33 protein-coding genes and 1 rRNA gene are annotated in these 42,054 nt (G+C 58.9%); 29 read left to right on the top strand and 5 right to left on the bottom strand.

What is annotated here, in order from left to right; translation table 11 throughout:
- From rrf to uvrB, 4 genes are all read left to right on the top strand, one after another.
- A 5S ribosomal RNA gene (gene rrf, locus AAAV44_RS08960) occupies nt 1-107 on the top strand; the annotation flags it as partial.
- 190 nt (nt 108-297) lie between these two features.
- Nucleotides 298-939 (top strand): dephospho-CoA kinase, encoded by a 642-nt coding sequence (coaE, locus tag AAAV44_RS08955; protein WP_349115376.1) that lies wholly within the window; start codon nt 298-300, stop codon nt 937-939.
- Nucleotides 932-1,513 carry a lytic transglycosylase domain-containing protein gene (locus AAAV44_RS08950; protein ID WP_022093787.1) on the top strand — a complete coding sequence of 194 codons (582 nt, stop codon included), beginning with the start codon at nt 932-934 and terminating at the stop codon, nt 1,511-1,513. The genes coaE and AAAV44_RS08950 overlap by 8 nt, the downstream gene beginning before the upstream one ends.
- 51 nt (nt 1,514-1,564) lie before the next feature.
- Nucleotides 1,565-3,805: an excinuclease ABC subunit UvrB gene (uvrB, locus tag AAAV44_RS08945; protein ID WP_347478629.1), complete on the top strand. Its 2,241-nt coding sequence runs from the start codon at nt 1,565-1,567 to the stop codon at nt 3,803-3,805.
- 65 nt (nt 3,806-3,870) lie between these two features.
- Here the strand turns inward: uvrB and AAAV44_RS08940 are convergent, their stop codons facing one another.
- The 4 genes from AAAV44_RS08940 to AAAV44_RS08925 form a co-directional block, all read right to left on the bottom strand.
- A complete protein-coding gene (locus AAAV44_RS08940; protein ID WP_347478628.1) occupies nt 3,871-5,511 on the bottom strand; it encodes an FAD-dependent protein in 1,641 nt (546 codons plus the stop codon).
- 80 nt (nt 5,512-5,591) lie between these two features.
- Nucleotides 5,592-6,863 (bottom strand): NAD(P)/FAD-dependent oxidoreductase, encoded by a 1,272-nt coding sequence (locus tag AAAV44_RS08935; protein ID WP_349115375.1) that lies wholly within the window; start codon nt 6,861-6,863, stop codon nt 5,592-5,594.
- On the bottom strand, nt 6,864-7,694 hold the full coding sequence (locus tag AAAV44_RS08930) for an Mrp/NBP35 family ATP-binding protein (protein ID WP_271748698.1): 831 nt from the start codon (nt 7,692-7,694) through the stop codon (nt 6,864-6,866).
- 145 nt (nt 7,695-7,839) lie between these two features.
- A complete protein-coding gene (locus AAAV44_RS08925; protein WP_349115374.1) occupies nt 7,840-9,993 on the bottom strand; it encodes an LTA synthase family protein in 2,154 nt (717 codons plus the stop codon).
- A gap of 193 nt (nt 9,994-10,186) precedes the next feature.
- On the opposite strand from AAAV44_RS08925, the gene uvrA reads away from it, so the two are divergent.
- From uvrA to AAAV44_RS08800, 25 genes are all read left to right on the top strand, one after another.
- The gene (uvrA, locus tag AAAV44_RS08920; protein ID WP_349115373.1) at nt 10,187-13,066 is read left to right on the top strand and encodes an excinuclease ABC subunit UvrA; all 2,880 of its coding nucleotides are present in this window, start codon (nt 10,187-10,189) and stop codon (nt 13,064-13,066) included.
- A gap of 132 nt (nt 13,067-13,198) precedes the next feature.
- On the top strand, nt 13,199-13,699 hold the full coding sequence (ybaK, locus tag AAAV44_RS08915) for a Cys-tRNA(Pro) deacylase (RefSeq protein WP_349115372.1): 501 nt from the start codon (nt 13,199-13,201) through the stop codon (nt 13,697-13,699).
- Between the two features lie 105 nt (nt 13,700-13,804).
- Complete coding sequence (gene murJ, locus AAAV44_RS08910) at nt 13,805-15,385, top strand: murein biosynthesis integral membrane protein MurJ (RefSeq protein ID WP_117848727.1); 1,581 nt, start codon at nt 13,805-13,807, stop codon at nt 15,383-15,385.
- A 6-nt stretch (nt 15,386-15,391) separates the two neighbouring features.
- The gene (gene uvrC, locus AAAV44_RS08905; RefSeq protein WP_349115371.1) at nt 15,392-17,332 is read left to right on the top strand and encodes an excinuclease ABC subunit UvrC; all 1,941 of its coding nucleotides are present in this window, start codon (nt 15,392-15,394) and stop codon (nt 17,330-17,332) included.
- A 364-nt stretch (nt 17,333-17,696) separates the two neighbouring features.
- Entirely contained in the window at nt 17,697-19,310 is a 1,614-nt protein-coding gene (locus AAAV44_RS08900; RefSeq protein WP_349088689.1) for an ABC transporter substrate-binding protein, read from the top strand.
- A gap of 157 nt (nt 19,311-19,467) precedes the next feature.
- Entirely contained in the window at nt 19,468-20,424 is a 957-nt protein-coding gene (locus tag AAAV44_RS08895) for an ABC transporter permease (protein WP_035138896.1), read from the top strand.
- Nucleotides 20,425-20,427: 3 nt separating this feature from the next.
- Nucleotides 20,428-22,443, top strand: coding sequence for a dipeptide/oligopeptide/nickel ABC transporter permease/ATP-binding protein (locus AAAV44_RS08890; protein WP_035138893.1), 2,016 nt, complete (start codon nt 20,428-20,430; stop codon nt 22,441-22,443).
- Nucleotides 22,444-23,271: an ABC transporter ATP-binding protein gene (locus tag AAAV44_RS08885; RefSeq protein WP_006236159.1), complete on the top strand. Its 828-nt coding sequence runs from the start codon at nt 22,444-22,446 to the stop codon at nt 23,269-23,271. It abuts the gene before it with no gap.
- An 80-nt stretch (nt 23,272-23,351) separates the two neighbouring features.
- Nucleotides 23,352-24,329 (top strand): acetylxylan esterase, encoded by a 978-nt coding sequence (locus AAAV44_RS08880; protein ID WP_349115370.1) that lies wholly within the window; start codon nt 23,352-23,354, stop codon nt 24,327-24,329.
- Entirely contained in the window at nt 24,322-25,173 is an 852-nt protein-coding gene (locus AAAV44_RS08875; protein WP_349115369.1) for an acetylxylan esterase, read from the top strand. Before AAAV44_RS08880 ends, AAAV44_RS08875 begins: the two co-directional genes overlap by 8 nt.
- Nucleotides 25,174-25,241: 68 nt before the next feature.
- The gene (locus tag AAAV44_RS08870) at nt 25,242-26,162 is read left to right on the top strand and encodes a dihydrodipicolinate synthase family protein (protein ID WP_035138887.1); all 921 of its coding nucleotides are present in this window, start codon (nt 25,242-25,244) and stop codon (nt 26,160-26,162) included.
- 171 nt (nt 26,163-26,333) lie between these two features.
- On the top strand, nt 26,334-27,299 hold the full coding sequence (locus AAAV44_RS08865; RefSeq protein ID WP_349115368.1) for an ROK family protein: 966 nt from the start codon (nt 26,334-26,336) through the stop codon (nt 27,297-27,299).
- A gap of 70 nt (nt 27,300-27,369) precedes the next feature.
- On the top strand, nt 27,370-28,056 hold the full coding sequence (locus AAAV44_RS08860) for an N-acetylmannosamine-6-phosphate 2-epimerase (RefSeq protein WP_022094877.1): 687 nt from the start codon (nt 27,370-27,372) through the stop codon (nt 28,054-28,056).
- A gap of 101 nt (nt 28,057-28,157) precedes the next feature.
- Nucleotides 28,158-29,078: an RNase adapter RapZ gene (gene rapZ, locus AAAV44_RS08855; RefSeq protein ID WP_022094878.1), complete on the top strand. Its 921-nt coding sequence runs from the start codon at nt 28,158-28,160 to the stop codon at nt 29,076-29,078.
- A gap of 6 nt (nt 29,079-29,084) precedes the next feature.
- Complete coding sequence (whiA, locus tag AAAV44_RS08850; protein ID WP_022094879.1) at nt 29,085-30,014, top strand: DNA-binding protein WhiA; 930 nt, start codon at nt 29,085-29,087, stop codon at nt 30,012-30,014.
- A gap of 193 nt (nt 30,015-30,207) precedes the next feature.
- Complete coding sequence (gene gap, locus AAAV44_RS08845; RefSeq protein WP_117848743.1) at nt 30,208-31,233, top strand: type I glyceraldehyde-3-phosphate dehydrogenase; 1,026 nt, start codon at nt 30,208-30,210, stop codon at nt 31,231-31,233.
- A gap of 138 nt (nt 31,234-31,371) precedes the next feature.
- A complete protein-coding gene (locus tag AAAV44_RS08840; RefSeq protein ID WP_349115367.1) occupies nt 31,372-32,574 on the top strand; it encodes a phosphoglycerate kinase in 1,203 nt (400 codons plus the stop codon).
- The gene (gene tpiA / locus AAAV44_RS08835; RefSeq protein WP_271743380.1) at nt 32,567-33,334 is read left to right on the top strand and encodes a triose-phosphate isomerase; all 768 of its coding nucleotides are present in this window, start codon (nt 32,567-32,569) and stop codon (nt 33,332-33,334) included. Before AAAV44_RS08840 ends, tpiA begins: the two co-directional genes overlap by 8 nt.
- Before the next feature lie 5 nt (nt 33,335-33,339).
- Entirely contained in the window at nt 33,340-34,893 is a 1,554-nt protein-coding gene (gpmI, locus tag AAAV44_RS08830) for a 2,3-bisphosphoglycerate-independent phosphoglycerate mutase (protein WP_349115366.1), read from the top strand.
- 158 nt (nt 34,894-35,051) lie between these two features.
- On the top strand, nt 35,052-35,306 hold the full coding sequence (secG, locus tag AAAV44_RS08825) for a preprotein translocase subunit SecG (RefSeq protein WP_349088682.1): 255 nt from the start codon (nt 35,052-35,054) through the stop codon (nt 35,304-35,306).
- Nucleotides 35,307-35,600: 294 nt separating this feature from the next.
- Complete coding sequence (locus AAAV44_RS08820) at nt 35,601-37,277, top strand: ABC transporter substrate-binding protein (RefSeq protein ID WP_349115365.1); 1,677 nt, start codon at nt 35,601-35,603, stop codon at nt 37,275-37,277.
- Between the two features lie 156 nt (nt 37,278-37,433).
- Complete coding sequence (locus AAAV44_RS08815; protein ID WP_349115364.1) at nt 37,434-38,471, top strand: ABC transporter permease; 1,038 nt, start codon at nt 37,434-37,436, stop codon at nt 38,469-38,471.
- Between the two features lie 14 nt (nt 38,472-38,485).
- Nucleotides 38,486-39,421, top strand: coding sequence for an ABC transporter permease (locus AAAV44_RS08810; RefSeq protein ID WP_055310513.1), 936 nt, complete (start codon nt 38,486-38,488; stop codon nt 39,419-39,421).
- A 2-nt stretch (nt 39,422-39,423) separates the two neighbouring features.
- A complete protein-coding gene (locus AAAV44_RS08805; RefSeq protein ID WP_349115363.1) occupies nt 39,424-40,515 on the top strand; it encodes an ABC transporter ATP-binding protein in 1,092 nt (363 codons plus the stop codon).
- Nucleotides 40,516-41,544: a dipeptide ABC transporter ATP-binding protein gene (locus AAAV44_RS08800; RefSeq protein ID WP_349115362.1), complete on the top strand. Its 1,029-nt coding sequence runs from the start codon at nt 40,516-40,518 to the stop codon at nt 41,542-41,544. It abuts the gene before it with no gap.
- Between the two features lie 114 nt (nt 41,545-41,658).
- Here AAAV44_RS08800 and AAAV44_RS08795 read toward each other — a convergent pair.
- Nucleotides 41,659-42,054: helix-turn-helix transcriptional regulator (locus AAAV44_RS08795; RefSeq protein WP_349115361.1), on the bottom strand; the 396-nt coding region annotated here is incomplete at its 5' end.

Here is a 42,054-nt window from a genome sequence, read left to right as displayed (position 1 = left end):
CAGAGCATGGGGGGCACGCCCGGTCCCGTTCCGAACCCGGAAGCTAAGCCCCATCGCGCCGAGAGTACTGCGGGGTCAGCCCGTGGGAGGCCAGGGCGCCGCTGACCGGTGGACGGCACCGAGCCGTACGCTTGAACTGAGAAGGGGGAGGCCTCGCGGCCTCCCCCTTTTTGCGTATATACACGTTGTACTTCGGGATTTAGCTTCCCCGTATGCGCTCTTACTGTTTGGCTGTATTTTGAGTCCTTCTAGTGTATTTGAGCGATAATTACTCGCATTGGCGTTAGGGAGGGCTTGATGTTTACCGTATTTGTCTTGGGCAATATTGCTTCGGGTAAGTCGACTGCCTGCCGCTATTTCGAATCTCGTGGCGCTATGCTTATCGATCTGGATGAGCTTGCAAAATCTCTGTATGTGCCGGGCTCTGATATCGTCAATACTCTCGCGGATGAATTCGGTTGGGACATTTTGGATGAGGAGCGCGGCATTCGCCGCAGCATCCTCGCTTCTCGAGCTTTCGCTTCTCCTGATTCGGTCGCACGACTCAATGGCATCGTGCATCCCGTTCTGATTGAACAGCTTTCGCTTAGGATTCTCGATCCGGTTTGTTGTACGGTTTCATCTCCCCGTTACCCCTTTGCGGTGGTCGAGGTTTCTGCTCCGACTGGTTTTGAGGATGCATTTGGCTTGGCTGATGAAATTCTGGTCATTAGCGCCCCTTTGTCAGTTCGTCGCGAGCGCGCTATTCAACGTGGCATGGAGCCATCTGATTTCGATGCCCGTTCTGCTTGTCAGCCCGATGAGTCTGCGCTGTGCAATCTCGCTACAACTGTGATTGACAATGCGGCAGACGATAACTCGCTCTTTGAACAACTGGACGCATGGCTTTCGCGCCATGGGTTCGGGGGTGTAGTGGATAAGGAGGAGGCCGATGCCTAAGACACGTTTCCTTACGTGGTATCGCCTTATACCGCTGGCTGCCGTTTTTGCCTTCGGCCTTATCTCATTCGTTTACTCGTATGCTCCTGCCGCTTTCTTTAAGCCGCTGTATCCGATTGACTACGAGGCGTATGTAAAGCAATCCAGTATTTCGCATAATCTTGATCCGTATCTGGTGTGCGCTGTCATTAAGTCTGAATCGAATTGGGATCCCGAGGCCGAGTCGAATCAGGGTGCTCAGGGATTGATGCAGCTGATGCCCGAGACTGCCCAGGATATGATCGCCAAGGGCCTTGTCGACGGTGGCGAGTATTCGGCCGACAACCTTAACGATCCGGCTACGAATATCGAGTTTGGCTGTGCGTATCTCTCGTATCTTCTAGCGTATTTTAACGGGTCGACTGACAGTGCCATTGCCGCCTATAACGCCGGCATGGGCAATGTCGACGGATGGGCGCAGCAGAGTACGTCGCTTCATAATGCAATCACTTTTCCCGAGACGCAGGCGTATCTGATTCGTGTCAATAATGCCTGGGTTCGCTACAAGACCCTCTATCCCGATCGGTTCGTATAGGACTATGCCTGCCGCCTGCGTATACTGCAGATATATGAGTTAGGAGTATCCATGGCGGAATTTGAAGTAGAACGCGTTGGTGGTGAACTTAAGCGCTTTGGCGTTGAAGGCTCTGACGTGCCGTTTAAGGTCGTGTCTCCCTATGAGCCTGCCGGTTCCCAGCCTAAGGCCATTGAGTCGCTTGTGCAGGGCGTGAGGGACGGAGACCGCTATCAGGTTTTGCTGGGCGTGACTGGTTCGGGCAAGACCTTCACGATGGCAAAGACTATTGAGGCCCTGGGAAAGCCGACGCTGGTCATGGCTCCGAATAAAACGCTCGCCGCTCAGCTTGCGAGCGAGCTCAAAGAGTTCTTTCCCAACAACGCTGTGGTCTACTTCGTCTCGTACTACGACTACTATCAGCCCGAGGCGTATGTGCCGCAAAGCGATACATATATCGAGAAAGACTCCTCGATTAACGAAGAGGTTGAGATGCTGCGACATCAGGCGACCGCATCGCTGCTCTCTCGACGCGATGTGATCGTTGTCGCATCGGTCTCGTGTATCTATGGCATTGGCTCTCCTGAGGACTATGCGGGTCTGGCTCCAAACGTCGACAAGAAGGTGCCGCTCGAGCGCGATGACTTTATCCATGCACTTATCGACATTCAATATGATCGCAATGACTATGACCTGGCACGCGGCACGTTCCGCGTGCGCGGCGATGTTGTCGACGTGTATCCGCCTTATGCCGAGCATCCGTTGCGGTTTGAGTTCTTTGGCGACGAGGTCGAGCTGATTGCCGAGATCGATGAGGTCACCGGTGAGATGCTTCGTGAGTACGAGGCCATCCCCGTATGGCCGGCATCGCACTACGTGACCGAGAAGCCGAAGGTCAAGGCGGCTCTGAAATCGATCAGCGAAGAGTGCGAGAAGCGCGTGGCGGAGCTCAAGGCGACCGACAAGTTGCTCGAGGCGCAGCGTCTGCAGCAGCGCACCGATTATGATCTTGAGATGCTCGAGACGATGGGCTTTTGCAACGGCATCGAGAACTACTCGCGTCATCTGGACGGTCGCAAGCCGGGTGAGCCGCCGTTTACCCTAATCGATTACTTTCCCAAGGATATGCTCTGCATCATCGATGAGAGCCATGTGACGGTGCCGCAGATTCGCGGCATGCACGAAGGTGACCGCTCGCGTAAGGTGACGCTGGTGGAACACGGTTTTCGCCTGCCCTCGGCGCTCGATAACCGCCCGCTTCGTTTCGATGAGTTTGAGGCAAGGATACCCCAGTTTATCTATGTTTCGGCCACGCCGGGCGATTACGAGCTGCGGGTTAGCCAGAACGACGTTGAGCAGATTATTCGTCCGACCGGTCTGCTCGATCCCAAGATCGATGTGCGTCCGGTTCGCGGTCAGATTGACGATCTTGAGGACGAGATTCGCGAGCGCGTTGCCCGCAAGGAGCGCGTGCTGGTGACCACGTTGACCAAGCGCATGGCCGAGGACCTGACCGACCATCTGCTTGATGCGGGCATTAAGGTCAATTACATGCATTCTGATACGGCGACAATGGACCGTGTCGAGATCCTGCGAACGCTGCGCGAGGGCAAGATCGATGTTCTCGTTGGCATCAACCTGCTTCGCGAGGGCTTGGATCTTCCCGAGGTCTCACTGGTGGCAATTCTCGATGCCGATAAGGAAGGCTTCTTGCGCAACCGCCGTTCGCTGATTCAGACGATTGGTCGTGCGGCCCGTAATGCCGACGGCGAAGTCATTATGTACGCGGACGTCGTGACCGATTCGATGAGAGAGGCAATCGACGAGACGCAGCGCCGACGCGAGATCCAGATGGCCTATAACGAAGAGCACGGCATTGTGCCCAAGACGGTTCGCAAGGCCATCAATGACATCTCGAGCTTCATTGCCGAGGCGGAGAAAACCGTTGGCTCCAAGGGGCGTTCGAAGGGCGATTCGTTGGGCCACGGCGCATTCTATACGCCCGATGAAAACGGCGAGGGCGCTGCGCCGGAGACGGTGTCGTCCGAGCAGACGCTTGCCGGGCAGCTCGAGGAACTGCCACATGATGAACTTGTGCGGATCGTCGAAACCATGGAAGAGGATATGCGCAACGCTTCTGCCGCCATGGACTTTGAGGAGGCGGCGCGCCTGCGCGATGCCGTCGTTCAGATTCGGGCGATGCTCGAGGGTGCGTCTGAGGACGAGACGATCGAGCGCTTACGTTCGCAGGCCCGCAAGGGTTCCACGTTCGCATCGGGCAGAAAACGCCAGGGTGCACGGTTTAAGAAATAGCGAACAGGCCCCGAGTTCCCTGTGGAGCTTGGGGCCTGTGTCTTTTGCGCGCTGGAATTCGTGCGTTAGAGGTCTGCGATCAGGGCTTCGGCACAACGGATGCCGTCGGTGGCCGCGCTCATGATGCCGCCGGCATATCCAGCTCCCTCACCACAAGGGTAGAGGCCCGGGGTCGACACGGCATGGCACGTTCGGTCTCGGGTGACAGTGACCGGTGAGCTTGAACGAGTCTCCACGCCGGTAAGAACGGCATCGGGGCGGTCGTAGCCTCGTAGCTTTTTTCCGAGTAGGGGAAGTCCCAGGCGGAGCGACTCGACGATATGCTGCGGCAGGGCTTCGTCAATTGTCGTCCAGGTCACACCGAGCGGATAGGTGGGCTTTACCTTTCCGGGCGCCTTGCTGACGCGTCCTGCGAGGAAATCTCCGACGAGTTGTGCTGGTGCGTTCCAGTTGGAACCGCCCAGGCGATAGGCGGCCGCCTCGCAGGCACGCTGGAGCTCGATGCCGGCGAGCGGGTCATCGTTGGGAAGGTCCTCAGGCGTGACGTTAACGAGCAGGGCGGCGTTTGCGTTGCGTCCGTCGCGGGCATTGAGGCTGGCGCCGTTGACGCACAGGTGGCCCTGCTCGGAAGAGGCGGCGACAACCTGCCCGCCGGGGCACATGCAAAACGAGAACACGCTGCGGCCGTTGGGAAGATGGGCGACGAGCTTGTAGGGGGCTGCTCCGAGGGCAGGATGCCCCGCCGAGGCTCCATATTGGGCTCGGTCGATGTCGCGCTGCGGATGCTCGATGCGAACGCCCATGGCAAAGGTCTTTTGTGCGAGGGCCACGTTGTGGTCCTTAAGGAGCTCAAAAATATCGCGAGCAGAATGCCCGCAGGCGAGGATGAGGTGCTTTGTCTCGATTGGCTCGCAAGCGGCGTCTTGGGACGATTGGACATCAATACCGGTAATGGCGCCAGACGCGTCGATGTGAATGTCGACGAGCTTTGTTCGATAACGGACGACACCTCCGAGCTGCTCGATGCGCTGGGATATAGCGGTGACAACCGTGGGAAGGATGTCGGAGCCAATGTGCGGCTTGGCATCCCACAGAATATCGCGGGGCGCGCCCGCCTCGACGAAGGTTTCGAGGATAAGGCGATGGGCGGGATTTTTGGTTCCCGTATTGAGCTTGCCGTCCGAGAAGGTCCCCGCGCCGCCCAGGCCAAACTGGATATTGCTCTCGGGGTCGAGGATGCGCTCCTTTAGAAAGAGATCGATCGCATGCGAGCGGCGAAATGCTGGGTCGCCGCGCTCGATGAGCAAGGGCTTAAGACCCGCTTCGGCAAGGGTGAGCGCAGCGAAAAGGCCAGCGCATCCGGCGCCGACAACGACGGGGCGCTCTTTGGATGCGTCGGAGACGGGGGAGGGGAATGAAGACCCATCGTCTTCTATCGCGCGTACGCGCGAGCGGTCACGTTCGGAAACGCTGTCGACCGCTTCTCGCTCGAGGTGGGGACTGGTCAGCTCAACACGAAAGCTCAGGATAAAATGGACGTCTCGTTTTTTGCGAGCGTCGATTGACTTGCGGTGGAGCTCGATGGACTTGATCTCGGAGTCCTTGCAACGTAGGACGCGCTTGGCGACTCGCTTGCCAACAATGAGGCAGGCATTTTCATCGCCGGCTTCATCGAGCGAAGCGTTGACTTGGGTGATTTCGATCATCGAGGTCTCCTTAGAGGCAAGAAAGAGGCCGTCCGGTATCCCAGACGGCCCGAATGCGTTTTTGATTATAGACTGCGCGGCTACAGGCTGCTTGCAGCGCGAATGCCCGAGAGCCAGGCCCACGCAAGGTTAAAGCCTCCACAATCGGCGTCGATGTCGAGCGCTTCGCCGCAGACGTAAAGCGGGGCGTCGACAGCGCTGCTCGCGCGTAGACTGGGTGTTGAGATGCTCTCGACAGATACGCCACCACGCGTGACCTGCGCCGAGCGCTCCTCGGCTGTTCCCTCGACGAGCAACTTAAAGTGCTTGAGGATCGAGACCAGGTGGATGACATCGTTGGAGCCTGGATGGCACTGCTCGAACGCTGTGCAGACGACGCGGGAGAGTTGCGGGGCGAGCATGCCGTCGAGCCAACGGGGATCGCGGGGCGAAAAGCCGCCGAGCAGCTCAACGCGCCGGTTGAGCATATCGAGCAGCTCGTCTTTGGAGAGGTCGGGGAAAACGTCGAGCAGGATCGTATCGCCGTGCTGGATACGACGGGAGAGGTTGAAGACAGCGACGCCCGAGATACCGAAGGTTCGAAACAGGACTTCACCGTCTTCGTGCCAGAGCTCATTATGATTGCGGGCGAGCGTCAAGCGGGCGCGGACGCGCAGGCCATCCAACGTCTTGAGTGCCGCCCGATCGCCGACGACCGTTGCCGATACGGGGCAGAGGATGGGGCGCAGCGAAGTGAGGGGGAGGCGAAACGTATCGGCGATACCAGTGGGGTTACCACCCGTGGCGATAATTACGGCATGTGCCTGCAGGGCCTCGTTCTTGCGAGGGACATCGGCGAGCGCTTTCCGAAGCGAGCGGAGCTCCGATTTTCGGTCGTCGTGCTTTTTTGCCTTGAGTGCCCGCGCTGGACGGTCTATTTGGAGTGTCCAGCCTTCGGAAGCTTTGTGCGCCGAGGCAACGTTGGCTCCGCAGATTAAGGTGATACCTAGGCGGTCGCAAACGTTGAGAAGCGCGTCGCGCACCGATTCGGCGCGAAGGGAGCGCGGGTACAGTCGGCCTTCCTCGGAGGTTGTCATGATGCCCAGCGAGGAGAAGAAACCCATAAGCTCTTGTTCGGGCCGGGGGCCCATAACGGATTCAACGAATGCGGGGTGGTTATACCGCTGTGGATCAATCGATTCGTTGGAGAGGTTGCAGCGGCCGTTGCCGGTCGCAAGGAGCTTAAGGCCGCAGGCGACATCGCGCTCAACGATGCAGACGCTTTTGCCAGCTCGTGCGGCCGTAATGGCGGCGGCGAGGCCTGAAGCCCCGCCGCCGATTACCAGGACGTCATAGAAGGCGCTCGCGTTCACTTAGGCCTCGTCGGTCTCGTGCGGGGTAATGGCCTCGACGGCAGAGACTGCCTTGGGCAACATGCCATCGGGCAGTGCGGTCTCGACCTCGCCCTTATCGCAGGCCTCGGCGAGTGCCGGATTAATGGGAAGCTGGCCCAAGATGTCGAGGTTATAGCGCTCTGCGACCTCGGGGAGCTTGCTCTTGCCAAAGACCTCGATCTTCTTGCCGCAGTCGGGGCACTCAATATAGCTCATGTTCTCGACAATGCCCAGAATGGGGACGTTCATCTTCTCGGCCATGTTGACCGCCTTGGCGACGATCATCGAGACCAGATCCTGCGGGCTCGTGACGATGACGATGCCGTCGACGGGCAGTGACTGGAAGACGGTGAGAGCGACGTCGCCTGTTCCCGGAGGCATGTCGACCAGCAGGTAGTCGATGGGGCCCCATGAGGTCTCGCTCCAGAACTGCCTAATGGCGCCTGCGATGACCGGACCGCGCCAAAGGACGGGGTCGGTCTCGTTTTGGAGCAGAAGGTTGGAGCTCATGACCTTGACGCCGCGCTCGGAGATTTCAGGCAGCATGAGGTTGCCAAGGGCATGGACGTGGCGTCCGCTCATACCGAACATCTTGGGGATAGAGGGACCGGTGATGTCGGCATCGAGGACGCCGACCTTGTGGCCGTGACGGGCAAGCTCGGTGGCGATGGCACCGGTGACAAACGACTTGCCGACACCGCCCTTGCCGGAAAGCACGGCGATGACGCGTTTGACCTCGGACAGCGTATTCTCCTCAAATTGCGACGGCGACGTTTGTCCGCCGGCGGCCTGTGCGTGCTCGCAACCCATGTATGACTCCTTTGTATATGTTGGGGCCGGGGCCCCGTGATGTGACACGAGCGTCATTGTACCCTCGTTTGCGAGCGGGAGTCATTTACGATGCATTTGGGCCGAGCGTGCTTGCAATACGATGGGTCCAAGCGAATGGGCGGGCTTACTGAACTTTGCTGGCGAACTCGAGGTATTGCATGCGCTGCAGCTTGTCGATCGTCGAGGCGTATGGGCTGTCTTCAGATTCCAAGTCGTAGCGCAGCCCGTCGGCACCAAGGTAGCCGGCGACATTGATGGTGGGCACATCTGACCTTGTTGCAAGCAGAGCCTTTTGATAGTCGGTGAGCGGGGCGCCGATCTTATTAAGGGTAATGGCTGCAACCTCGTTTGCCCCGACGGTGTCGTAGACGTTGAGCTCGGTATTGCCGGCGATTTCATAGTTAGCCCAGACGAAATATGTCGACTGATAGATACGGAAAGCGTGGCTTGCCGTATCTTCCTGAGGGTACAGCTCGTCGTTGAGAGTCGTTGCGGCGCTCGGCTGATGGTCGCCAAAAAAGACAAGGACAACCGGTCTGCCGATATTGCGGAGCTCGTTGATAAAGTACTCGAGGTCCCGGTCGGATGCGTTGATGCAGGTAAGATAGGTGTTGAGCGCGCTATTGGCGCCCTCGCTGGCTCCCTCGACCCAATAGTTTGTCAGCTCCTCGGCGGGAACGGTGCCATAGTCGTAGCCGCCGTGATTTTGCATCGTGACGTCAAAGATGAACTGCGGGGCTTCGTCGGTTCTAAGCAGGTCGAGTATCTTGTCGTAGGTGGCGTAGTCGCATACGCCGGCATGGTAACAGGGCGCACCTTCGAAATCGCCGATTGAAAGAAAGTCTCCAAAGCCCAGCTGCTGATAGATTTTATCTCGATGGTAGTTGACGGGGTTTTGCGGGTGCATAGCGGTAGCGGTATACCCAAGCTCCTTAAGGTCCTTTGCCAGGCTGTTGACGCCATTCATCTGATACAGCTGATAGGGGATTTTGCCTAATCCGACAAAGGCCGTTGTCGCTCCGGTCAAAAATTCGAATTCGGAGTTCGCCGTTCCGCCACCGGCGACCGAAGCGAGCATGGTGCCGCGAACAAGTGTGTCGGGAAGCGAGTTGTAGAATGCGGGACCGGTGTACCCGGCCGCCTGGAGCTGCTCAAAGCACGAAAGGTCGCTAAAACTCTCATTCATGACGGCAACAATCGTCGGCTTGATTTCATTGAACTGGGCAACGGCCGCCGCGCGCTGCTCGCTCGAGCCATACGTGCTGTCGTAGGTGGCGGCGAGCTCCTGCTCGATGCTCTGCGCCTCATCGGGCGTATAGTCTTCGGGCTTCTCAATGGGCAACTCGTTGACCATTTCGGTGAACGAAGTGATAAAACCCTGAGACGCATACGTGGTGATGGGCTGCCAACGGTCAAATCCAAAATTCAGCGCCTGCTCCAAGTCGATGCTGGAAAAGCCCGAGAGCCCCACAACGGTCACTAGCAGAAAAGCGCAGAGGTTAGCGGCGATTGCGGGGAAGACATGGGTGGGCGTACGGAGCTTTCTCGGTCGGATAAGCGAAAGAAGCCCTAGGGAAATCTCCAGCAGGGCTAGAGAGGTTACGATTCCGGCGGTAAAGGTAAACTCGTATCCCTCGCTCACTTCCATTGCGGTGCCAAGGGCCAAGATATCGCTTGGCAGGATGGCCTCGCCTTTAAACGTTATGACGAAGTGCTCGGCAATGCCAAGGATGCAACAGGCGACGGGCACGAGGGCCATGACGCCTCCATGACGCTGTCCCAGCAAATAAAGGGAGAGCAGAACCGTCGCGAGCAGCCCGACGGAAAACCCGAATGAGTTGGCGGGAATGCGATAGAACGTTTCGTTACAGGCAATTTCGAGTGAAACGAACGAGAGCGCTGAAACAGCGGCGATGACAAGGATGTCACGGCAAATACAGGCAACCGTTCCCGTCGCAAGATCGGTTTGGTCGATAAGTCCCGAAACCAAGGGCTCGACAAGAAGTATGACGGCGGTAGCACCGAGCGCCGAATAAGAAAGGACCCATAGGGAATTGTCCTCATTTACGAGCAATTGATTCGTAATCCATGCAGCTACCATGCCGAGCGGGATGAGGAGCGTCGCGCACCAAAAGACGCGGGCAATGGGCGGCTTTTCATTGTGTTTGATTGAAAAATATACGCGCACCACGACGATGGCCACGATAAGGACGGCGATGAATATGGGCAGATTGGCCATGTCGCTCGAAGTGATTTCAAGGGGGATATCTTCGGTCATGGACGTTCCTCTGTTACGGCAAATTAAGTTCAGTATTAGATTACTGTAACCTTTCCACGGCATTTCGAGAAACAAAGCGCCCGATACGCAAAGCTAAAGGTCTGCGAATCTTGTATTACGAACATCTGTGCGCGTCGAGTGCGCTAAACTCATCGGCAGTATGATTCGATGCAATAGGAGGCAAGGAGCTTCCATGTCTGATTCTTCTATCGTTATTCGCGGCGCTCGTGAGCACAACCTCCGTGATATCGATGTTTCCATTCCGCGTGACCAACTCGTGGTCATTACCGGTCTTTCTGGCTCGGGCAAGAGTTCGCTGGCATTTGACACTATCTATGCCGAGGGCCAGCGTCGATACGTCGAGAGTCTTTCGAGCTATGCGCGCCAGTTCTTGGGCCAGATGGACAAACCCGACTTGGATTCAATCGACGGCCTTTCGCCGGCGGTGTCGATCGACCAAAAGACGACGTCTAAAAACCCTCGCTCGACGGTTGGCACCGTAACCGAGATTTATGACTATCTGCGCCTGCTGTTCGCCCGTGTGGGCACCCCGCACTGTCCCGAATGCGGCCGCGTCATTGAGCGCCAGACGACCGACCAGGTTGCCGACAAGGTCTTGGCGGCGGGGGAGGGCCGCCGCGCGTTTGTGCTGGCACCGGTGGTGCGCGGGCGAAAAGGCGAGTACACCAAACTGTTTGAGGACCTTCGCGCCGAGGGCTTTAGCCGCGTGCGCGTTGACGGCGAAGTGCGCTCGCTCGATGATCCGATCGATCTGGACAAGAAGTTCAAACACGATATCGAGGTCGTAGTCGACCGCATCGTGATCCGTGAGAATTCTCTGGGCCGTATCGCCGAGTCTGTTGAACAGGCGACTGCCTTGGCGCACGGTAATGTGAACGTATACATGCTGCCCGATCGCGATGCTCCCGAGGGGACCGAGGGCGAGCTACTGGAGTATTCGTTGGCTCTGGCATGCCCGGAGCACGGGCACTCCATCGACGACCTACAACCCCGCGACTTTTCGTTCAACGCTCCCTATGGCGCATGTCCTGAGTGCGACGGCCTGGGCTTTAAGAAAACCGTTGATGCCGAGGCGCTGATTGAGGATCCCTCGAAGTCCATTGCCGACGGAGTCTTTGGTAGCCTGTTTGGCAATTCGAACTACTATCCGCAGATTTTTGCTGCGGTCTGCAAACACTTTAAGGTGAGCGCCGATACGCCGTGGGGGGACTTGCCCCCTCGCGTGCGTCGTGCGTTTTTGGATGGCATGGGCGACACGAAGATTTCGGTCGACTATCAAAAGCTCGATGGGCGTCGCAGCCAGTGGGATACCAAGTTTTCGGGCGTTCGCAACATCCTGTACGAACGCTATACCGAGACGACGAACGAGAACACCAAGGCGCGCCTGGAGAAGTACATTCGCGAGGAGCCGTGCTCGAGCTGTCACGGTGCTCGCCTGCGTCCCGAGATGCTTGCCGTCACCGTGGGCGGCAAGTCCATTTACGAGGTTTGTTGCCTGTCGTGCCGTGAATCGCTCGAGTTTTTTGAGGGCCTGGAACTCACCGAGCGCCAACAGTTTATCGGCGGCCGTATCGTCAAGGAAATCCTGGAGCGCTTGCGTTTTCTGGTCGATGTTGGACTCGACTATCTGACGCTCGATCGTGCCTCGGCGACGCTTTCCGGTGGCGAGGCGCAGCGTATTCGACTGGCAACGCAGATCGGCGCGGGTCTCATGGGCGTGCTCTATATTCTGGACGAGCCCTCGATCGGTCTTCATCAGCGTGACAACGAGCGCCTGATTAAGACGCTCGAGCGCCTGCGCGATATCGGCAATACCGTTATCGTTGTCGAACACGACGAGGATACAATCCGTGCCGCCGACTACGTGATCGACATGGGGCCCGGCGCCGGTGTCAACGGCGGGCACGTAGTCGCGGCGGGAACGCCTGCTGATATCATGGCGTGTCCTGAGTCGATGACGGGCGCTTACCTGACCGGCAAACGAATGATTCGGGTGCCTGATGAACGGCGCAAGCCCGGTCGCGGCTGCCTTAAAATTACGGGCGCTCGAGCCAACAACCTCAAAAACGTTACTGCCAAGATCGAGTTTGGTACGCTTACGGTTGTTACCGGCGTGTCGGGATCGGGCAAGAGCTCCCTGGTTACCGACACCATTGCGCCTGCCCTTACGAATGCCATTCACCGCTCGACGCGCCCTGTGGGTCCGTATAAGAAAATCGAGGGCATTGAGTGTATCGATAAGGTTATCGATATCGACCAGTCGCCGATTGGCCGTACGCCGCGTTCCAACCCTGCTACCTATATCGGCCTGTGGGATGATCTTCGCGCACTGTTTGCGAGTACGCCGGAGTCGAAGGCGCGCGGCTACTCGCCGGGTCGTTTCTCCTTTAATGTGAGTGGCGGGCGCTGTGAGGCGTGCAAGGGCGACGGGCAGATCAAGATCGAGATGCACTTCCTTCCCGATATCTACGTTCCCTGCGAAGTTTGCGGCGGTAAACGCTACAACCGCGAGACACTCGAGGTCACCTACCGTGGCAAGACCATCTCGGACGTGCTCGACATGAGCGTCACCGAGGCGCTGGCCTTCTTTGGGAATATCCCGCAGATTAAGCGCAAGCTCCAGACGCTGTACGATGTAGGCTTAGGCTACGTGAGCCTGGGCCAGCCCGCCACGACGCTCTCGGGCGGCGAGGCGCAGCGTGTGAAGCTCGCCAAGGAGCTTCATCGACGCCAGACGGGCAAGACGTTCTATATTTTGGACGAGCCGACGACCGGTCTTCATTTTGAGGACGTCCGCCAGCTGCTCGATGTGCTGCAGCGTTTGGTCGATGCGGGCAACACGGTGCTGGTGATTGAGCACAACCTTGATGTCATCAAGGTTGCCGACCGCCTGATCGATATGGGTCCCGAGGGCGGTAACGGCGGCGGAACCGTCGTGGTTTCGGGCACACCGGAGCAGGTTGCGGACTGTCCGCAGAGTTATACGGGCAAGTTTTTGGCGCCGTTGCTCAGGCGTGACCGGGAGCGTCAGGCTCAACTTGATGCTCAATAAATAGGCGATTCAGTTTATGGGCGCCATCGACTCCTTGTGATTCGATGGCGCTTGCTGTGCCGAAGTGACGTATGCAGCCGAATTGGACATATACTTAATCCTTGCGTCCGAATGCGAGGGAAAGGATATGTCATGGCAAAGGCTGTAAAGACGCCAAAAACCAATGCGATGCGCGAGCTGGAAAGCGCCGGCATTTCCTATGTTCTACATACGTACGAAGACGATGGTGATGAGTCGGTGGGCCTGGGTGTCGCGATTTCGGAGCAGCTTGGCGAGGAGCCCGGTCAAGGATTTAAGACTTTGGTCTGCGTGACACCGTCCAACGACTATGTCGTGTGCTGTATCCCTGTTGCCGACGAGCTCGATCTAAAGTCCGCCGCGCGTGCCGCGGGGGAGAAGTCCTTGGCCATGATGCATGTGAAGGATTTGCTTGCGGCGACTGGCTACGTTCGCGGCGGCTGCAGCCCGGTCGGTATGAAAAAACGCTGCCGGACGCTCATTGATGAGACATGTGTCCTTTGGGATACCATTTTTATTTCGGGAGGCAAGCGTGGTTATCAGCTCGAGCTTGCACCCGATGATTTAATTGCATTTTGCGGGGCGACGGTTGCCGCGATTACGAGAGAGGACTGAGCGATGCCGCAGGAAGAATTGAAGCGCGGAGCTCATTTTGCAAAAGAATCTGCGCCTCAGACACCCTCATCCGAAGCTTCTTCGTCGCGAGATGACACTGACGACATGGGCTCGTCGGACTACTCCACGGTTGGTCGTTCCGCCGGGCTTATGACCATCCTGACCATCGTGTCTCGCGTCACCGGTTTTATCCGCACGTGGGCAATGGCGGCCGCTATCGGCATGTCGCTACTCTCGTCCTCCTATCAGGTCGCCAACAACCTGCCCAATATGCTCTACGAACTCGTGATGGGCGGCATGCTCGTGACGGCGTTTTTGCCCGTGTACATGGGCGTGAGGCGTGAGCAGGGTCGCGAGGCCTCGAACGAGTACGTGGGCAACCTGCTCGGCATTCTGCTTTTGGTGCTGGGTGGCATTTCGTTGCTGGGGACCGTGTTCGCCCCGGGCTTTATCTGGACGCAATCGTTCCTTTCGGGTGACGGCGGCAGCATGGATACCGCTGCGTTCATGTTCCGTTTCTTTGCCATCCAGATTCTGTTTTATGGTTTGGGCTCGGTGTTCTCGGGCGTTCTCAACGCACACCGCGACTACTTCTGGTCGACGTTTGCCCCGGTCCTCAACAATGTGATCGTCATTGCGAGCTTTATGGGTTTTGCGCCCGTGTCCGCACAGTTTGGCGAACGTGCCGGCATCATCTTGATTGCGGCCGGTACGACCCTCGGTGTCTTTGTTCAGATGGCATGTCAGATTCCCGCGCTTGGCAAGCACGGCGTGCATCCCCATATCCATATCGACTTTAAGGACCCCGCGCTGCGCCAGACGATTGCGCTCGGTATCCCGACGCTGCTCGCCACGGTGTGCATGTTTGTCTCGACTTCTATCACCAACGCTGCCGCGCTGGTGGTCCAGCCCGAGACGGGTCCTTCCGTCATCGCCTATGCGCGCCTGTGGTACACGCTGCCCTACGCGCTGATTGCCGCCTCGCTTTCGACGGCGCTCTATACCGAGCTCTCTCATGACGCACAGGAGAAGGATTACGACAGCGTTCGCACGGGCATTTCGCGTGGCGTCGCCCAGATGCTGTTCTTCCTGATTCCGTTCGCACTGTACCTGATTGTCTTCGCACGTCCGCTCAATATGATCTACTGTGCTGGCAAGTTCGATGAATCCGGCGTGGCGCTGGTGTCCGAGTACCTTGTCTACCTGGCGCTCTCGCTGCCGCTCTACGGCGTGGTCGTGTTGATGCAGAAGAGCTTCTCTGCCTTGCTCGACATGAAGCCCTATAGCCGCTATTGCCTGTATTCCGCCATCGGCCAGGCCGGCTCGGTTCTGCTGTTTGGCGTTGTGCTGGGCTTCGGTATGCCGGCAATCGCGCTTTCGTATGTCGTCGACTACGTGATCTTGGTCGGCTGTTCGCTGTGGTGGCTGCGTCGTCGCCTGCGTGGCCTTCAGGTCAAATCTATCCTACATGGCGGTTTCTTTGGCCTTTTGCTCGGTGGCCTAGGTGCTGCCGCAGGCGCCGGCGTCATGTGGGCGCTTGAACACTTTGTCGGGGCACTTGGCGGCTCGATTCTGATTACTCTTGGCTACGTTTGCGTTGCGGGTGTCGCCTCGCTTGTTGTTACCTTTGGCCTTGCCGTCGTCCTTAAGATGCCCGAGGTCTCGGCGCTGCTTCGTCGCAAGTAGGTGCGCGTGGCCGGTCACGACAACATACCAACGCTTGCCGAGCAGGTTTCGCGCGTTCCCACACAGCCCGGATGCTACCTTTGGAAGGATGCCAAGGGCGATGTCATCTACGTGGGCAAGGCGAAAAACCTGCGCGCCCGCATGCGTCAATACGTGACACTGCAGGATGAGCGTCAAAAGATCCCGCTGATGATGCAGCTGGTGGCGAGCTTTGACTACATCGTTGTCGAAACCGAGCATGAGGCGCTTGTACTCGAGCGCAACCTGATCGGCCAGTACCATCCGTACTTTAACGTCGACCTCAAGGATGACAAGAGCTACCCCTTTATCGCCATTACAAAGGGCGACCTGTATCCCGCGATCAAATACACGCGTGAGCGTCATAAGCCGGGAACGCGCTATTTTGGACCCTATACCGATAGCCGTGCGGCACGTGAGACGATAGATACGCTGCGCAAGGTTATCCCCATCTGCTCTGCATCCTGTGCGGAGTGGCGTCGTTGTCGCCGTACCATCGAGTCCCACAAGGGCGAGGAAGACATCGTCAATATGATTTGCGCACAAAACGGGCGTCCCTGCTTTGACTACCATGTCGGGCGCGGCCCGGGTGCGTGTGTCGGCGCGATTTCCCCGGCAGACTATGCCAAGAACGTCAAGCGTGTCGAGCGCTTTTTGTCGGGCCATCGCAAGGATGTCGTCGATGAGCTGACCTCCGAGATGACGGATGCCGCCGAGGCGCTCGACTTTGAGCGCGCGGCACGCGTCAAACGTCGTTTGGAGGTCATCAGGGGTCTGGACGATCGTCAGCAAGTCGTTTTTCCCTCCAGTGTCGATATCGATGTCATCGGGTTCTATCGCGAGGAGACCATCTCCGCCGCTTGCGTCTTCGTCGTTCGCGAGGGCCGAACAGTTCGCACCTGCGAGTTCATTCTCGACAAGGGTCTTGATGTTGACGAGGAAGAGCTCCAGTCGGGCTTTCTTAAGCGCTATTACGACGAGACGGCTGATATTCCAGCTGAGGTCAACCTTTCCGTCGAGCTTGAGGATGCGGAGGCGCTGGGGGAGTGGCTTGCGGGCAAGCGCGAGCGTTCCTGCCATCTCCATAGGCCGCAGCGTGGCGAAAAGCACCGTTTGCTCGATATGGCATCCAAAAATGCGCGCCATGCCCTCATGCGCTACATGATGCGAACGGGGTACGCTGACGACCGCACCAATCAAGCGCTCCTGGAGCTCGAAAGCGCGCTGGCGCTGCCGGCGCCGCCGATGCGTATCGAGTGCTTCGATATCTCGACGCTGCATGGAACCTTTACCGTCGCCTCGATGGTGGTGTTTACCAACGGACGCGCCGACAAGAGCCAGTACCGTCGTTTTAAAATTCAGGCCGAATTGGACGAGGCAAACGACTTCGTGTCGATGTCCGAGGTTTTGGGACGACGCTATGCTCCCGAGCGCATGGCCGACGAGCGCTTTGGCTCGCGCCCCGATTTGCTCGTTGTCGATGGCGGTAAGCCGCAATTGACCGCTGCGATCAAGCAACTTGAGGCTCTTGGGCTCGATATACCAGTTTGTGGCTTGGCAAAGGCCGATGAGGAGGTTTTCGTGCCTTGGGACGAGACTCCCGTCGTGCTGCCGACCGGGTCTGCTTCGCTCTATCTAATTAAACAGGTGCGCGATGAATCGCACCGTTTTGCAATCACATTCCATCGTGAGTTGCGTGATAAAGCCATGACAGTTTCGGTACTCGATGACGTTCCAGGCGTGGGACCCACCAGAAAACGTGCCCTTATGCGCCATTTTGGCTCGATGAAGCGTTTGCGCGCGGCGAGCGAGCAAGAGATCGCGGAAGTTCGCGGCATACCTGCCGATGTTGCCAAGGCGGTCCACGAGGCGCTCGTTGCGTGGAATGCCGAGCGCGCCGAGGCGGCGGCTGGCCATTCCGATAGCTAAACACGAGCCTAAACAACTGATATACATGATTGCGCGATTTTCAACCATTTATTTCGCCATGATTGCCTGCTGGTTTCGGGTTTTATTAACGCTAAAACGTTTGACTAACCCAAGCGAAAACCCTGCTATCCTGCGGGTTGACGAAGACTGATATCTCACCTCGCCGATACATACTGTCTGGCGAATCGTTTGTCAACGAATTCGGTGAACGGTAGTAAATACCGTTCAAGCGTATGTATGTATCGGTCGCCGAGCGCGGCACCTCAGTTGGGTTCGTCGGTAGGTAAGGTATATATCGTCCGCAAGTTGCGCGGGGGCAAGTCTAGATGCTCCCGAGTAAGATTCTCTATTGATAGGAGAAGACATGGCCATCATCAACAAGGGTATGTCCAGGCGATCGTTCCTCGGCCTCACCGGCAGCGTCGCTGCTGTCGCAGGGCTTGGTCTCACCGGCTGCGGTGGCAGCTCTAACGACGAGGGTTCCGCTTCCGGTTCCACCGATTCCGCTAACCGTGGCGGCGGCGTGATCACCGCTGGTTCCGCTTACGCTCCGTCCAGCTTCGATCCCGCCAGCACCGGCTCCGCTGTGGGCCTGGGTGCTAACTGGCACGTCGTCGAGGGCCTCTACGGCATCGATTACCACGACTACAGCACCTTCAACGAGCTCGCCACCGACGATCCCAAGTCTGTGGACGACACCACTTTCGAGGTCACCATCCGCAAGGGCGCCAAGTTCTCCGATGGCACCGAGGTCACCGCTGACGATGTCGTTGCCTCCTACACCGCTTGCGCCGCTTCCGCTACCTATGCTCCGTTCTTCCAGCCCTTCGAGTCCATCGAGGCCAAGGACGCCAGCACCGTGACGGTCAAGACCAAGGTCCCCAACTTCTCCCTGCTCAAGGATCGTCTGGCCATCGTCCGCGTTACCCCGGCCACCCAGACCGAGGAGGATCGCGCCAAGCAGCCGATCGGCTCCGGCCCCTGGATGTACGACTCTATCTCCGATACCGAGATCACCTTGGTTCCCAACCCCGAGTACAACGGTGAGTATGCTGCCGAGGATAAGAAGATTCAGTACAGCATCCTGACCGACCCCACCGCTCGCGTTACCGCTCAGCAGGAGGGCTCCACGCTCGTTATGGAGCTCGTTACCGCTGACGCCGTCGACCAGCTCGAGAGCGCCGGCTGCAAGATCGATAACGTTCAGGGTTTCGGCACCCGCTTCATCATGTTCAACGTCGCCAAGGAGCCTTGGAACAACGTCAAGGTCCGTCAGGCTGTCATGTATGCGCTCGACACCGAGAAGATGGTCAGCAACACCTTCGCCGGCCTTGCCACCGCTGCCAGCTGCTACCTGCCCAAGAGCTTCACCAACTATCATGAGGCTTCCACGGTGTACAAGACCGACGCCAAGAAGGCTAAGAAGCTCATCGAGGAATCTGGCATCACCCCGGGTGCCATCACCCTGCGCACCACCGATAACGAGCAGATTAAGGGCATGGCCGCCCAGGTCAAGAACGACCTCGACGCTCTCGGCTTCGATGTGACCATCCAGACCGATACCTCGCCGGCCACCTACGCTGCCATCGACGGCGGCGAGGCCTACGATATCCTCCTTGCCCCTGGCGATCCTTCCTGCTTCGGCGCCGACCCCGACCTGCTGCTCAACTGGTGGTACGGCGACAACGTCTGGATGCAGACCCGTTGCCCGTGGAAGGAGTCCGCTGAGTGGCAGAAGCTCCACGGTCTCATGGACGAGGCTCTTGCCGCCGAGGGCGACGAGCAGCAGAAGAAGTGGAACGAGTGCTTCGACATCATTGCCGACAACGCCGTTCTGTACCCCGTTGTCCACGTCAAGACCGTCTCCGCTTTCTGGGACGATCCGTCCACTGCGCCCAACGGCGAGGCCCTCGATGGCTTCAAGGGCATCGGCACGACGAGCATGTCCTTCAGGGGCGTTGCGACCGTCAAGGCGTAAGACTCGCTTGAGTCTGTATGCAGGATGTCGGTCGTTGGGACCGTATCCTCATAGTTGAAACAAAGACCCGGGCGGCAACGATGTCGCTCGGGTCTTGTAATGAGTATCCGTACTCATATACCAGTTGGTCCTACCGACAAAAGAAAGGGGAGAGAACGTGAACAACTTGCTACGTTTGATTGGAAGGCGTCTTGTGGCGCTGCCGATCATGGCATTGGGCGTCACCGTCCTGGTGTTCTTCCTTATGTCGTTCTCCAAGACCGACCCCGCCTACACGGCGTTGGGTGACGGTGCCTCGCCCGAGGCGGTTGCCGAGTACCATGAGAAGTATGGTCTGGACGACCCCTGGCCCGTGCGCTACGTGCGCTATATGGGCGATTTGATCCATGGCGACATGGGCACCTATGGTGCTGCTCGCAACTCCGTTGCCAAGCGCATCTCCACGGCCCTGCCCGTCACGATGCAGCTGACCTTTATCGGTCTCGCTATCGGTGCGGTCGTTTCGTTTTTGCTCGGCGTCATCGCGGCACTGTATCGCGACAAATGGCCGGACCAAGTGATCCGTGTCTTTTCCATCGCCGGCTTGGCAACCCCGTCGTTCTGGCTTGCCGTTCTGTTGATCCTGCTGTTCTCTTCCTACCTTAAGGTGCTCCCGGCATCGGGTGCTCTGCCTCACTTCACCACGAATCCGGTTGGCTATCTGGGACGTATGATCATGCCCGCCATCGCCTTGGCATTTCCGCTGACGGGCCAGATGACTCGTATCGTGCGTACCGCCATGGTCGAGGAGCTCGACAAGGATTATGTCCGTATGGCTCGCGGCGCCGGCGTTCCCGAGAAGGTCGTCGTCGGCATCAACGTTCTTCGCAATGCGCTGATCACCCCGGTCACCACCCTCGGTCTTAAGATCGGTTACCTCATGGGCGGCGCCGTCGTCATCGAGGTTATCTTCAACCTCCCCGGCATGGGCACCGCGATTCTGCAGGGCGTTCAGGGCAACGAGGCGAACCTGGTTCAGGGCGTCGTTATCGTCGTTGCTCTTGCCTTCATCATCATCAACATCGTGGTTGACATGCTCTACCTGCTCATCAACCCGCGCATCAGGACGGTGTAGATTATGGTAAAGATTCGAGAGAAGCAAACCGAGCAGCTCGAGAAGGCTGCCTCCAAGGGGCTCAAGCTCGGTGGCTGGAAGAAGATGACGCTGTCTTCTAAGATTGCCGCCGTCGTGCTGGTGCTGGTCGCCCTGACTGCGATCCTGGCGCCCCTTCTTGCCCCCTATAGCCCGGTCGAGATCTTTACGGCTCGCCAGGCTCCCGGCAACGGATTTATCTTCGGTACCGACGATAAGGGTCGCGACATTCTGTCGCGTATGCTCTACGGTGGTCGTTACTCGCTGATTATCGGCTTTGGCGCCACTGCCATGGCTCTGGTCTGCGGCTCGGTCGTGGGCGCCCTTGCAGCGGTTTCGCGCAAGGCCGTCTCCGAGACGATCATGCGTATCCTGGACATCATCATGTCCATCCCGGGCATCGCCCTCGCGGCCGTCTTCGTCTCCATCCTGGGCAACTCCGTGCCGTCGATTATCTTCGCCATCGGCTTTATGTACACTCCGCAGATTGCCCGTATCGTGCGCGCCAACATCGTGTCCGAGTACGGCGAGGACTATGTCCGCGCGGTCATCGTTTCCGGCGCCAAGGCTCCGTGGATTTTGATCAAGCATGTTCTGCGTAACTGCATCGCCCCGATCATGGTCTTCACCGTTACCCTGGTCGCCGACGCCATCATCTTCGAGGCCTCGCTGACCTTCATCGGCGCTGGTATCCAGGAGCCCACCGCTACCTGGGGCAACATCCTCGCCGACGCCCGCGGCGGCGTGCTCGCCGGCCGTTGGTGGCAGGCGCTGTTCCCGGGCCTGGCCATCATGATCACCTGCCTGGCGCTCAACATCCTCTCCGAGGGCATTACCGACGCCATGGCCGCTGCTCCCTCCGCCGCCCTGGATCCTACCGATTCCTCCAAGCGTCGCGAGGCCGACCTGCTGGTCTCCGACCCCGTTCGCGCCTACAAGGAGCAGGCCCAGTCCCTCTCCGCTCGCCTTGGCGCCCTGCGCGATGTCGAGCTCAAGCGTGACGATCGCCACGTGCCCGACGAGTCTGTCGAACCGATTCTCTCGGTCCGTGACTTCTGCATTCAGTTTGAGCATCACGGTGATATCAACGTCGTCGACCATGTCAACTTTGACGTTCGTCCTGGTCAGACCATGGGCCTGGTGGGCGAGTCCGGTTGCGGTAAGTCCATCACCACGCTGGCCATCATGGGCCTGACCGACGATGACGAGCATCTTTCCGGCGAGGTCCTCTGGGAGGGCCGTGACCTGCTCAAGATGAGCAAGAAGGAGTGGTTCGGCCTGCGCGGTACCGATATCGCTATGGTCTATCAGGACGCCCTGTCCTCGCTCAACCCCTCCATGCTCATCTCTGCCCAGATGAAGCAGCTCACCAAGCGCGGCGGAACCCGCAGCGCCGAGGAGCTCCTGGAGCTCGTCGGCCTCGATCCCAAGCGCACGCTCGAGAGCTATCCGCACGAGCTTTCCGGCGGCCAGCGTCAGCGCGTCCTGATCGCTATGGCCCTTACCCGCGACCCCAAGCTGGTCATCTGCGACGAGCCCACGACCGCTCTGGACGTTACCGTCCAGAAGCAGGTCATCAAGCTGCTCAACGATCTTCAGGCCAAGCTCGGCTTTGCCATGATCTTCGTTTCGCATGACCTGGCTCTGGTCGCTGAGGTTGCCCATAACATCACGGTTATGTACGCCGGTCAGGTTATCGAGCAGGCACCCACCAAGGAGCTGCTCACTAACCCGATCCACGAGTACACCCGCGGTCTTCTGGGTTCCGTTCTGTCCATCGAGAGCGGTTCGGGCCGCCTGCACCAGGTGCCCGGCGCCGTTCCGAGCCCGCGCGATTTCCCCAAGGGCGATCGCTTCGCGCCCCGCTCGAGCCATCCGCGTATTGGCCTGGACACCCGTCCGGTCTTCAAGCGCGTGCCCGGCACCGAGCACTTCTATTCCGAGCTCCCCGACGAGGTGCTCAAGGCAAATGGTTTGACCCCTCACGCGGAGGTGATGTAGATGAGCGAGACCGCAGTAAACGGCGTCGAGCCGATCATCTTCCTTGATGACGTCCACGTCACCTTTAGGACCCGTACCGGCTCGATTCTGCATCCCAACCTGGTTCACGCCGTCCAGGGTGTAACGATTAAGCTCATGCCCGGTCAGACGATTGGCATCGTCGGCGAGTCCGGTTGCGGTAAGTCCACCACCGCCAACGTCATGTGCGGCCTGCAGGCCCCCACGAGCGGCAAGGTCTACTTTAAGGGCAAGGACGTTACCAAACGTACCGCCGAGGACCGTCGCCACATGGGTCGCGTCATCTCGGTCGTGTTCCAGAACCCGGCCACGGCGCTCAACCCCCGCATGGTCGTTCGCGAGCAGCTGCTCGACCCCATGCGCGTCCACAACCTGGGTACCGAGGCCGAGCAGGAGAAGCGCGTCAAGGAACTCTTGGAGCTCACCGGTCTGCCCAGCTCCGCTGCCGAGGTTCTTCCCGGCCAGCTTTCGGGCGGCCAGCGTCAGCGCGTCGCAATTGCCCGTGCCCTGTCGCTGAACCCCGATGCCATCATCGCCGACGAGCCCACCTCGGCTCTGGACGTTTCGGTCCGCGCGCAGATTCTGAACCTGCTGACCGACCTTAAGAAGGAGCTCGGCCTGGCCATGGTGTTCATCAGCCATGACATCCAGACGGTCCGCTATATCTCTGACGACATCATCGTTATGAATGGCGGCAAGATCGTCGAGCAGGGCGAGGCCAAGCAGGTCTTCCAGCACCCCCAGGACCCCTACACCAAGATGCTGCTCGGCGCTGCGCCGTCGCTGCTGCATCCCAAGCTCGGCGAGTAGCCTCGCTTTCCCTCCCGTGCGCCCGGTTCCCTTGCCGGGCGCACCTCCGTTGCGATTTCGAAAGGTTGGGTTCACGAGCCATGCCAAGTGCTCAGGAGCTACAACATCAATTTGATGAATATCGAGGCGCCATGCCCCGTCCATCAGATTTCGATCTCTTTTGGAAGGATCGCATGGCCGAGGCCGACGCCGTCGGGCTTGACTATGCGATCGAGACGGCATCGGTCGCCGATGCCGCGACCTGCCAGCTTTTCGACCTCTGGTATACCGGCATGTGCGGCGCGCGCCTGCATGCCAAGTACCTTAAACCCGTCTCGGACGAGCCCGTGCCATTGGTGCTTCAGTTCCATGGGTATCCGGGTGCAAGCCGCAGCTGGTTTGAGCAGGCGTCGTTTGCGGGCATGGGCATGGCACTCATCGCCCTCGACTGCCCCGGCCAAGGAGGTCCCTCCGAGGATATTGGTGGATTTGAGGGCACAACGGTTGCCGGTCATATCGTCGCCGGTATCGACGGCGACCCGGCCAACCTCTACTATGTCCGCTTGCACCAAGATATTCGCATCCTGTGCCGCATCGTTCGCGAGCTCGAGGGCATCGATCTTGCGCGTGTGTTTGTGAACGGCGCGTCGCAGGGCGGCGGTTTGGGCATTGCGACCTGTGCGCTTAACAGCGAGCTTATCAATCGTGCCGCCATCCTCTATCCCTTCCTGTCAGATTTCCGCCTGGTCTGGGATTTGGATGCCGACGACATTGCCTACGAGGGCCTGCGCTATTGGTCTCGCTGGTTTGACGAGGACTCGACTCGTATTGACGAAGCCTATGCCAAGCTGGCGTACTTCGATTCCAAGAACTTTGCCCCTATGGTCGAATGCCCCGTGCTGTTTGGCACTGGCACAGCCGATATCGTCTGTCCGCCAGCGACGCAGTTTGCGGTCTATAACAACCTGACCTGCGAAAAGCGTCATGAGTTCTTTGAAGGCTTTGGCCACGAGGAGATTCAGGATTTTGACGATTTGATTATTCCGTTTTTCTGCAAGGTAGGGGAGGCTCATGTCTAAGTGCGAGAGCAATGTTGACGAGCTGATTGTCCCCGGACTCGTGGGAATTCCTGGAACGGTTTCGTCAAGGCTCGCAGAATATCGGGACTGGCGCGGTGATGTCCAAGCAGATGTTTCTGATTTAGAGACATGCGCTTCGAATCTTGAGATTCAAGGCCTGGCCATTACGGCGATTGACTTTGTTAACCCCTGCGCCCGTTACTCGGAGGTCTCCTTTGAGCTCGGTGACGATGCGATTCACGCTCGTTTGATCGAGCCTGTCGGTCGTGTCCGAGTATCTGAGCGCGTGCCGTTGTGCCTGATGTTCCACGACATCGATCGGCCTGTGCGCGGCTGGCATCACATGACGAGATTTGCCGCCATGGGGTATGCCGTGCTTGCACTGGATGACGATGTTGCTGGTGCGGACGACCTGCGGCGGGGGATTGCTTCGCCCGCTTTTGTCGAGCGCGTCCGTTGGGGTTGCGCGCTGGCGAAGGTGGCGCGCAATCTTGATGGCATGGACCCCGACCGCATCTTTGCATGGGGCGAGGGCCTTGGCGGCGGAGTCGCGCTGGCGGTTTCTGCTCTGGACGAGCGGGGCCTTGCCTGCACGGCGGTTGCCAATCCGCTTCCTGGTGGCCTCGAGGCGCTGTCGTCTCGGGTGCGCGGATCGGTGCTCATGGGCACATCGCTTATGGATACCGTGAGCGATCCTAAGGATCAGTTTGCCGTATTCAACGGTCTTGAGTGTGACCGGAGGCATATCATCTATGCAAAATACGCTCACGAGCGCATCAATGCGTTCGAAAACGAAGTCGTCGACTTTTTTAACCAAACGTTCTACTCGTGTTCTTTGGCCTAGACGGCCTGGACACTGCCAACAAGAGTGGGTGGCATAGGGCCGCCCGCCAGACAGCTAAGGAGATTCTTGTGGCAACTCAGAAATTCACCGGCGTTATCCCTCCCGTCGTTGTTCCCGATACCGAAGATCACCAGCTCGACGTTGCCTCCTTTGAGCGCAGCATCAACCGCATGATCGATGCCGGCGTCGATGGCCTGTTCTTCTTGGGATCCTCGGGCGAGGTCGTCTTCTCCACCGACGAGCGCCGTCGCCAGATTATCGCCGAGGCCGTTCGTATCGTCGACCACCGCGTTCCTGTTCTGGTCGGCATCATCGATACCGAGACCGAGCGCATGATCGAGCACGGCAAGGTCGCCCAGGAGCTGGGCGCCGATGCCCTCGTCGCCACCTGCCCGTTTTATGCCCTGCAGGGCATGACCGAGGTCGAGGAGCACTTCCGTATCCTGCACGAGGAGCTTGACCTGCCCATCTTCGCCTATGACATTCCCGTCTGCGTTCACACCAAGCTTCCCTGGAAGCTCCTTGCCAAGCTCGGCGCCGAGGGCGTCCTTGCTGGCGTCAAGGATTCCTCGGGTGATGACATCTCGTTCCGCTACCTCGTTCAGGAGAACGAGAAGAACGGCCATCCGATGAGCATCCTCACCGGTCACGAGGTTGTTGTCGACGGCGCCTACCTCGGTGGCGCCGACGGTTCCGTCCCGGGTCTCGCCAACGTTGAGCCCGAGGGCTACGTGCGTCAGTGGAAGGCCGCTCAGGCTGGTGACTGGGCTACCGTCAAGGCCGAGCAGGATCGCCTCAATGAGATTTCGCACATCTGGGATGTCACCTCGGGCGTCCAGGGCTATGCCGGTGGCGTCGGCGCCTTCAAGACCGCTATGAACCTTATGGGCATCTTCGACAGCCCGACCATGCCGCGCCCGGTGAAGGCCATGACCGGCGAGAACGTTGAGGCGATTAAGAAGGTCCTCCAGGACAACGGTCTCCTGTAAAGCTTCCCCGGGCACCCGATCTTGGGGCTCAAGCGGTCGAGCGTGACCCATTAGGTAAACGCCCGACCGCTTTCACCCCAACCTCGGGCACCCGGGAAACCTTTACCAAGCTGCGGCGATAACGCAGCCTTCATTTCCTGTAGTTGTTTTTTATCTCTTAAGGAGAGCGACATGGAGAACAAGTACATTTGCTCCGTTGATATCGGCGGCACCAAGATTGCGACCGCCATTATGGAGTACCTGGCTGACGGTAGCGTGCCTCATCCCGTTTTTGAGGCCGAGGTTCCCACCGAGGCCCAAGAGGGCGGCGAGGCCGTCTTCCAGCGTATCGAGGCGTCCATCAAGGCTGCTCTCGAGTCGAATCCCGATGTCGAGGTCCTTGGCGTCGGTATCGGTGCCGCCGGCGTCGTCGATCCCAAGACGGGCGCCATCGCGTATGCCAACGAGATCATGCCCGGCTGGTCCGGCGTCCAGTTGGGGCCGCGTCTGCGCGAGGACCTCGGTCTTCCCGTTGCCGTTGTAGGCGACGTGCAGGCTCATGCTCTGGGCGAGGCCCACTGGGGCGTCGGCAAGGGCAAGTTCTCCGTCTTGTGTCTTGGCATCGGTACGGGCATCGGCGGCGCATATGTCGAGAACGGCCGCGTGATGCAGGGCTTCCATGGTGCTGCCGGTCATATGGGCCACATCGAGTGCTCGGCTGCCGCCGGCATTCCCTGCGCCTGCGGGCGTTCCGGCCATCTGGAGTCGGTTGCTTCGGGCACTTCCATTGGTCGTATGTACGATGAGCGCTTTGGTCGCGTCGACCCCAGCCGTCCTTCGGTCGGTCGCGATGTGAACGACCTGTGCCGTGCGGGCGACGCAAAGGCGACCGAGGTCATCCATGACGCCGGCTTTGCGCTGGGTGCTAGCTTGGGCTCGCTCGCTAACATCCTGGACCCTGAGGTCATCGTGCTTTCGGGTGGCGTGATTCACCAAGGTCCCGATTGGCGTTCGCAGACGTGGAAGGATTCGGTGCACGAGGGCTATGCCAGCCAGGCGCTCGATCCGCTTCGGGACACGCCGATCCTCATCGGTTCTCTGGAGGGCGATGCTCCGCTCATCGGTGCCGCTGAGCATCTTCTTGCATCGTTGAAGTAAACGTATCTTCTGTAGGAGCCTCCCGAGACAACACGCCTCGGGAGGCTGTTCTGAGAAAGGTTACAGTCTTATGACCGTCGATCCTTTGATTCAATCCCTGAAGGGCAAGCTCGTCGTGAGCGTTCAGGCGTATATGGGCGAGCCGCTTCGTACGCCCGAGACCATGGCTCAAATGTCTCGCGCTTGCGAGCTCGGTGGCGCCGCCGCCATTCGCTGCCAGGGCCTTGCCGACATTGCCGCCATTAAGGGTCGCTGTGAGGTTCCCGTCATCGGCCTGTGGAAGGATGGGCACGAGGGCGTTTATATCACGCCGACGCTGCGTCACGCTCGCGCCTGCGTTGCTGCCGGTGCCGATATCGTGGCGATCGACGCCACCGATCGTCCGCGCCCCGACGGCAAGACGGTCGAGGATACCTTCCGCCCGCTGCACGAGGAGGGTGTGCTCCTGATGGCGGATTGTGCCACTATCGAGGACATTCGCCGTGCGGTTGATATGGGCTTCGACCTGGTATCCACCACGCTTTCTCACGGTGTCGCCGCCATCGACTGTACCATGGCCGATGGCCCCGATCTGCCGCTCCTGCGTCAGGCGACCGAGGAATTCCCCGGTCTTCCCATCATCTGCGAGGGCCGCGTGCACACGCCCGAGGAGGCTCGCGCCGCGATCGATGCTGGCGCCTGGGCCGTTGTCGTCGGCACCGCCATCACGCACCCCACGAGTATTACGAGTTGGTTCAAGGCTGCGCTTGAGGCGTAAGACAAGCCTCGTATCCGCTCGGGGCGGTATACTCAATATAGGCAATTGACCGCGCGGGATCCGGGTTGCTGGGTCCCGCGCTTGTTTTCGGGAGGCAACACATGCAAAAGGGAGATGCCATGGATGCGGCGGAGCGCTCGGAGCGCATCCCCGATATCGTCATCATCACCGGAATGTCCGGATCGGGCCGCACACAGGCCATGCACGTGTTCGAGGACATGGGCTATTTTTGCATCGATAACCTGCCTCCGCGTCTCATCGCCCAGCTTGCCGAGCTCGTCGGCATCAATACGGGCGTGGGCAGGCATCTCGCCGTCACCTGCGATTTGCGTAGCCAGGGACTGTTTGACGAGCTGCTCGATGCGGTCGCCGCGCTCGAAGAGCGCGAGATGAGCTGCGACATCGTGTTCCTGGAGGCTTCTGACGAGGTGCTGATTCGTCGCTACAGCGAAAATCGCCGCCGTCATCCCATTGCCAAGCCGGGGGAGACTACGGCCGATGCCATTCAGCGCGAGCGCCTTCAGCTTCAGGGCGTGCGCGACCGAGCCGATATGATTATCGACACGAGCCGTCTGCGCACCTCTGCGCTGCGCAACAAGCTACGTATGGCATTTTCCGAGCTGTCCGACCAGCAGCTCATGGACGTCCACGTGTTCTCGTTTGGCTTTAAGCACGGCATGCCCGTCGAGGCGGACATTATGATCGACGTCCGCTTCCTGCCCAATCCGTTCTACGATCCCGAGATGCGCACGATGACCGGTCTCGATAAAAAGGTCTCCGATTTTGTTCTGGACCATCCCAAGACGCAGGAGTTTTGGAAGGCTTGGACACAGCTGCTCGATACGGTGATGCCGGGCTATATCGCGGAGGGTAAGCCGCAGCTTTCTATCGCCATCGGCTGCACGGGCGGCCAGCACCGCAGCGTTGCCATTGCCGAGGCCACGGCCCGTTACCTGGAAGGCGCTCAGTATCATGTGAGCATTTCCCACCGCGACCTGTCGCGCGCCAACACGAAGGCATAGGCCTGCATGTCGTTTACCGCTGAGGTGCGCGACGAGCTTGCGCGCTGCGAACCCGAATGTGAATACTGCGACTTGTCGACGCTTGCCGCCCTCACGCGCGTGAGCGGTACGCTCTCGCTTGCCGGCTCTGGGCGGTATCGTTTGACGGTTGCGACTGAGACGGGAGCCGTCGCGCGCACGATGATCACGCTGACGCATCGTATCCTTAAGCTCAAAACGGAGTTCACCGTCCGCAAATCTGTCTTGCATAAGGTTCGAAACTACCTCATCACCTTGCCTGATCAGCCAGACCTGGATAAGGCCTTGGTTCTGCTGGGTATCCTCGACCGTAGGGGAGGACTTGTCGCCGGCGTACCCCGACATATCGTTGCCCGTCCTTGCTGTAGACTTGCCTATATCCGCGGCGCGCTCATCGCGGGCGGCTTCGTGGCCGATCCACGCGGCGATTTTCATTTGGAGATCGCTGTGCAGGGCGAGCAATATGCCAAGGGACTTTGCGATCTGTTGGAGCAGATTGGGGTCCATGCTCGTGTTAATGCACGGCGGGGGTCATATGCCGTGTACATTAAGAGCGCCGAGGAAATCGAGCATCTATTAAAGCTGATTGGTGCCAAGCGCAGCGTTGCCGAGATTGAGGAGGCGCGCGCGGTCAAGTTGGTTAAGAACGATGTGAACCGTCGCGTGAATGCCGAGCTCGCCAACCAGACCAGAAGCGCCGGTGCTGCCCAACATCAGCTTGCGCTTATCGATGAGCTCGAGCAGCGTGGCCTTCGCGATGCGCTTCCGGATGCCTTGGCGGTCTTTTGCGACCTGCGCGAGCGCTATCCTGATCTGTCGCTGCGTGATTTGGGGGAGATGGCTGACCCTCCCTTGTCGAAGTCAGCCCTCTACCATCGTGTTTTACGGCTTGAAAAGCTCATTGAAGCAAACAGGTAGTTTGAAGTAACGACTTATATATGGATTTAGCTGCTATTTTAGTATTTAAAGCGTTTTAACGCAAATTTGCTTTTCAATTTCGAGCATTCTCGTGAAATTCAAGTCAAAAAAAAGGTATATTAGGCGAGTGGTTAGTTTGTGGGCCTCAACGGCGGGCGCTGTAGCTTGCGGGGGCCTTACGAAAGGAGACACAATGGCAGTAAAGGTTGCTATTAACGGCTTCGGTCGCATCGGTCGTCTGGCCTTCCGTCAGATGTTCGGTCATGAGGGCTCCGAGATCGTCGCTATCAACGACCTCACCTCTCCCGATATGCTCGCTTACCTGCTGAAGTACGACTCCACGCAGGGCAACTATGCTCGCGATCACGAGGTCGTCGCTGGCGAGGATTCCATCACCGTTGACGGCAAGGAGATCAAGATCTACAAGGAGGCCGACGCCAACAACCTGCCTTGGGGCGACCTCGACGTCGACGTCGTTCTTGAGTGCACCGGCTTCTACACCAGCAAGGCTAAGGCTCAGGCCCACATCAACGCTGGCGCCAAGAAGGTCGTCATCTCCGCTCCGGCTGGCAGCGATCTGCCCACCATCGTGTACAACGTCAACCATGAGACGCTGACCGCTGATGACAACATCATCTCCGCTGCCTCCTGCACGACGAACTGCCTCGCCCCGATGGCCAAGGGCCTGAACGACTTCGCCCCCATCGTCTCCGGCATCATGACCACCATCCACGCCTTCACCGGCGACCAGATGCCGCTCGACGGTCCGCAGCGCAAGGGCAACTTCCGTCGCTCCCGCGCCTGCTCCGAGAACATCGTCCCGAACACCACGGGCGCTGCCAAGGCCATCGGCCTGGTTCTCCCCGAGCTCAACGGCAAGCTCATCGGTGCCGCCCAGCGCGTCCCGACGCCGACTGGTTCGCTGACCAACCTCTACGCCGTCGTTGACAAGAAGGTCACCGTCGACGAGGTCAACGCTGCCATGAAGGCCTACGCCGAGACCATCCCCGATACCTTCGCCTACAACGAGGACCAGATCGTCTCCCGCGACATCGTCGGCGAGACCCACGGCTCCATCTTCGACGCCACTCAGACCATGTGCTCTGACCTCGGCAACGGCCAGACCCTCGTTCAGGTCACCTCTTGGTACGACAACGAGAACTCCTACACCTCTCAGATGGTCCGCACCATCAAGTACTTCGAGAAGTTCGTTGCTTAATTTGGCTTTTAGCGAATAGCTCGTTGAGCGTCTAAAGAAGGGCGCGGCCTTTAAGGGCTTATGCTCTGGGGTCGCGTCCTTTTTTATTGGAAACCGTGCGCACATACGTGCACACATGTACGAAAGGTAGAAGCAAACATGGCCTTTACCAAGAAGACCGTCCGCGACATCGATGTCGACGGCAAGCGCGTTCTCGTCCGCGTTGACTTCAACGTGCCTATCAAGGACGGCGTCGTGGGCGATACTACCCGCATCAAGGCTGCCCTTCCCACCATCAAGTATCTCGTCGAGCACAACGCTCGCGTCATCCTCATGAGCCACCTTGGCCGTCCTGCCGGCACTGGTTTCGAGCCCGAGCTTTCGCTCAAGCCGGTTGCCGCCAAGCTCGCCGAGCTTTCCGGTCTCGACGTCAGCTTCGTCCAGGACACCTACGGCGAGGAGGCCGCCAAGGCCGTCGAGGCTGTCGAGCCGGGCAAGGTCCTCGTTCTCGAGAACGTCCGTTTCGATAAGCGCGAGAAGAAGAACGATCCCGAGATCGCCAAGAAGCTCGCTTCCTACGGCGACATCTTCGTTCTCGACGCCTTCGGCACCGCTCACCGCGCTCAGGGTTCCGTCGTGGGCCCCGCCGCTTACCTGCCTGCCGTCGCTGGCTTCCTGCTCGAGAAGGAGGTCGACACGCTGACCGGCATCTTCGCCGAGCCCGAGCGCCCCTTCGTCGCTATCGTCGGCGGTTCCAAGGTTTCCTCCAAGATCGGTGTCCTCGATCATCTGATCGATTCCGCCGACACCCTGATCATCGGTGGCGGCATGGCCTACACCTTCTTCCTGGCCAAGGGCTACAAGACCGTCGGTACCTCCCTCAAAGAGGAGGACTGGGTCGAGCGCGCTGCAGAGATGCTCAAGAAGGCTGAGGACAAGGGCGTCAAGATCCTGCTCCCGATCGATAACCTCGTTGCCGACCACTTCGGCGAGGACGCTACGGGCGAGGTTGTCGCTTCCGACGCCATCCCCGAGGATCGCATGGGCATGGACATCGGCCCCAAGACCGAGGCCCTTTACGCCGAGGCCATCAAGGGCGCCAAGACCGTCTTCTGGAACGGCCCCATGGGCGTTTTCGAGTTCGATAACTTCGCGCACGGCACCAAGGCCGTTGCCGAGGCTGTTGCCGAGCTCAAGGCCAACGGCGGCACCTCCATCATCGGCGGTGGCGACTCCGTCGCAGCTGTCAACAAGTTTAACCTGGCCGACAAGATGAGCTGGATCTCCACCGGTGGTGGCGCTTCCATGGAGCTCGTCGAGGGTAAGGCCCTGCCCGGAGTGGAGGCGCTTCTCGATGCCTAATCGCACCCTTCTTATCGCTGGTAACTGGAAGATGAACAACGACGTCGCCGAGGCCGCCAAGCTCGCCGACGAGCTGGCTCAGGCTCTGCCCGAGGTTCCGGCTGGCGTCGAGGTGCTCGTCTGCCCTCCGACCATCGACATCACCACGGTTCATGACCGCATTCAGGCTGCCCCCATCGCCCTCGGTGCACAGAACGTGTACTGGGAGGCCAAGGGTGCCTTCACCGGTGAGTCTTCTTGCGACATGCTCAAGTCCGCTGGCTGCACCTACTGCATCATCGGTCACTCCGAGCGTCGTGATTACTTCCACGAGACCGACGAGGATCAGAACAAGAAGGCCAAGGCCCTCGTTGCCGCCGGTCTTGTTCCCGTCTTCTGCTGCGGCGAGTCCCTTGAGGTCCGCGAGGCCGGCACCTATGTCGAGCACGTCGTGAACCAGGTCAAGGCTGGTCTCGAGGGTCTCGAGATCACCTGTCCCAAGCAGGTCGTCGTCGCCTACGAGCCCATCTGGGCCATCGGCACCGGCAAGACCGCTACCGCCGAGGACGCTCAGGAGGTCTGCGGCGCTATCCGTGAGACCCTCAAGGAGATGTTCGGTGAGGAGCTCGCCGACGGCATCCGTGTCCTGTACGGTGGTTCCGCTAAGCCTGGCAACATTGCCGAGCTCGTCGCCAAGCCCGACGTTGACGGCGCCCTCGTGGGCGGCGCTTCGCTCAAGGCTGCCGACTTCGCCTCTATGGTCGTCAAGGCAGGCGAGTAGGACATATGGCACAGCGTCATCTTCCTGCACTCCTGATCATCATGGATGGTTGCGGCCTGGCTCCGGCCGATGGCGAGAACGCCGTCGCTGCTGCCAAGACGCCCTTCCTCGATAGCCTGTACGAGAAGTACCCCCACACCACGCTCGGCGCTTCGGGCGAGGACGTGGGCCTTCCCGATGGCCAGATGGGTAACTCCGAGGTGGGTCACCTCAACATCGGTGCCGGCCGCATCGTGTTCCAGGAGCTTTCGCGCATCAACAATGCCATCAAGGACGGCTCCATCGCCAAGAACGAGGTCTTCGTTAAGGCTATGGACGACGTCAAGGCTGACGGCAAGACTCTCCACCTTATGGGCCTTATGAGCCCTGGCGGTGTTCATTCTCATATGAGCCACGTCGAGGCTCTGGTCAAGATGGCTGCCGAGCACGGTGTCAAGACCGTTCGCGTCCACGCCTTCATGGATGGTCGCGACGTTGACCCGCAGTCCGGTGCCGGTTACATGAGTGAGTTCTGCGCCTTCCTGGCTAAGATCTCCGAGGAGACCGGTTGCGACGCTCGCGTTGCCACCGTCTCGGGCCGTTATTGGGCCATGGACCGCGACAACCGTTGGGAGCGCATCCAGCGCGCCTACGACGTCATGGTCAACGCGTCCGATGCCGATACCGACCCTGTTGCCGGTATCAAGGCCTACTACGAGAAGGATCCGCGCGGCGACGAGTTCGTCGAGCCCTTCGCTGCCCACAACGAGGGCATCCATGAGGGCGACGCGGCCATCTTCTTCAACTTCCGTCCCGACCGCGCTCGTCAGATGACCCGCGTGTTCACGGACAAGGAGTTCGACGGCTTTGAGCGCGAGCAGATTAAGCTCTCGCACTTTGTGACGATGACCGAGTACGATCCGACGTTTGACGTCGAGGTCGCCTTCCCCAAGACGTTCCCCGAGAACGTCCTGGCCGACGTTATCGCCGCCAATGGCCTGAAGCAGCTGCACACCGCCGAGACCGAGAAGTACGCCCATGTGACGTTCTTCCTCAACGGCGGCATCGAGGAGCCCAAGGAGGGCGAGGAGCGCGTGCTCGTTGCTTCCCCCAAGGTCGCTACCTACGATCTGCAGCCCGAGATGAGCGCTCCCGAGGTTACCGAGAAGCTCGTGGCCGCTATTAACGAGGATCGCGCTGATTTCTACATCGTGAACTTCGCGAACTGCGACATGGTTGGTCACACCGGTGTCTTCGACGCCGCCGTTAAGGCCGTCGAGGCTGTTGACGATGCCCTGTCCAAGGTTGTCCCGGCGATTCTCGCCAAGGGCGGCTTTGCGCTGATCACCGCCGATCACGGCAACGCCGATCACATGTTTGACGTTGCTTCCGACGGTTCCAAGCATCCGTTCACGGCTCACACCACCAACCGTGTGCCGTTCATTATCGTTGATGAGAAGGCCAAGCTCACCGGTATCGAGGACGGTCGTCTTTCCGATATCGCTCCGACCATGCTCACCATGGCTGGTATTGAGCCTTCCGCCGAGATGACGGGTCGCGTGCTCGCCACCGAGGCCTAATAGAAAACAAATATCGTTTTCTAGTAAGGGGGTTGTCCACAACCGGACAACCCCCTTTTTTGCGCTATTTCTACCTCGTCACCAAATGGCTGATGGGGGAGTGCTGGGGGTTGTGGTACAGTACTGGAGTTTGAATTGTTCTATTAAGGAGCTTATCTATGGGTCCGTTTCAGATTCTTCTGTTTGTCGTTTGGGCTGTCTCAGCCGTGGCGCTGACGATTCTCGTCCTGATGCATTCCGGTAAGGGCACCGGCGTTTCGGATATGATCGCCAGCTCGCTGTATAACTCCAGCTCTGCCACGGGCGTCATGGAGCAGAATCTCGATCGCCTGACGGTAATTATGGCCGTCGTTTTTGCCGTGTGCGTCGTCCTGTGCATGTTCTTCTTCCCGCAGGGCATCGTCGGCTTCTAAGCACGAGCCGCATAATTACTTGAAAAGGGTTCCGCAGGCGCGGGACCCTTTTTGTTTACATATTTGTAACAGAGTCAAAATATCCCCACATACTTCGCCCAACTAAAGAAAATCTCGACCGTTGACCGGAATTAGCCCCAAATCGTGCATAAAATGCGCTACTGTATTGCGAAACGTTGGTCCGTTGTGCATAACCAGCCATAGCAGCGGGCGGCGTTTTGATGGTTCGGATCGGATTGTCTCGACATATGTCCGACTGAACATTTCTTTGTCCTATCTCATAAGGAGGATGGCATGGCTGATTCTATGTTCCACCAGCCCGTTATGGGTCGTCGCGCCTTTGTCGGCGGTACCCTCGCTGCGAGCTCCATGGCTTTTCTTGCCGCATGCGGCAAGAAGGGCGGCGACACTTCCGGTTCTGAGTCCGGTTCGACGCTGAACTTCTACATCAACAACCCGGTCTGCATCGACCCCTACAATGTCCAGGAGGACCAGGGCACTCAGGTCGAGTACCAGCTCTTTGACGCTCTGACCTCTTATGACGCCGAGAAGGGCGAGATCGTTCCGCTGGCTTGCGAGTCCTTCGAGGCCAACGACGACGCCACCGAGTTTACCTTCAAGATCAAGAAGGCCAAGTTCCACAACGGTGACGACGTTACCTCCAAGTCCTTCAAGCTCGGTTGGGAGCGTCTGGTCAACACCAAGTCGGCCATCGCTACCGAGTATGGTCCGTCCGAGGTTTCCTATCACCTTTCCATGGTCGAGGGCTATGACGATCTGCTTGCCGGTAACGCTACTGAGCTCAGCGGTGTTACTTGCCCCGATGATAAGACCCTCGTCGTCAAGCTGGCTTCCGCTTACGCCGACTTCCCCTTCGTCGCCTCTCACCCGGCTCTGGCCCCGGTTCCCGAGTGCGCCGAGTCCGATGCCAAGAGCTTCTATCTTGCACCGGTCGGTAACGGCCCGTTCATGATGGACGGCAAGTGGGAGGATGGTCAGGAGATCAACCTCAAGAAGTTCGACGATTACTATGGCGACAAGGCCAAGATCGATGGCATCCACTTCCAGGTCATCAAGGATATGGAGACCGCTTACAAGGAGTTCCAGGCTGGTAACCTCGATGTCTGCGACGTTCCCGTTGCTCAGATCGATGCCGCCAAGAAGGACCGCGGCGTGTCGAAGGACGGCTACACCATGGGCGACGGCGAGCGCATGCTGCTCGGCTCCGAGCCTTCCACCTACTACCTGACCTGCAACAACACGGCCGAGCCGTTCAACAACGCCGACCTGCGCAGGGGCATCTCCCTGGCCATCAACCGTGAGGCCATCTGCAAGACCATCTACAAGGGTACCCGTACCCCCGCCGACGGCATTGTTCCTCCGGGCATCGATGGCTACAAGGAGGGCGCATGGGAGTTCTGCGCCTACGACGTCGACAAGGCTAACGAGTACCTCGATAAGGTTGCTCCCGCTGACGCCAACGGCGATCGTGGCATTAACGTGACTCTGTCCTACAACCAGGACGGTGGCCACAAGGAGATCATGGAGTCCATCATCGGCGACCTCGCCAAGGTGGGCGTTACCGCTACTTCCGATACCCCTGAGTGGTCTGCCCTGCTCGAGCAGTACCAGAACTTCAACTATCAGTTTGGTCGTCTGGGCTGGATTGCCGACTACCCGATCATGGACAACTTCCTGTATCCGCTGTTCCACTCCGACTCCCTCGGTGGCGACAACCGCTCCGGTTACAACAACCCCGAGTTCGACGCCAAGGTCGACGAGGCTCGTACCACGGTTGACGACGAAGAGCGCGTCGCTAAGATGCAGGAGGCCGACGCAATGGTCGCTGCCGACTGCCCGGTCATCCCGATTATGTTCTACACGCACACCATCGCCGGCTCCGATCGCATTAAGCACCTCTATGTCGATCCGCAGAAGCACGCCGATCTGGGTACCGCTGAGCTCGCCTAAGAGTTTGCAGCTTCCGTGAGGGTCAAGTATTTACGTAGACCTCATGGGAAACATACAGTTCTCCCTAACCTGGGGTAAACTGGCTGATGGTAATTTTGGGATGCCGGTCTGGCGATCGGCATCCCATTTAGGTTAATCCCTAGATAGGGGAGTGGTATGGGTAAGTACATCGTTAAACGTGTGCTTCAGTTCATCCCGGTGTTTTTGGGCGTTACGCTGATTCTGTTCGCCCTCCAGAATATCGTGCCGGGAGATCCGATCAAGCTGATCGGTGGAGACAAGGCTCTGTCCCCCGAGGTGGAGCTTCAGCTTCGCGTCCGCTATCACCTGGTCCAGACGGACGAGGACGGCAACGCGATCCTTGACGAGAACGGCGACCCCGTTCAAACGTCGCTCGTGGACCGTTACTTGTATTACATGAACGGCCTGCTTCATGGCGATCTGGGCAATTCGTATCAGCGCAAGCTGCCGGTTACGGAAATCTTTGCCCAGAAGTATCCGTATACGGTCAAACTTGCCGCGTGCGCCATCGTGCTCGAGGCAATCATGGGTATCGGTGCGGGTATCATTTCGGCGGTAAAGCGTTATTCCTTCTGGGATATTTTGGTAACGCTCACCACGTCGATCCTCGTTGCGGTCCCGGCCTTCTGGCTCGGTATGTTGCTGCAGCTGTTCTTTGGCGTCATCCTCAAGGACGCCACGGGCGGTGCAATCTCCATGCCGATCTCGGGTGCCGGCGGTTCCAGCTCTCAGTATCAGGATTGGATGCACTATGTGCTTCCGACCATTACGCTGGCTTCGGTTTCGACCGCTTATGCTGCGCGCATTATGCGCTCGCAGCTGCTTGACGTCATGAACCAGGATTACATCCGTACGGCAAAGGCCAAGGGTCTCTCCAATCGCGCGATCATCATCAAGCATGCGCTTAAGAATGCACTCATCCCCGTCGTTACCTATATTGGTGTCGACTTTGGTGGCATGCTTTCGGGCGCCATCCTGACCGAGACGGTCTTTAACTGGCCCGGTATCGGCTATGAGGTCTATCGCGCCATTAGCATGCGTGACTGGCCCATCGTTATGGGCGGCGTTACGCTCATCGTTGTCGTCGTCATGGTGATCAACCTGCTCGTCGACATTAGCTATGCATTCCTCGACCCGCGCATCCGCCTTGGCGGTCCGTCGGATAAGGCCTAAGGGAGGTACGTCTCATGCAGGAAACTGATTCTCAGTCTCAGGAGCAGGCTACCGCCACCAAGGCCGCATCTGCTCCCGCCAAGTCCCGCACGTTGTGGGGCGACGCTTTTAAGCGTCTTCGCAAGAACAAGCTCGCCGTTATCGGTGTCTGCTGGATCATCATCGTCGTTTTGGTTGCCCTGACCGCTGATCTGTGGGCTAAGCCCTGGCTCGGTTCGCCGACGGCATCCGATTCGACCACCATGGCCGAGACGTCGCTGCTGGCTCCGTGTGCCGAGCACCCGTTTGGCACCGACGCCCTTGGTCGTGACATTCTCGTTCGCGTTATCTACGGTGCACGTGTTTCGCTTTCCGTCGGTATTATGGCCACTGCCATCTCCACGGTGATCGGTCTGGTCATGGGTGCCCTGGCCGGTTTCTATGGTGGCATCTGGGATACGATCATCATGCGCTGTGCGGACATTTTCCTGGCGTTCCCGTACGTGCTGTTTGTCGTCGCCATGATCGCCGTTATCGGTCGTGGTCTTCAGAACGTCTTTATCGCCATCGGTATTCTCGGTTGGCCTTCGATTGCGCGCGTCTTCCGTTCTGCAATCTTGACGGTCAAGGAAAACGACTATGTTGACGCTGCGCGCGCGATGGGTGCATCTGATGCTCGCATCGTCGTGCGTCACATCTTCCCGAACTCCGTTGCCTCCATCGTGGTCTACGCGACCATGAACATCGGTGGCGCTATTCTGACCGAGTCTGCTCTGTCCTTCCTCGGTATGGGCGTTATTCCGCCTACGCCTTCGTGGGGCTCTATGATTCAGGACGGTCAGCAGTATCTTCTGACTGCTCCTTGGATGATGATCATGCCCGGTCTGGCAATTCTCTCGACGGTGCTCGCTTTCACCCTGCTGGGTGACGGTCTGCGCGACGCCCTCGACGTCAAGATGAAGGACGCATAAGGATGAAGAAGAACAAGAACTATGTGGACCTGAAGGACCAGCCGGTTCCCGAAGGCCAGCATCTGCTCGAGGTCGATGACCTTAAGATGTATTTCCACACCGAGGATGGCGTCGTTCGTGCCGTCGATGGTGTCTCCTACACGCTCGATCGCGGCGAGACCTTGGGCGTCGTCGGTGAGTCCGGCTCCGGTAAGTCCGTGACCGCCATGACCATCATGGGCCTTATCTCGATGCCTCCGGGAAAGATCGAGGGCGGCGACGTTCGCTATCGAGGCCGTTCTATCCTCGAGATGACCGAGGAAGAAATGCAGCACATTCGCGGTAACGATATCGCGATGATCTTCCAGGATCCTATGACCTCCTTGAACCCGGTCTATAAGATCGGCAAGCAGGTAGGCGAGGGCCTTCGTCTGCACCGTGGTTATTCCAAGCAGGAGGCGCTCAAGCGCGCCACCGAGCTTTTGGACCTCGTCGGTATTCCCGAGCCCGAGAAACGCGTCAACGAGTATCCGCACCAGTTCTCCGGTGGTATGCGTCAGCGCGTCATGATTGCCATGGCTCTTGCTTGCGACCCCGATATTCTGATTGCCGACGAGCCCACGACTGCTCTGGACGTTACCATCCAGGCTCAGATTATTGAGCTTATGCAGGAGATGCAGGAGAAGAACGGCAACGCCATCATCATGATCACCCACGACCTGGGTGTTGTCGCCGATATGGCCGACAAGATCATGGTCATGTACGCCGGCCGTCCCGTCGAGTTCGGTACTGCTGAGGAGATCTTCTACGAGAGCCGCCATCCCTACACCTGGGGTCTTATTCGTTCCATCCCGGAGCAGGCCATTGAGGAGAAGAAGCCGCTTACGCCGATTCACGGCAACCCGCCTTCGCTCATGAACCTGCCCGAGGGCTGCGTCTTCTCTCCCCGCTGCCCCTATGCGACGGACAAGTGCCGCAAGCAGCGCCCCGAGCGCGTTGTCACCGAGTCTGGTCACTACTCTGCGTGCCACTACTCCGGTGACCCCGAGTTCCTCAAGAACGCTCCTGAGACGTCCCGTACGCGCAAGGATTTCAAGAAGGGAGGCGAGGCGTAAATGGCAGACAATAACGAGCGTACTCCGCTGCTGAAGGTCGAGCACCTCTCTAAGGAGTTCCCCGCCGAGTCCGGCATGTTCGCCAAGCGTTTTTCCAAACGCGTCGTCTCTGCTGTGAACGACATTTCTTTTGAGATTTATCCTGGCGAGACCTTTGGTCTGGTTGGCGAGTCTGGTTGCGGTAAGTCCACCACGGGCCGCACCATCATGCGTCTGACCAAGCCGACCGCCGGTAAGGTGTTTTTCCAGGGCAAAGATGTTGCCGAGATGAACAAGCATGAGATCAAGGACATGCGTCGCGAGATGCAGTTTATCTTCCAGGATCCTTATGCTTCGCTCAATCCTCGTATGACCATCGGCGAGATCGTCTCCGAGCCCATGACCATTCACGGTGTGGGCACCAAGGAGGAGCGCATCGAGCGTGTCCGCGAGCTTCTCGACGTTGTCGGCCTGAACCCCGAGCACATTAACCGCTATCCTCATGAGTTCTCCGGCGGTCAGCGTCAGCGTGTCGGCATTGCCCGCGCGTTTGCGCTGAAGCCCAAGCTTATTATCTGCGACGAGCCGGTTTCCGCTCTGGATGTGTCCATTCAGGCCCAGGTTCTTAACCTGCTCAAGGAACTGCAGGACAAGTTCGGTACCGCGTATCTGTTTATCGCCCACGACCTGTCCGTCGTGCAGCACATCTCCGATCGCGTTGCCGTTATGTATCTGGGTAAGATGGTCGAGGTTTCGGACTGGAAGACGCTCTACAGCGAGCCTCACCATCCGTACACGCAGTCGCTGCTGTCTGCCGTGCCGGTTCCCGATCCTGATATCCAGAAGACCCGCAAGCGCATCATCCTCGCCGGCGATCCGCCGTCACCGCTGGATCCGCCGACCGGCTGCCGTTTCCACACACGCTGCCCGATCGCGCAGGGTATCTGCTCCGAGAAGCTTCCCGAGTTTAAGGAAGTTGCACCGGGTCACTGCTGCGCCTGCCACTTCGCCGAGCCGTTCCCGATTAAGGAATCGCACATCGACCTGTAGTCGGTTGTACTCGTCCGGGCCCACCCTGGTGTTACTTTTCAGAACGTCCTCGGACATGCAAGAAACCCCCGCTGCGCACTTCGTGCGGCGGGGGTTTCTTGCGTCCTGACGCTCCTATTTGGCAAGGTGTTTTTTAGAATCCGTTTTGCGCTCGGCCTCGAAGGCCCGCCTGTCCCAATCGAGCGGAAGTCCGGCCTCGACCCATGCCTCGTAGGCCCTCCTTATGGGCTTGAGCTCCCTTTGGCCCCTCTCCAGCATCGAGATGTACTTCTCGCTGGTGCCCAGTATGGACGCCGCCCTCACCTGGCTGACCTTCGCCGCGCGCCTGGCCGCCACGAGCCCCGAGGCGTCCTCGGGCCTCCTGATCTCGTGCGGGTGCATCATGGATTGGCTACACTGATGTGGACAGTTCCGGGAGGGGCGCGAGAGACGGGAGGGCCGTATATGAGGGACCCCAGGCACCCGAGGCATTTCACCGACGAGTTCAAGAGGCAGATAGTCGACCTCTAC

Origin of the sequence: Collinsella sp. CLA-AP-H1, from assembly GCF_040092945.1 — a bacterium.
Classification (GTDB): domain Bacteria; phylum Actinomycetota; class Coriobacteriia; order Coriobacteriales; family Coriobacteriaceae; genus Collinsella.
This window is presented reverse-complemented; position numbering and strand designations above follow the sequence as displayed.

Coding starts and splice junctions, on each gene's coding strand:
- AAAV44_RS08940 (WP_347478628.1), bottom strand. CDS start 5,511: ATGATCGAAATCACCCAAGTCAACGCTTCGCTCGATGAAGCCGGCGAT.
- secG (WP_349088682.1), top strand. CDS start 35,052: ATGGGTCCGTTTCAGATTCTTCTGTTTGTCGTTTGGGCTGTCTCAGCC.
- gap (WP_117848743.1), top strand. CDS start 30,208: ATGGCAGTAAAGGTTGCTATTAACGGCTTCGGTCGCATCGGTCGTCTG.
- AAAV44_RS08950 (WP_022093787.1), top strand. CDS start 932: ATGCCTAAGACACGTTTCCTTACGTGGTATCGCCTTATACCGCTGGCT.
- murJ (WP_117848727.1), top strand. CDS start 13,805: ATGGGCTCGTCGGACTACTCCACGGTTGGTCGTTCCGCCGGGCTTATG.
- rapZ (WP_022094878.1), top strand. CDS start 28,158: ATGCAAAAGGGAGATGCCATGGATGCGGCGGAGCGCTCGGAGCGCATC.
- AAAV44_RS08925 (WP_349115374.1), bottom strand. CDS start 9,993: ATGACCGAAGATATCCCCCTTGAAATCACTTCGAGCGACATGGCCAAT.
- AAAV44_RS08880 (WP_349115370.1), top strand. CDS start 23,352: ATGCCAAGTGCTCAGGAGCTACAACATCAATTTGATGAATATCGAGGC.
- AAAV44_RS08930 (WP_271748698.1), bottom strand. CDS start 7,694: ATGGGTTGCGAGCACGCACAGGCCGCCGGCGGACAAACGTCGCCGTCG.
- AAAV44_RS08820 (WP_349115365.1), top strand. CDS start 35,601: ATGGCTGATTCTATGTTCCACCAGCCCGTTATGGGTCGTCGCGCCTTT.
- AAAV44_RS08890 (WP_035138893.1), top strand. CDS start 20,428: ATGGTAAAGATTCGAGAGAAGCAAACCGAGCAGCTCGAGAAGGCTGCC.
- uvrB (WP_347478629.1), top strand. CDS start 1,565: ATGGCGGAATTTGAAGTAGAACGCGTTGGTGGTGAACTTAAGCGCTTT.
- AAAV44_RS08885 (WP_006236159.1), top strand. CDS start 22,444: ATGAGCGAGACCGCAGTAAACGGCGTCGAGCCGATCATCTTCCTTGAT.
- AAAV44_RS08800 (WP_349115362.1), top strand. CDS start 40,516: ATGGCAGACAATAACGAGCGTACTCCGCTGCTGAAGGTCGAGCACCTC.
- AAAV44_RS08900 (WP_349088689.1), top strand. CDS start 17,697: ATGGCCATCATCAACAAGGGTATGTCCAGGCGATCGTTCCTCGGCCTC.
- AAAV44_RS08865 (WP_349115368.1), top strand. CDS start 26,334: ATGGAGAACAAGTACATTTGCTCCGTTGATATCGGCGGCACCAAGATT.
- tpiA (WP_271743380.1), top strand. CDS start 32,567: ATGCCTAATCGCACCCTTCTTATCGCTGGTAACTGGAAGATGAACAAC.
- AAAV44_RS08815 (WP_349115364.1), top strand. CDS start 37,434: ATGGGTAAGTACATCGTTAAACGTGTGCTTCAGTTCATCCCGGTGTTT.
- uvrA (WP_349115373.1), top strand. CDS start 10,187: ATGTCTGATTCTTCTATCGTTATTCGCGGCGCTCGTGAGCACAACCTC.
- AAAV44_RS08875 (WP_349115369.1), top strand. CDS start 24,322: ATGTCTAAGTGCGAGAGCAATGTTGACGAGCTGATTGTCCCCGGACTC.
- AAAV44_RS08810 (WP_055310513.1), top strand. CDS start 38,486: ATGCAGGAAACTGATTCTCAGTCTCAGGAGCAGGCTACCGCCACCAAG.
- gpmI (WP_349115366.1), top strand. CDS start 33,340: ATGGCACAGCGTCATCTTCCTGCACTCCTGATCATCATGGATGGTTGC.
- AAAV44_RS08805 (WP_349115363.1), top strand. CDS start 39,424: ATGAAGAAGAACAAGAACTATGTGGACCTGAAGGACCAGCCGGTTCCC.
- AAAV44_RS08860 (WP_022094877.1), top strand. CDS start 27,370: ATGACCGTCGATCCTTTGATTCAATCCCTGAAGGGCAAGCTCGTCGTG.
- coaE (WP_349115376.1), top strand. CDS start 298: ATGTTTACCGTATTTGTCTTGGGCAATATTGCTTCGGGTAAGTCGACT.
- AAAV44_RS08840 (WP_349115367.1), top strand. CDS start 31,372: ATGGCCTTTACCAAGAAGACCGTCCGCGACATCGATGTCGACGGCAAG.
- ybaK (WP_349115372.1), top strand. CDS start 13,199: ATGGCAAAGGCTGTAAAGACGCCAAAAACCAATGCGATGCGCGAGCTG.
- whiA (WP_022094879.1), top strand. CDS start 29,085: ATGTCGTTTACCGCTGAGGTGCGCGACGAGCTTGCGCGCTGCGAACCC.